The 57,671-nt window shown below is 39.5% G+C and carries 49 protein-coding genes and 1 pseudogene; 21 read left to right on the top strand and 29 right to left on the bottom strand.

Annotated features, from left to right (window positions below):
• Positions 1 to 382: 382 nt before the first annotated feature.
• Positions 383 to 757 (top strand): LytTR family DNA-binding domain-containing protein, encoded by a 375-nt coding sequence (locus EA772_RS15405; RefSeq protein WP_124913984.1) that lies wholly within the window; start codon positions 383 to 385, stop codon positions 755 to 757.
• A gap of 51 nt (positions 758 to 808) precedes the next feature.
• On the opposite strand, the pseudogene EA772_RS15400 reads toward EA772_RS15405, so the two are convergent.
• Positions 809 to 1,312 (bottom strand): annotated as a pseudogene (locus tag EA772_RS15400) (outer membrane beta-barrel protein); the annotation flags it as partial.
• 206 nt (positions 1,313 to 1,518) lie between these two features.
• The gene (locus EA772_RS15395; RefSeq protein WP_124913982.1) at positions 1,519 to 4,962 is read right to left on the bottom strand and encodes a patatin-like phospholipase family protein; all 3,444 of its coding nucleotides are present in this window, start codon (positions 4,960 to 4,962) and stop codon (positions 1,519 to 1,521) included.
• A 1,054-nt stretch (positions 4,963 to 6,016) separates the two neighbouring features.
• Between EA772_RS15395 and EA772_RS15390 the strand changes: the two genes are divergently transcribed.
• The 7 genes from EA772_RS15390 to EA772_RS22470 all read left to right on the top strand — a co-directional run bounded on the left by EA772_RS15390 (position 6,017) and on the right by EA772_RS22470 (position 14,030).
• Positions 6,017 to 6,436 (top strand): hypothetical protein, encoded by a 420-nt coding sequence (locus EA772_RS15390; RefSeq protein ID WP_124913981.1) that lies wholly within the window; start codon positions 6,017 to 6,019, stop codon positions 6,434 to 6,436.
• Between the two features lie 29 nt (positions 6,437 to 6,465).
• Positions 6,466 to 7,752: a hypothetical protein gene (locus tag EA772_RS15385; protein WP_124913980.1), complete on the top strand. Its 1,287-nt coding sequence runs from the start codon at positions 6,466 to 6,468 to the stop codon at positions 7,750 to 7,752.
• Positions 7,753 to 7,761: 9 nt separating this feature from the next.
• Entirely contained in the window at positions 7,762 to 8,874 is a 1,113-nt protein-coding gene (locus EA772_RS15380) for an IPT/TIG domain-containing protein (RefSeq protein WP_124913979.1), read from the top strand.
• Between the two features lie 10 nt (positions 8,875 to 8,884).
• Complete coding sequence (locus EA772_RS15375; RefSeq protein WP_124913978.1) at positions 8,885 to 9,937, top strand: hypothetical protein; 1,053 nt, start codon at positions 8,885 to 8,887, stop codon at positions 9,935 to 9,937.
• 523 nt (positions 9,938 to 10,460) lie between these two features.
• A complete protein-coding gene (locus EA772_RS15370) occupies positions 10,461 to 11,288 on the top strand; it encodes a hypothetical protein (RefSeq protein ID WP_124913977.1) in 828 nt (275 codons plus the stop codon).
• Positions 11,289 to 12,278: 990 nt separating this feature from the next.
• Complete coding sequence (locus EA772_RS15365; protein WP_124913976.1) at positions 12,279 to 12,599, top strand: hypothetical protein; 321 nt, start codon at positions 12,279 to 12,281, stop codon at positions 12,597 to 12,599.
• Between the two features lie 1,185 nt (positions 12,600 to 13,784).
• Entirely contained in the window at positions 13,785 to 14,030 is a 246-nt protein-coding gene (locus EA772_RS22470; RefSeq protein ID WP_124913975.1) for a response regulator transcription factor, read from the top strand.
• A 67-nt stretch (positions 14,031 to 14,097) separates the two neighbouring features.
• Here the strand turns inward: EA772_RS22470 and EA772_RS15355 are convergent, their stop codons facing one another.
• Together EA772_RS15355 and EA772_RS15350 are read right to left on the bottom strand one after the other, a co-directional pair.
• A complete protein-coding gene (locus EA772_RS15355; protein WP_124913974.1) occupies positions 14,098 to 14,286 on the bottom strand; it encodes a cold-shock protein in 189 nt (62 codons plus the stop codon).
• A 401-nt stretch (positions 14,287 to 14,687) separates the two neighbouring features.
• Complete coding sequence (locus tag EA772_RS15350; protein ID WP_124913973.1) at positions 14,688 to 14,927, bottom strand: hypothetical protein; 240 nt, start codon at positions 14,925 to 14,927, stop codon at positions 14,688 to 14,690.
• A 274-nt stretch (positions 14,928 to 15,201) separates the two neighbouring features.
• On the opposite strand from EA772_RS15350, the gene EA772_RS22385 reads away from it, so the two are divergent.
• Positions 15,202 to 15,330: a hypothetical protein gene (locus EA772_RS22385; RefSeq protein WP_256369995.1), complete on the top strand. Its 129-nt coding sequence runs from the start codon at positions 15,202 to 15,204 to the stop codon at positions 15,328 to 15,330.
• A gap of 35 nt (positions 15,331 to 15,365) precedes the next feature.
• Here the strand turns inward: EA772_RS22385 and EA772_RS15345 are convergent, their stop codons facing one another.
• Positions 15,366 to 16,775: an alpha-L-fucosidase gene (locus EA772_RS15345; RefSeq protein WP_124913972.1), complete on the bottom strand. Its 1,410-nt coding sequence runs from the start codon at positions 16,773 to 16,775 to the stop codon at positions 15,366 to 15,368.
• Between the two features lie 168 nt (positions 16,776 to 16,943).
• Here EA772_RS15345 and EA772_RS15340 point away from each other — a divergent pair, with 168 nt between their 5' ends.
• From EA772_RS15340 to EA772_RS15330, 3 genes are all read left to right on the top strand, one after another.
• Positions 16,944 to 18,365 (top strand): sensor histidine kinase KdpD, encoded by a 1,422-nt coding sequence (locus EA772_RS15340; RefSeq protein ID WP_124913971.1) that lies wholly within the window; start codon positions 16,944 to 16,946, stop codon positions 18,363 to 18,365.
• Positions 18,366 to 18,387: 22 nt separating this feature from the next.
• A complete protein-coding gene (locus EA772_RS15335; protein ID WP_124913970.1) occupies positions 18,388 to 19,092 on the top strand; it encodes a response regulator transcription factor in 705 nt (234 codons plus the stop codon).
• 378 nt (positions 19,093 to 19,470) lie between these two features.
• Entirely contained in the window at positions 19,471 to 19,680 is a 210-nt protein-coding gene (locus EA772_RS15330; protein WP_246833947.1) for a hypothetical protein, read from the top strand.
• 1,131 nt (positions 19,681 to 20,811) lie between these two features.
• Here the strand turns inward: EA772_RS15330 and EA772_RS15325 are convergent.
• Positions 20,812 to 21,606 (bottom strand): AAA family ATPase, encoded by a 795-nt coding sequence (locus tag EA772_RS15325; protein WP_124913969.1) that lies wholly within the window; start codon positions 21,604 to 21,606, stop codon positions 20,812 to 20,814.
• 500 nt (positions 21,607 to 22,106) lie between these two features.
• On the opposite strand from EA772_RS15325, the gene EA772_RS15320 reads away from it, so the two are divergent.
• Complete coding sequence (locus EA772_RS15320) at positions 22,107 to 23,090, top strand: glycerophosphodiester phosphodiesterase family protein (protein ID WP_124913968.1); 984 nt, start codon at positions 22,107 to 22,109, stop codon at positions 23,088 to 23,090.
• An 85-nt stretch (positions 23,091 to 23,175) separates the two neighbouring features.
• Here the strand turns inward: EA772_RS15320 and EA772_RS15315 are convergent, their stop codons facing one another.
• From EA772_RS15315 to EA772_RS15275, 10 genes are all read right to left on the bottom strand, one after another.
• Positions 23,176 to 24,039 carry an SDR family oxidoreductase gene (locus EA772_RS15315; RefSeq protein WP_124913967.1) on the bottom strand — a complete coding sequence of 288 codons (864 nt, stop codon included), beginning with the start codon at positions 24,037 to 24,039 and terminating at the stop codon, positions 23,176 to 23,178.
• A gap of 79 nt (positions 24,040 to 24,118) precedes the next feature.
• Entirely contained in the window at positions 24,119 to 24,688 is a 570-nt protein-coding gene (locus EA772_RS15310; protein WP_124913966.1) for a Crp/Fnr family transcriptional regulator, read from the bottom strand.
• 455 nt (positions 24,689 to 25,143) lie between these two features.
• Positions 25,144 to 26,715, bottom strand: a complete 1,572-nt coding sequence (locus tag EA772_RS15305) for a calcineurin-like phosphoesterase family protein (protein ID WP_124913965.1) — start codon at positions 26,713 to 26,715, stop codon at positions 25,144 to 25,146.
• A 78-nt stretch (positions 26,716 to 26,793) separates the two neighbouring features.
• On the bottom strand, positions 26,794 to 28,332 hold the full coding sequence (locus EA772_RS15300; RefSeq protein WP_124913964.1) for a DUF5689 domain-containing protein: 1,539 nt from the start codon (positions 28,330 to 28,332) through the stop codon (positions 26,794 to 26,796).
• A gap of 16 nt (positions 28,333 to 28,348) precedes the next feature.
• On the bottom strand, positions 28,349 to 29,911 hold the full coding sequence (locus EA772_RS15295; RefSeq protein ID WP_124913963.1) for a SusD/RagB family nutrient-binding outer membrane lipoprotein: 1,563 nt from the start codon (positions 29,909 to 29,911) through the stop codon (positions 28,349 to 28,351).
• A 12-nt stretch (positions 29,912 to 29,923) separates the two neighbouring features.
• Positions 29,924 to 33,193, bottom strand: a complete 3,270-nt coding sequence (locus EA772_RS15290) for a SusC/RagA family TonB-linked outer membrane protein (RefSeq protein WP_168187570.1) — start codon at positions 33,191 to 33,193, stop codon at positions 29,924 to 29,926.
• A gap of 460 nt (positions 33,194 to 33,653) precedes the next feature.
• A complete protein-coding gene (locus tag EA772_RS15285) occupies positions 33,654 to 33,968 on the bottom strand; it encodes a hypothetical protein (RefSeq protein WP_010599324.1) in 315 nt (104 codons plus the stop codon).
• A gap of 213 nt (positions 33,969 to 34,181) precedes the next feature.
• A complete protein-coding gene (locus EA772_RS15280) occupies positions 34,182 to 34,403 on the bottom strand; it encodes a hypothetical protein (RefSeq protein ID WP_124913962.1) in 222 nt (73 codons plus the stop codon).
• 216 nt (positions 34,404 to 34,619) lie between these two features.
• Complete coding sequence (locus EA772_RS22115; RefSeq protein ID WP_168187569.1) at positions 34,620 to 34,796, bottom strand: DUF6496 domain-containing protein; 177 nt, start codon at positions 34,794 to 34,796, stop codon at positions 34,620 to 34,622.
• 498 nt (positions 34,797 to 35,294) lie between these two features.
• The gene (locus EA772_RS15275; RefSeq protein WP_124913961.1) at positions 35,295 to 35,567 is read right to left on the bottom strand and encodes a hypothetical protein; all 273 of its coding nucleotides are present in this window, start codon (positions 35,565 to 35,567) and stop codon (positions 35,295 to 35,297) included.
• Positions 35,568 to 36,333: 766 nt separating this feature from the next.
• Between EA772_RS15275 and EA772_RS22380 the strand changes: the two genes are divergently transcribed.
• Positions 36,334 to 36,462: a hypothetical protein gene (locus EA772_RS22380; RefSeq protein WP_256369994.1), complete on the top strand. Its 129-nt coding sequence runs from the start codon at positions 36,334 to 36,336 to the stop codon at positions 36,460 to 36,462.
• A gap of 690 nt (positions 36,463 to 37,152) precedes the next feature.
• Here the strand turns inward: EA772_RS22380 and EA772_RS15265 are convergent.
• From EA772_RS15265 to surE, 3 genes are all read right to left on the bottom strand, one after another.
• Positions 37,153 to 37,386, bottom strand: coding sequence for a hypothetical protein (locus EA772_RS15265; RefSeq protein WP_246833946.1), 234 nt, complete (start codon positions 37,384 to 37,386; stop codon positions 37,153 to 37,155).
• Between the two features lie 153 nt (positions 37,387 to 37,539).
• A complete protein-coding gene (locus EA772_RS15260; RefSeq protein WP_124913959.1) occupies positions 37,540 to 38,016 on the bottom strand; it encodes a RadC family protein in 477 nt (158 codons plus the stop codon).
• A 343-nt stretch (positions 38,017 to 38,359) separates the two neighbouring features.
• Positions 38,360 to 39,091 (bottom strand): 5'/3'-nucleotidase SurE, encoded by a 732-nt coding sequence (surE, locus tag EA772_RS15255; protein ID WP_124913958.1) that lies wholly within the window; start codon positions 39,089 to 39,091, stop codon positions 38,360 to 38,362.
• A gap of 57 nt (positions 39,092 to 39,148) precedes the next feature.
• Between surE and EA772_RS15250 the strand changes: the two genes are divergently transcribed.
• The gene (locus tag EA772_RS15250) at positions 39,149 to 40,069 is read left to right on the top strand and encodes a diacylglycerol kinase family protein (RefSeq protein ID WP_124913957.1); all 921 of its coding nucleotides are present in this window, start codon (positions 39,149 to 39,151) and stop codon (positions 40,067 to 40,069) included.
• A gap of 407 nt (positions 40,070 to 40,476) precedes the next feature.
• Here EA772_RS15250 and EA772_RS15245 read toward each other — a convergent pair whose 3' ends face one another.
• The 6 genes from EA772_RS15245 to EA772_RS15220 form a co-directional block, all read right to left on the bottom strand.
• Positions 40,477 to 41,103 (bottom strand): alpha-ketoglutarate-dependent dioxygenase AlkB, encoded by a 627-nt coding sequence (locus EA772_RS15245; RefSeq protein WP_124913956.1) that lies wholly within the window; start codon positions 41,101 to 41,103, stop codon positions 40,477 to 40,479.
• A 141-nt stretch (positions 41,104 to 41,244) separates the two neighbouring features.
• The gene (locus EA772_RS15240; protein WP_124913955.1) at positions 41,245 to 41,532 is read right to left on the bottom strand and encodes a hypothetical protein; all 288 of its coding nucleotides are present in this window, start codon (positions 41,530 to 41,532) and stop codon (positions 41,245 to 41,247) included.
• Between the two features lie 39 nt (positions 41,533 to 41,571).
• Entirely contained in the window at positions 41,572 to 42,192 is a 621-nt protein-coding gene (locus tag EA772_RS15235) for a class I SAM-dependent methyltransferase (protein ID WP_124913954.1), read from the bottom strand.
• A 194-nt stretch (positions 42,193 to 42,386) separates the two neighbouring features.
• Positions 42,387 to 43,067 carry an SOS response-associated peptidase gene (locus EA772_RS15230; RefSeq protein WP_010599300.1) on the bottom strand — a complete coding sequence of 227 codons (681 nt, stop codon included), beginning with the start codon at positions 43,065 to 43,067 and terminating at the stop codon, positions 42,387 to 42,389.
• A gap of 84 nt (positions 43,068 to 43,151) precedes the next feature.
• A complete protein-coding gene (locus EA772_RS15225) occupies positions 43,152 to 44,396 on the bottom strand; it encodes a Y-family DNA polymerase (protein ID WP_124913953.1) in 1,245 nt (414 codons plus the stop codon).
• The gene (locus EA772_RS15220) at positions 44,380 to 44,808 is read right to left on the bottom strand and encodes a LexA family transcriptional regulator (RefSeq protein WP_124913952.1); all 429 of its coding nucleotides are present in this window, start codon (positions 44,806 to 44,808) and stop codon (positions 44,380 to 44,382) included. Before EA772_RS15220 ends, EA772_RS15225 begins: the two co-directional genes overlap by 17 nt.
• A 669-nt stretch (positions 44,809 to 45,477) precedes the next feature.
• On the opposite strand from EA772_RS15220, the gene EA772_RS15215 reads away from it, so the two are divergent.
• Positions 45,478 to 46,566, top strand: coding sequence for a DUF5700 domain-containing putative Zn-dependent protease (locus EA772_RS15215; protein WP_124913951.1), 1,089 nt, complete (start codon positions 45,478 to 45,480; stop codon positions 46,564 to 46,566).
• 206 nt (positions 46,567 to 46,772) lie between these two features.
• On the opposite strand, the gene EA772_RS15210 is transcribed toward EA772_RS15215, so the two are convergent.
• Positions 46,773 to 47,546: a DNA-formamidopyrimidine glycosylase family protein gene (locus tag EA772_RS15210; protein WP_010599296.1), complete on the bottom strand. Its 774-nt coding sequence runs from the start codon at positions 47,544 to 47,546 to the stop codon at positions 46,773 to 46,775.
• A gap of 1 nt (position 47,547) precedes the next feature.
• Complete coding sequence (locus EA772_RS15205) at positions 47,548 to 47,832, bottom strand: DUF3606 domain-containing protein (RefSeq protein WP_124913950.1); 285 nt, start codon at positions 47,830 to 47,832, stop codon at positions 47,548 to 47,550.
• A gap of 403 nt (positions 47,833 to 48,235) precedes the next feature.
• On the opposite strand from EA772_RS15205, the gene EA772_RS15200 reads away from it, so the two are divergent.
• The gene (locus EA772_RS15200; protein ID WP_124913949.1) at positions 48,236 to 49,246 is read left to right on the top strand and encodes a zinc-binding alcohol dehydrogenase family protein; all 1,011 of its coding nucleotides are present in this window, start codon (positions 48,236 to 48,238) and stop codon (positions 49,244 to 49,246) included.
• A 146-nt stretch (positions 49,247 to 49,392) separates the two neighbouring features.
• Here EA772_RS15200 and EA772_RS15195 read toward each other — a convergent pair whose 3' ends face one another.
• On the bottom strand, positions 49,393 to 50,364 hold the full coding sequence (locus tag EA772_RS15195; protein WP_124913948.1) for an NAD(P)H-quinone oxidoreductase: 972 nt from the start codon (positions 50,362 to 50,364) through the stop codon (positions 49,393 to 49,395).
• Between the two features lie 139 nt (positions 50,365 to 50,503).
• Between EA772_RS15195 and EA772_RS15190 the strand changes: the two genes are divergently transcribed.
• From EA772_RS15190 to EA772_RS15175, 4 genes are all read left to right on the top strand, one after another.
• Entirely contained in the window at positions 50,504 to 51,307 is an 804-nt protein-coding gene (locus EA772_RS15190; RefSeq protein WP_124913947.1) for an SDR family oxidoreductase, read from the top strand.
• Between the two features lie 28 nt (positions 51,308 to 51,335).
• On the top strand, positions 51,336 to 53,843 hold the full coding sequence (uvrA, locus tag EA772_RS15185; RefSeq protein WP_124913946.1) for an excinuclease ABC subunit UvrA: 2,508 nt from the start codon (positions 51,336 to 51,338) through the stop codon (positions 53,841 to 53,843).
• 53 nt (positions 53,844 to 53,896) lie between these two features.
• Positions 53,897 to 54,859, top strand: coding sequence for an SDR family oxidoreductase (locus EA772_RS15180; protein WP_168187568.1), 963 nt, complete (start codon positions 53,897 to 53,899; stop codon positions 54,857 to 54,859).
• Positions 54,860 to 55,012: 153 nt separating this feature from the next.
• Positions 55,013 to 56,131, top strand: a complete 1,119-nt coding sequence (locus EA772_RS15175) for a Gfo/Idh/MocA family protein (RefSeq protein WP_124913945.1) — start codon at positions 55,013 to 55,015, stop codon at positions 56,129 to 56,131.
• A 126-nt stretch (positions 56,132 to 56,257) separates the two neighbouring features.
• Here the strand turns inward: EA772_RS15175 and EA772_RS15170 are convergent, their stop codons facing one another.
• Positions 56,258 to 57,496 (bottom strand): site-specific integrase, encoded by a 1,239-nt coding sequence (locus tag EA772_RS15170; protein WP_124913944.1) that lies wholly within the window; start codon positions 57,494 to 57,496, stop codon positions 56,258 to 56,260.
• Positions 57,497 to 57,671 lie beyond the last annotated feature (175 nt).

Genomic DNA, 57,671 nt, shown 5'->3' with positions numbered 1-57,671 from the left:
TAACAATAATGTATCTGAACATGGTTTGGGATAATTCAGAAAGTCATTCAATGAATGGTGCAAGCTTTAAAGGATTTAAACAGGTATACATTCAACAGGAATGACCAGCCTCTATAGGCAGACGAATGGATCCTGATATTTTTTTAGGTCGTTGGATTAAAATGGGACAATGTATTAAAACAACTCCATGATAAGATGAATACCATGATTTATATCTGTCACTCTTATTTATCGACTTTCATTGAAATGAATTTACAGATTTCTTCAGACTGAATCGTCAACGCAATAAGTTAGAATGGAGCGCCCTCATCTTAAGTAAAATCTGTATATTAGTGTTAACCCTATTAAAGCCTTCAATGATATCCTTATTTCACGTTCAATAATGAGAAAGCAGCTTTCTTGCATCATCGTTGATGATCAACCGATTTGTATCATGCTAATGACCACCCTGGTCAAGCAATGCAGCGAGCTAAACTTAGTTCAAACATTTACCGACCCGCAACTGGCAAGCGCATACATCAAGGACAATCATAAGATTGACGTCCTTTTCACAGATGTCCAGATGCCGGAAATATCAGGGATTGAACTCGCTGCAGAAGTGTACCAACAGGTGGAACATGTTGTATTTGTGACCTCCAGTCCAAAATCAGAAATCAAAACTGAAAAACCCCTAAAATGGTATTACCTCCCGAAACCCGTTAACATTACTGATTTGAAAAAGTTGCTTTCAGATCTGACTCGCAATAGCCGTCTATAAATACCTGAATCATGTTTGTTTTGCAAGCCAAAAAGCATTAATCCGTAAACATTAAACCAAGCAAATTATCAACAAATTAGCGAGTTTTAGAATTTGTTTTGCTCTGCTACTTTCAAGATCATCGACAGAGCGTGCCCTTTTATTTAAGTTACTGTTTCCGATCTTATACATCAGGATTAGTCTAAATTTCCTGATGTCATTATATCTAGTTCCGAACTGATTGATGCCATTAACTGTTCCGTAATAATAGCGGTGACTCGTTTTGAATAGATCTACCACTCCAGCGGTAAGTGCTAAAGTACGCTTCAGAAATGCAGCCCTTAAATTTATGTTGATTGCGTAATAATCATCATTTTTAAACCAATTGGACTGGTCTGGAAATTGATACCAAAACACCATGTTCGACATAAGAGTCCTTTTTTTATTGATCATAAAGGTGTTATCTGTGGATAAATAACTGCTTAGACCTTTTAATTGAGATTCTAAAAGTACTCCGTTTGATTGAGATTTATAGTGATAAACGCTGACTTGATTTGTACTCTCCCACCAGTTCTTTGGAGAAAACTGATCGTTTCACTTATTCCTATCTGCTTTGTTGGACTATAATTACGATACTTGTTGGATTGTACATTGGTATTGGCATCTAAAAAGGTAAGCAAACTAAATCCATCCCTTAAAAAACTCGCATATATATTTGTGTTAAAAATATCCTTAAAATTATAACCAAGCTCAAGACCTTGAAGACCATAACTAATATACTGTTATCCGGGAATAGAATCAAAACCAAGTTTCCTGTAACTTTCAAATTGTCCTTCAGTAAAAAACTGATCTCCGGTAGACTCTTGTGGGAATTCGTTGTTATTGGCATGATACTCATTTACATCCACACTTTCTTGGGAAGAAAGCGAGGATTTAAGATATACAAGACGAGCAGGCTTATCAATGCCAGGATAGTAGATATTCCCGGAGACGATGTGGGTTTTGGTACGGCCGGTGCTGGTAGTTCGCCAGATTAGGGGATCAATATTGATCTCGATTTCCACGCCAAAATCAATCCTGCACCTGCGGACCAAATTGGCTAGTCCTTCAAACGTAGGTCCACTGTCCTCCTCGGCATCACACAACATGATATAGCTGCACCTCCTCCTGATCAGCTCATACACACCCATATTATCAAAATGCCCCCCGTCACTCAAAGAAACGTATTCCTTATTGATATCTGATTTACCTAAAAGATCATATATTAGATAGCCAAGGCCAACCTCAGGGTCCGATCTTTTCCACTTTCCAAGTCTTGGATTTCCGATCCATTTTCCCAAACGGACATTAAATAATGTCAGCAGAAAAGCTGTTGGAGCTGAAGAATGATATCCCATGCTAGGATTAACTGCAGCTCCAGATATTGCCATAGCAGAGCCAATCGTTGGACCGTTAGGTTCAGAATACCCTATTGTCTCCCGATAGCCATATTGAAAAACTCCCGTACTTGAGCCCGCTGCTGACCGGGTAGTACTAAAATCATACCCGCAAAATTTTGGGGTAAATATGAATGACTCTGCCATACGATCCTGCCTATCAAGTTCTGATACTGTTGTGGAATTCATCGTCGTATTTATAATGGGATAAGGCCCTGCATATCCTCTGGAGGTGGTAAACCTGCTGATCGCTAAATCATCCTTATCGTCAAATCCCGTGAATTCATTTGCCGTTTTCTTTCTCGACTCACGTTTTCTGGAAGCCCCGAGATAAGCCCTGGTTAACCGGTTGCGGTAAAAATGGTAAAGTGAAAATTCATTAACCCCGACTGTGAAACTAAGAAGTGCCGTGATAATAGCGAGGATCACTAGAAACTTTAGATATGGAATGCAATTTTCTTCAGTAGCATGATCAGGAATATCGAGTTTTTCACGTAACAGATCAAAGACTGTTGATCCGATCATTAAAAAACCAACTAAAAACAAATACGGTGCTGCCCTGACAAATACATCTTTAATGCCCCATTTGTTATTGGCTTTATCTCCTTTCTCATCTGAATCGAATGCCGTTTTGACTGCCCAGCCAACTATAACAGACCATCCGCCTACTAAAGTCGGAAAATTAAGGAAAGATATTTCTTTTACAAATTCGATAAATTTGTCCATTATCAATCCGCATGAAGCAAGCAAAACCCACATAAGAACTACCCTATGCATGACTGCTCCCATTCTGCCCCACCACTCCCTTCTTGAATCAGGAAAGAAAACACCCATCAATGCCATCCTAGTAATAACCAATATCGCCAAATATCCCATTATAATGGCCGGACCAAAAATAAAAATCAGTTTATGATGATAGACATCGTCATTTTCACTAAAGTCCCTAAGTAAATCAAAGCTATTCCAGCTCAGTGGAATTAGTAATGAGGCTAATTTACTTGTTGCCAAAGTGGACAGCAAAATCATGAAGATTAATTTGCCTGATATTTTTTTTGTCCAGCTATGGTATTTACCTAATATAGCTATCACTGACATACCAATGAGAACAGATATGGCCGCCGCATTTTTTATTCTTTCCTGAAAACCCTTATCTTCAAGTATTTCGTCCAGGTTGGTCTTAAGCCATGAACTCACGATTAAGCTAACTGATCCGGTGAGCAATCCAATAAGCAGAGGAAGGTTTTTATTAAACCTACGCAGATAATAAATTTCATCCAGTTTGTCTGGATAATATCTTCTCAGCCCTATACTAAGTAGAAGTGCGGCAGATACCGTATAGGTTAAGGAAAACGACAAGAGTTGTCCTGATGAACTGATATCGTAATAGCCGTTTGAGAGCAACTTGCTATTCCAAAGTTCAAATGAAGTTGCAACAAAAGCGAGGGCAGTGCACAGCATCAGTAATAGAAGTAACTGATTGATGATGGTATTTCTCAGCCAGGTCAAACCCATGGTGATTGAATCGGTAGACATTAGTCCCATCATTGGCGCGAGATAATTGCTATACATTCTGAGCCACCGGATCGGTCGTACCTCATCCGCAGATGGATTATTGGATGTTCTTGGATTCAGGAGATCCATGATGGTATCGACTGACCCCAGGCGATATAGCCAGGTAATAAACCAGCTTCCAATATATCCGCCTCCAGAAACTGTTGAAATATAATCGAAGTGTTTAAGTCTGTTCAAAATGGCTAACTTCTGCAGTACACCAAGATTGAATGTTGCAGATCTAATACCCCCGCCAGAGAATGCTAATCCCCGAAGATCAGAATTTAAAGCCCTAACCAAAGGATCTTCATCCTTTGTCATTGGCATTTGCCTCTTCCAGACAATTTGCTCACCATTGGTTATTTCATCTAATTCAGGCACTGCGTTTTTTGATGAATTTGCCGGTTCGTCGGAATAGTCATCGGAGCTTTTCCATTTCTTTTCTCTAATAAGCGCAATTTCGTCCAGCTCAATATTGAAAAGGGTCTCAAAAGGGAGTGCGACATTATATTTTAACAACCGGCTATTTAGTATCGTTAGGTTTTCCAGACAGAGCAATGCATTGGTCCTTCGTTCCTCAGTCCACCACGAATCGTACTTGTAAAGTTGCCACCCGGACAACCGCTTTGCGCCACTACCCCAAATCTGAAAAAGAGGTATGTCTCTGCGCCATCTTCCCTTTTCATCCAAAGCCAAAATAACGAGCACTGGTATATACTCCAATAGGTAAGAAATGTTTTGACGAAGCCCGTTGTTCTTATACAATAAATACCGGAATTTTTCTCTGATATCATCTAAAGTCAGGCGTTGGTGGGTGGAATAGTTATGCTTTGTAAGACCACTAAAAGCTGCTAAGCGAAAAGCCTGGGACAGCGGTTTCTCACCAGGATTATGTTTTTCGAACAAATCCAGCTCTGATGGCATGTGGTGGCTTCTTAAAATTTCGCACAGTTTTCTGATTTGATCGAGAAAGATTGGCAGGTCTTCTAAACCGGTTTTGGTTGAACGCAGGATTTCGAGTTTGCGAATAACCGCATTTTCACGTCGCTGTTTTTCATTCGACCTTTCCAGATGAGTGTAAGTTGACGAAAATGTTACTAGAGCGTTCGGTAGTGCAATAAAATTTTCTTCCATTACCGGCCAGACTAGGCTACAATCTTCGTTGAGTGCCCTGCAAATCTCCTGATAGGTGACAAAAAATGAAACTGTTCGTGCGCTGAGATCGGTAATGATATCCATATTATAAATTTAGGATGATTTGAATTCTGGAAAATAATTGAATTATAATGTAGATTGCGCAAATCAAAACTTATTCTTAGCAGTTCCTTTTGGATTAATCTAGATCACCTGAATATAATTAGCCTCTGAATAAAAATGTAGATATCCTGAAATAAAAAAAGAAGCCACATCTACACACTTTTAATCAACCTCGTTTCCTAAGCTTTTGGACAGACCTACTGTTGTCAATCTAGTATAAAACTTTAATTCTTTAAGAGCTTTCTTGGTGATAATTTGACTATTTAATTGCAGCCCTGTTGCTAAACAGTTATTAGGTTATTTTTTCTTAACAATTCGATTCTTCCTGCCCTTGAGCTAAATTAAACTTTACGAATAAGCGATACAATACTAACTTTTTGGTATTTACGTGTTTAGGTATTGATAGTGAGTTTTTTTATGTATAAAAATTAAATGAAATACAAAAACAAATTTGAATGTATCAGTTCGCTTATGCTGTCGAAGAATAAGTGAACGATAAGACTTCCTTTACCATGGCTTTGTCTCCGAGAGTGTATTAGCAAAATGCCTATACTATAGATGGTCAATAATGTAGAAAGCATATTACTAAAGATGAGCTTTTCGGAGTCTAATATCATATCATATGCTCAGGATTGGTAGATGTGTAAATCAATCTCACTATTGAATATTAACAGGGGCAATGATTAGATCTCTTGATAAATCGTTTTCTTTACAAGTAGATAAAGGAAGCAGCTATTGCCTTTTTAGGCCGCCCTTTACCTGTGCCCTATCCGCATAATCCTCTCAGCTATTGACCACATTCTGGATCTCAGAGATAATTCCATATGCTTTTTTAGTATTCATTTGCTTAGCTACGGTGAGTAAACGCCAAAAAAAAAATTATGATACCAAGTGAATCTTCGTCTCAAAAGGCGAACGATTGGAAGAAAAAAATTCTTAAATTACTTAATACTAAGTATTTACAAAATACATTAGCAAGCTTATTTTTACTTAACCAAACATTCTCTACAGAAATATTTATTCTAAAAACTATCTCATGTCTAATCGAAACCCTATCTATGTGGACACTGAACCGGTGCGGACAGTCTTCAAAATAAATGCGTCGTATCAGCATCAAAATCTTAAGGTAACTGTTGAATACCTGGTTAAAGATGAAGGCTGGATTTATGGAGGAACCAATTATTTATTTTTAAACCGGGAATATATTTTTAAAAGTGATAGTATTGAGCCTGTTAAAGAGAAAATTGGGATCGTATCAAGTTTGAACGGTTCGGAATTTAAAGTAAAAAGTCGAATATTTCTTTTTTATCCGGCAGGTGGGGCCATCAAGGCACCGGTTATTACCACCAAAATAAGCTTTTTCATAGATGGGGATTTGCTTGAATCATTTGATTCGCCAAGCAATGGGTCCTATTTCACCTCTTTCAATTCATGGATAAGATTTGAAATGGTATGATGAGGTCATTTTTACTCATAGCTTTATGCATGACTATTCCGTGCAGGTTATGTGCTCAGGCAAGACCTGATATTACCCAACTAAAATTCGAAACATTAAAACTTAGCTCTGCCCCTGCTTTTATCTTGCTCGGTGTGGAACCGGAAAACATACAACGTCCTGGAACACCAACTAAGTTCATCACCGGTTTACAAAATTCGGTTACGGATAGCAAAATCCAGCCCAACCTGGCATTTGAAATCAGTCCATATTACATGACGCAAAAAACTGTTCAGTCCAATAAGATTAGATTTAACGCAGCAAAGTTTATGCTTGATCGTCCGGGATTGTTTGAAACAATTGCCAGAACGGCTACCGTTTCTATAGGTACATCAGTAATTTCAGAAAAAAGTTTCGGTAACCTTCAGAAAGGAACAGGCCTTGGTATTGGCATGAGGTTTCAACTGATTAGCGGAAATCCCAGTGATGCCTACAGAAACTTTAATTATTACTATCTCAAAAATCAGGCTATTGAACGAATCGAGGAGGCAGTAGACATTAGTGATGGAAGTTTTGACATTTCCAAAATCTTCGACGCAACAATAGAGACCTTTATCAATAGCGACCTTCAAGAGTTCAAAAACAACACGTTATCAAGAGCGGAAATCAGGCGACTCAGAAAGGAATTAAAGTCCCTGGAGTATGAGGCGATAAGCAGAAAAGGCACAAAAAGTGGTATTCCGGATGTGCTTCGAACCAAAAGAACTGAAGGTAATGGAATCATCAACAAGAGCCTGGAGATCTTAAATAGAAAAGCTACGCCGCTGGCCAAGCAAGGCTTCATGTTGGAGGTAGCAGCTGGGCAGGTTTATGTTTTCGAAGATGATGCTTTTAGTAGTGGCCGGCACGCTAAATCTGGAATCTGGCTTGTTCCCTCCTTCAGATGGGATATTGATAAAACAAATCCAAAGATGTCACTATTCGATATTATGTTTGTCGGCAGGCATACCTTAAATAATCAAAGTGCTGGCGTTGACCAGACCAATTATCTGGATGCGGGTAGTAAGCTGGCTTTTACCCGCCAGAAATGGTCAATGAATGTTGAATTTGTTTACCGATATGCCACTAACCCACGCGAGGGTTTAGTCAAAAACTACACTTATCGACTGGTAAGTGGACTAGACTATAAAATTTCTGATGCAGTAACCCTTAAGTTTAATTTCGGGACGAATTTTGATGGCAACAGCGCCACCTATACTCAGGCTAAGAAGATTTTTGCTATTGGCGGAATCAATCTGGGCCTAGTAAGTTTTAAACCAAATGCAGACATAAAATAACCCAAAATCATGGGAAAATATACCGATGAAGATGGTAATGAGATTACTAAAATTCAAAAATGGTTAGGAGGTTTTTTCTTAATACTTCTGAGCATCTCGACAGTGCTTCTGATTATAGGTCTGTGGCCTGATCGAATTCCAAAGGCTGATGAAAATTTTCAATCTTATTATAAAATAGCTTTATTTCACGTCAGGTTGATTCGGATCCCGGAAAAATTTCTAGACGAGGAAGGCAAAAAATGGTTAAGTCTATCACTTCAGGATGAGTTTAAAAATTTGAATGATAGCACTATTACAGTTAAAAAAACAGCACGGGCAGAAAACAAAGATTCCATAGGAAAAGACACGCCAGTAACAGATAGTGCTAAAACGGCATCAAAAACGCAGTCTATTGCCAAAAAAGAGGCTGATAATGTTCGGGGATGTCCAGATTCTATTCTCAACTGCAACAACGTCCTTGCAACGACGAGGGATAATAGATTGAACGATTTGATCCACCTCAATACGTTGCTACTGATACTGGTGGGACTAACCGGATTTATGGGCAACCTGATATATGTTGCAACCTCTTTTACGACTTTTTTGGGATCAGGCCAATTTAAACGCAGTTGGATGCTTTGGTATTTTGTTAAACCCTTTATTGCTTCCTCACTTGCCATTGTAACCTACTTTGTACTTTGTGGCGGCTTTTTAACGGTTAATAATAGTCCAAATAATCTCAATATTTATGGAATTCTTACAATAGCAATGTTAACAGGCCTTTTCACTGACCGGGCTACGTTAAAATTAAAGGAAATTTTTGAAGTACTGCTAAAACCTAAGGAAGATCGTCCAGATCCCCTGGTTGGAACACCTAAAATTGAGAGTATTGCGCCTGCCATACTCAGCCGTGATGGAGAAAACCTGATTACCATTACCGGAGAAAACCTTTTGAAGGAAAAACTTAGTTTCGTGCTGGATGATGTTCCAATTGAACCGAAAGTGAGTCAGAAGGCTGCCACATATAAATTTATGCTTAGCCCTGCACAACTTGCAAAACCAAACCTAAAATTGGTGATCAAAAACGAGAAAGGTGTTATACTTGAGCAACGAGAGCTTGCTGTTCCGCCTACAAACATATAAGTATTTTCGTATGAAAAAAAACACAGTATTCTTTCTTGGCGCTGGAGCAAGTGCTGCATTCGGTTATCCGCTCACCGGAGCCCTGATGGTGGAGGCCTGGAATAAACTCAAAAAAAACCCCAAGAAAAATGCCGAGTTGATAGACTTGTTACAATTGATTTACCCGAGGCTTGGAATTGATATCCATGAGCAGAACATTCCCGGAATTGTAGAAGTATTGTCCCTTATCGACTATAGTAGCTTTTACGGGATTCCTCCACATTCAAAAATAGGCAAGAATAAATTGCCTGTATTGAAAGAACTGATGATCAATGCACTCATCAGCATGCTCATTGACTACGACAATGAGAGTTGGGATTCGATGGATAGTATAGAAGCCATTCAAGAGGAAAACTTTATTGCGTTCAAAATGCATATCAAAAACGAACTTTCTCAAAACAACGTTACTTTCATTACAACCAACTATGACCTCACTATCGACATCATCTTAAGGGAGCTAAAAAAGATCGGGAAAATTGACTATGGCATTCCATATAGAAATTTCAAAAATGGTCATATTGTCAAAAGTCTTCAAGATGCCGGAATTCAATATTACAAACTTCATGGTTCACATAACTGGATGCGTTGCCCGATATGTGGCTTTTATTACATCAACCCATATGGATGTATATCCCATCAATACTTTGTACTGGAAACTACTGAACATAATACATGTGAATGTAATGATGACGAGAAACTTCAGCCAGTGATGATTGCCCCATCTACAATTAGAGATATCCGCGATCCCAATTTGCTTCAGATCTGGAACGCTGCCCAGGAAAGCATTAGACTGGCTGACAGTATTAACTTCATTGGCTATTCCCTACCTGCAGAAGATATTGCTATAAAATCAATGTTACTAAGGGGCCTAAATGCAAATCATAAATTTCGCAAGGGTAAACTGTCGGTAAAGGTTGTGCAGCAGTCAGATGCATCAAGAAATGCGTATGAAAACTTAATTACACGAGGTGAACTGATCTATATCAACGAAGGGTTGCAAAGTTGGTTAAAGGTTGTAAAATAATAATTTGAAGGATATACAAAAATCTTGGACATGAGTAAACAAATAGCTGGAGGTATCCGATTTGTGAGATATTTACAACACATGATTTGATATTGCTGAGCGGAAAGCATTCATTTTCACAACAAGATTATTTCACTTGAAAGCTTTAGTTAATTCGTGCTATTCGAAGACCCCTGATTTAATGCATAATGCCTTAATTAACCCTATTAGGCTTTTAAAATTGCCCAAATCGGTGATCAAAAAATATAAGTAACAGAGATAGTTATACTGACGATAACCTCATTTAAAAGACAAAATGAACGATTTTTATTTAACCCTAAAAAAGCGCAGCCGCTTTATATTGAGGCAAAAGAGGACCGGGATGCAGTAATTCAAAATATTATTAATCTCCGAAAAGCACTTTGCTCATCTAAAGGAATCCCGGAGAAAAAACTTAATCTAAACCTCATTCTGGGGACCTGGAATCTCCGGGAATTGGATGGAACAAAATATAGGGGAAGAATGCGGGAATCGCTCTATTATATTGCAGAAATTATTTCAAGATTTGATCTCATTGCCACTCAGGAAGTCAGGGACGACCTTAGAATTAAACAGAATTTGCAGTATTTTGGGAAATGACTGGGGAACTTTCATTAGTTTAGTAACTGACGGGGTATCTGGAAACCATGAGCGCATGGCCTTCTTATATGACAAAAGAACGGTGTCTTTTAAAGATATAGCAGAGCAGTTGATTTTACCAAGAGAAAATTATGAAAATGCATTTGCCAGAGCACCGTATATGATTCAATTTCAATCCGGATGGCTAAAATTTGATATCTGCACTACCCACATTTACTACGGTAAAGCGTCAAAAACATCTCCGGAATATCAGCGTCGAGTGGAAGAGATCAAAAACTTAACAAGATTTTTAAAAACAAACTATTTGGAAAAGGAACGTTCCAATAATCTATTTTTATTGGGCGATTTCAACGTTGAGGATACAAAAAGCCTAACCTACGAGGCAATCACATCATCAGCCTTTCAAATACCAGAAGACATCCTAAAAACCAAATTAGGTAGTACTGTGAACCAAGATAAAATTTATGATCAAATCCTTTATTATAACAAATATGGCGATATCACTTTCAAGGACGCAGGTATTTTTAATTTTTTTGAAATAGTCTTCAAATTAAATGACACCACCTACACGGAGCGGATAAAAAAACACCTTATCAAGCCAATTGATTTGGATTCTATTTACGGGGACTTCAGAACTTATCAAATGAGTGACCATCTTCCCCTATGGTTGGAAATGAATACCGATCATGCGGAAAATTATTTCAAGATGATTTCCAAAAAAACAGATTTGTAAGTTTTGATAATAGCTAGATGCAAATTGTTTTGTTAAATCAATGTCGACTTTTGTTAATGCTAATTTGGAAATATTTTAAAGTTGAGAATTGGATTTAGTCGCAGAAAATAATAATAATAACTAGCAACGTTACTTAAAATGCAGACACTCCCAAGTAAAGGTTTGAGGTATTAATCAATTAGATGGGCTGCTCCAGAAAAGTTGAGTTAGGTATCCTTGAAAATCAATTCATAAATTTGCCTTCAGGGATGGTAACGGAACCGCTAACGAGTTTAAAATCTGGATATTTTGCCTTTATGGCTTTTGTAAAGATGGCCAGCCAGGCAGGTATTGAGGGCCTTAGTTATCTTTGCCAATACCCATCATCCTTAAATTAAATGATTTCGGACGGCCCAGTTCAACCCCCTCCCTCTTTTGATGCTAATATCGCCGTTTGCAAATTCTATCAGATTCACGGCACCCTGGAAATAAAGTTCAATTTGACCAAGCGAAGCTAAAACATCTTCAATACCTGAATAAACCTCACCTGTCTATATCCCGAAAAAGGACTTTTCTTCAGGTAGCATCGAATTGCCCAACACCATTCCTCCCGGAGAATATAATCTAGTTGCCTACACAAATGTTTTGAATAGCGAAGGAAGTCCAAAAGCAATATTCTATCACCCAATAACTATTCGAAGTACAATTGCACAAGACTTAAAGGGGGTGCTAAGCCTTTCACCTGTTAATAGAAAGGAAGAAAGCATTCGGTAAGCAATCGATATTAGCGGCATCTCAAAAAAGAATGGCGTGTTCCACCCATGCAAGTTACTTTCAGTTCTAATAATGAAAACACAACACTTACAACTGACAAGCATGGTATAGCTATTTTTGATATATTACCAAAGCAATTAAGACCGAGTCACCAAATACTGATGCTGAAGTTCGATATAAGAATGATGTACATATTACAACGCTGTTGTTACCGATCCTTCGTCAAAAAAGATTGCCATGAATTTTTACACGGAAGGCGGCTATCTCTCAAATAGCTTATCAAGCTTTGTAGGGTTTGAATGCTTCGATGAACTTGGCAGTCCTGTCAGCATGAAGGCTATTCTCTATTACGATAATGTTCCAATAGATACGATTAAGACCAACAGTTACGGACAAGGTAGATTTTTAATTAAACCCACTAGTGGCAAACGCTTTAGTTGTAAGCCAATAGATAAACAATCTTCAGCACAAACATTTAATCTGCCAGTGGCAAAATTGGACATCCCCGTATTAACAATGAATGATGCAATTGTTCAAGATACATTAAGATCTTGGTGAAAAGCCGAGTTTTCAGTACCTATCAAGTTTTAGTACACAACTACGATAAGGTTTTCTCGAAATTTAACATATCTGCTAATGCGAATGGAAGATCAGTGAAATTAATCATTAAGGATCTTCCTAAAGGAATCAATTCCATATCGATATTAGATACCTTGAATAACCCGCTTCTTGAGCGATTATTTTTTGCCCATTACAATACACTAGATCTCATCACAGCAGAAACTGATAAACGATCCTATAAAACAAGGGAAAAGGTTGGATTAAAAATTAATTTAGCAGCGTTCAACAATATTCCAGGACTAGATACAGTATCAACCGTATCGGGTGCCTGTGTCCAAGTAAACCGTCTAGAAGCAAACAAAATACAGGATCATCAATCTTATCGATACATCCAATCGGAACTGATAACTTAGGACTGCTTCAGCCAGGTATTTTGTTTAGGGATAAAAGTCAACTTGAAAACATTTTATTAATTAAGGGCTGGAGGAGATACATAGCAGAATCAGCATCGGGTGGCGAAAATCTTTCCCTTTTTAAGTGGACAAGCCGATTTATTTGATGACATTTCACCAATCTTTAACTATTTGTAAGCAATTGATCAACACGTTTTAGCGAGAAAAATATTTTTGGCTCGAAGGTGTCAATTGGGTTTGGTTTATCTAGTTAAATTTACTTTCCAATTGAAAACCTTCATTTAGAAAAAGTAAACGCATATCCGAAAAACGAAACAAGAGATTTTTTTATTTTATCCCCTTATCTATCCCCGCAATTATCCCTAATTGTCCAGGACGGTAAATCTAATTTAAAAGTCTTCAGATTAATTCTCGAGAATGAATCTCATATGGTCACAGGGCCTTCAACTGGGTAAGATTTTCTCCTAAACGATTTTAAAGTCGAATCCGACATTACCTTCGCTGATATTATGCTTGGAGACTACTACGGAATTCAACTAAGTAATAGGCTAAGAACAAATTGACTTCTTAAAGGAATACCTTACTATCTCATATCAGTAGGAAAATTTGATGAGGCTTCAAAGTCATTTGTTACAGCTGGATTTAATAGTAAGCCATATAACATTACTGACATCTTCACTGTATGTTAACTAATAATTATTAATATATATTTACCTGTTGGCAATTAGGAGAATAAAATGAACAGACATATTTTACAACAATTTGAAATATGCATTGTATTTTCTTTATGGTGACATTAAAAATGTATGAGAACAGATCCTCCATATTAACAGAAAAACAGTATAGAGTTCTACAACTTGTCTCAGAAGGATTAACAAATGCGGAGATTGGAGAAAAAATCTCTATAAGTAAGCGAACAGTTGAAGGTATAAGAGCAGAATTAATGGTAATTACTAAAACTAAAAATACTGCTGCCCTAATATCACATTGCTTTCGATGTGGGATATTGGTATAAAAAAAATGCAGATAGAAATGACTACCTGCACCTAATTAGGAATGACTTTATATTATTTTTGCCAATTTTAAACCGATTTAACATTTACGGCATTTGCGCCTTTTTTGCCCTGCTCAATATCAAATGTCACTTCGTCACCTTCACGAAGTTCTTGTTTTAAAGCTGATGCGTGAACAAATATTTCTTCACCGCCTCCTGTCTTAATGAATCCAAACCCTTTAGATTCATTGAAAAATTTTACTGTACCTGATGCCATTATCTTTTTTCTTTAAAACTATAAATTATTTTCTAAAAACAAACCATAAAACCAAGGCTAGTAACCATTGACTTTAGAAACGTCATTTAGCATCCATCCGAACCCTAAATTAAGTTTGTTAAGGCTGTCTTATCTTAAACGGACTATAAGTTCCATGTCAGCACGTTAAAAGCGCTCCCACCACAATTTGAAATATTGTGGATGGACAGAATCCGAAAATCTAAGAGCCGTGCTTAAAAGTAAAAGCAGTCCACTGTACACTTTGATTGGAATTAGTGCGCATTTCGAAGCGAAATGAATGGCCATTATAGAGAGGAACAAGTCACCATTTTCCGGGTAATCCCCAGCCAGCGTCATGTTTAATTATAGACAACAGCTTATTTCATGTATTAAAAAATAGACTATCTCTTGTTTAAATCTGAACCAGCTTTATTCAACTTTAAATTCAACAACTTTTGCTCAATTAGTTGTTGTTGTTCTTCATTGGAAAGTGGTTCTTCTAATTGTGATTTCTTAAATGTTACTTTATAGGTTTTGTCAATAAGTTTTAGCCCTTCAATGTAGAATCCTTTACTTAAAAAGCTCCTTAATTCTTTTGTCAAATCAAACAAGTCATTCGTCTCTATTGTGATTGTCGGCATACACAAAGATAAAAAACCAGAATTAAATTTAAATTCAAATAAAACGATTTACATATTTTAATAGAATGTGACCTACCAAACATTACATGAAGCTAAAAATACTCATGAAACTATAGGTCGAAATTTACTTAGGATCACTAAAATAAATAAGGAACTGGGCAAAGGGCTGCGCAAGTTATTTTTGAGATATAATAAAGTAGAATTGCCAAACAATTAAGAAGGATATAGTGCTCATACGAGAACGCGTTCCGACCAACATATTTTTAGAATACTTATGCACAAACGAATATCTATCCTGGAAGATGACGCCGGGATTAGAGATAGATTAACTCTTCTTTGGGAAAGCGAAGGCTACGAGGTTTTCACCTTTGCTGATGTGGCACCACTACAAAAAATGGAATGATCGTCATGATTATTCCATTCGATATCTGACCCTTCCTAATTTCTCTCGTTATAAACACCAAATTCCGCTATCGCAGGTGCTTCTTTGAAATCAGATAAGTTTACCCTGATATTCTCGCACCAGATCCTGTCAAACCTGAAAATGCTAACCTTTTTCTCTCCTAAAGAATGTGCGTTAATTGGCAGCCATTTTCCATTGGCGAAATATTCAAGGTTATATTTTGCACCAGAAGAATTACCTGCAGTGATGACAATCATATTGCAGGGCATCTCTTTCTCAAACTTCACTTCGTACCAGGGATACTTTACCTGCGGATTGGATGACCAGCTCGACCTGAAATTATCATCATTGGCAAAATCCATTAAATTCATGTCGTTGCTCCAGCTACTATTGCTCACTACATGCTTTGCAATATTGCTTGAAATAATTGGTGCAGGGCATGGTTGCAACCTTAATGGATTAGCAGTTCGACTATAGAGTTTTCCCATTTCTTGAAGTGCAGCAATTGCATTATCATCAATCAAACCATTTTTATTTGGCGCCACATTTAAAATAAAATTACAATAAGCGCCATTATATGGAATTAGGAATTTGTTCACCAGTTCATTTACATTTTTAACCGGTGTAGTCGGGAACGACGTTTTCCAGAACCAGTTTTGTTGTAAAGGCAAACAAGCCAGTGCGGGGAGTTTATTATTTTCTTTGGAGATAAACTGACCTGCTCCTTGCTCATATGATTTGATATCAGTATAAAACAATGCCTCTGTGGGATATTTCGCCGCATTCAAATCCATAACCAAACAATTAGGCTGCAAAGATTTAATCAGGCAGTAAATATCTTCGAAAGGAACATCGTCATAAGAGATTCTTGACCATGGCGCATCCCATCCATCGATAATCAAAGCTGTAATATCACCATAGTTCGTTAAGAGTTCTGTGATCTGATCTTTAATCAGTTTAATGTGTACCGGAGTAATTTGATTGGGGCGAATCCCGTTGTGCGTATCTAAAATCGAATAATACAACATTACTTTCAAACCATTCTTACGAAATGCATTAGCATACTCCCTTACAACGTCGCGTTTCAGCGGAGTATTCATTACGTTGTAGCTTGTCGTTTTGGTATCCCAGATGGGAAAACCACTGTGATGTTTGGTGGTTAAACAACCGTATGTCATATTGGCCGACTTCGCTGCTTTTGCCCACTGATCCGCATCAAGTTTTGGCGATTGAAACAAGGACAGCGCTGCATCCGGATCAGACCAGTCCTGATCCATAAAGGTAGGCATTCCAAAATGGATAAACATCCCAAAACCCAGATTAACAAAATCCTGCTGTAAATCTATTAATTGTTTTTTGGTGCCAGTTTGCTGGGCAGAAACCTGCTCACTGAAGACAATGCATGCAACGATGAGCGGAAGCACTGCTAATTTTTTAATATTCATATGATTAATTTATGCGGGTAATAATTAAAGGGCGGCATTTACTTTTTGTGATGCTCAAAAATAGTCCACACTGATGAATAATTTATCTAATGGAAACCTAACAAAAGCCTAACAGAAACTTAACGGCATGATATTTTGGAATAATAGCCCTATTTTTAGACTTTAGACATGAAAGAGCGCCTATATAAATCCGTCGTATTGATAAGCTTTCTCATATTGCTTTTTGTCGAGCTGAGATTAACCTACAATACCTATGTACTTCGCGACAGGGATTACAGGATAAAAGATAAGACCCTAATAAACGATGAATATGGCCGAAGCATTCCTGATGATAAGCTTTATAAAGGCGGGGGAAAGATTATAGATAGCATTTTATCCAGAAATATGTCTGGGCTAAATACCGCATACGAAAGTAATGATAAAGACTTTAAAGCGCTGGCCGCAAGGGTGAGCGATACCTTATTCCTGCACCTTAAAGCACAAAGTTCAATGGATAGCATCTTTAAGTCTATCGTTAAAAGGAATGGCTTGGATCCTAAGCTGCAGTACCTGCTTACCTTTGAATCGATTGAGATAGTTTTCAATAAAAACAAGGAAAACGTCTTCCTGTTTAACCGTAAAAGCAATAATGAAACCCTACTTCCCTCTGCCAATCCCTTTGGTGTAATTATCGATGGAACCCTTACCTTTCCAGATTTGCAAAACCGAGTCACCCACCTTTCGGTTAGCGGAACACTAATGTACGATTACCGCATTACCTTCAATTTGTTTGTTGATTCCCCAGGCAGGCCATTAAAAGTTGCTAAGGAAATGCTACCCACCTTCCTGCTGGTGGCCTTGTGTATTGCGATCATTGTAGCCATCAATTATTACACGTACATCAACTGGATGCGCCAAAAGAAAGAAGCAGAAGTAAAATCAGACTTTCTCAATAGTATTAAACACGAGTTTAACACTCCGGTAACTACCATTTTAGTGGCCAGTAAAAGTTTGCATGAAGACGCGGTATTAAACGACCGAAACCGTGTCAAAGAGTTAGTAAATATTGTAGAGCGGCAGGCCTTGCGTTTGCATTCGCATATCAATCAAATGCTTGAGATTTCAGAAATTAACAACGAAATTAACCTGGAAAAAACTGACCTGAATTATTCCGTTCTAGCCATCGTAAATGATTTTAAAATTAAAGTTCCTGAACCGCATTCCCTTGCTTTTGATCCACATCACAACGAAATTTTATTGATGATTGATCCGTTTATGTTTACCACGATGCTACAAAACATGCTCGACAATTCATTGATACACAACCTCAGCACTATTAAAAAAACCGCTGTATTCATTAGTGAAGAAAGTGATGATTTCGTTCTGCACATTAAAGATAATGGGAAAGGGATTGAAGCAGCAAGCATATCTAAAGTTTTCGATAAATTTTTTCGTGAAGAACGAGATAAAAACGTGCCTGGATTAGGTTTGGGTTTGTATTACGTCAAGCAATCGGTAGATTTACATCGCTGGCGTATTGACATAAAATCGGAAATTGGCACCGGAACGGAGTTTTTGGTATACATTCCGAAGAAATCCGTCTATTGCTAACTTCACTACAAAATGAAACAGCATGAGATACGATATTATCATCATTGAAGATGAAACAGACTTAGGAAACGTTATTTCAGAATATTTGAAACTGAGGGGATTTAGCGTGCGCTGGTTTCAATCAGCAGGCGATACATTAACGTATTACAGACAGCATCCACTTGATAATAAACTGATGATCATCGATATTCAACTCCCTGATAGGAATGGTTTTGATTTGAGTACAGAAATTGTAAAACTAAATCCCAACCAGGCTTTTTTCTTTTTAACAGCGCACAATGAAAAGCATGACCGGTTGCGGGGATTGAAAATTGGTGCTATTGATTATATTTCTAAGCCATTTGAGATTGAAGAACTGGTCCTTCGCATCGGGAACATTGTAAAGAAATTTGCCAATATTCCCGTAATTCCTAAAACACCGTTGGTAAGTTGTGTTAATTTTGGCGACATCACCTACCAAAAAGATCAACTATTTATACTTTTACCACATGGGGAAGAAATATCTTTAACAGTGCGTGAAGCCGAGGTGCTTGATCATCTATCTGCCAATATCAATCAGGTTGTTAAGAAAAAAGATCTTTTGGTTAAATTATGGGGAAATGATGATTATTTTAACGGCAAAAGCCTGGAAGTGTTCATCTCCAGGCTAAGGCGACTATTCAAAGCCTCCGCTCAGGTGAGCATAGAAAATATTTACGGATTGGGCTATATTCTGAAGGTGAAGTGAGTTACACTTGTGAGGATTACAAGTAAATTAGCTTCTAACTTGACAATATAATTTACTGAACTAAGATTTGATGCAGCCTTTGCTGATATAAACACCTAATCACTATCAAATACTCCAATATCATACAGACATACCGAGTTACAATCGACGAAAGAGGGCACAAATAATTCCCAGGCCATTCTTCAATGCTGACTGTGATTATCTTCGAAGAAATCCGAAAGCAAGATGAGACTGCTCAACAAAAACCCTAATTTTTGTAAATACTTATTAACTGTTATTTGCCTTTCGTAAGGACATCAATATTTATAGGGCGGAGGAGTGCTTATCGATTCAGCGACAATGGCTTTTTGGAACTGCATTTCATGATTGACGCTGACCATGACACCAGTAGCTACATGTTTTAGCACTATCAATGATAAAATCAAACAAGACGGTCGTGACGATGCTAAAGTAGATTTGAACGATCCAAATGAAGTGAGTTATGCGAATCAGCAAGCAAATGTGAGCACGGAAAAACATAAGGAATGTGCGAAAGCTGCAGGTACATCAAACCGGGGAAAATTCTCCAGTACATTAGTCAAATTTTAGATAGTGCCCCGTCGCAAACCGGTAAGTATAGAACTTAATGGCCTATCAAAGCTACCGGTACCGGTAGCAAAAGCGTACCCAGAATCGCCTGGTTCATTTCCCTATTTCCTGATGATGTGCACGAAAGCGTGGTTAGTAACCTCGTTCGCAGAAGTGGCAGACATTAAGGATGTGGAACTACAAGTATATTTACGAAATGCCGATGTTGTTAATATCCGGTAATGATATTTGTAAAAGGTCTGCTTAATAATAAAGCATCTACCAACGGGATACACCCCCTACTTCAGTGACTTAAAAAATCGCGTGAACAAAACATGATGAATTTGAAACGCAGTTTTATACATCAAGAAAGCATAAGTAATATTGCCGATCAACGTTCTACCTTCAAAGTACCACAATTAATTAAGAATTAATATATGAGAGTAAATAACATACTTTTGCAACATTGATCATAAATTTGTTTAGTTTATCGATCATCTAAGGTTGCCATTCCCGGTAGCCATTTCTTAATAGATTTTCGTTTGTTTGATAATAATTAGGATATCGTGAGATACCCTTTTATTACGATATCAACCACATTTTTTTTTCGCTATCTGATTGCTTAACATCAAGCTTGAGTAATAGCGATTAGAAATGCATGTCTCAATCCCCAATTTATTTTTGATGTTATTTTATTTATCATGCCAACATATTCTAAATGGTTTGTCATGCATCTTTTTCATCTTTTTATACCGTATTTATTCTAAGAATCTCTTGATTACATTTACTATAACCTTAAGCTAGTGGATGGTACTTACTGTTGGACTATACCTTGTCATGGATATGACAAGGTATATACTTATATATGAGTATTGATTTTACTAACGATATTGTTATATTGCGATAGACAATGCAGTCTTGAGAATCAATGGATGACGAGTCTCATCTTTCGCGATGAAAGCTAATTCCCCTGTTATCAACTTAACAGGGGATATTTAAAAATTCCTCGTAATATCTTGCTGAGATTATCCTAATAGCTATATCATGGAACTTCTGACCACCTTCAGGAATATTCATGTGAGCACTTTAGGAAGAAGTGTTTCTTTAACTTTTCCCAGCCCGTCTACCCTAACGAGCTCTCGAATAAAATCATTATGCATTGTAATTGGAATGGTTTCGCCACAACGCCGCAGGATGACCATCTAAAGCATCATTTTTTTTAATCAAATGTCTCAGAAACAAATTAGGGTTGTCCAGAAAAGATTTTGTTAAGGTGAAGTGTTCTGTACTTTCATAATCGGTTTCTAAAATACCATTTTCATCAAACTGAAAAATAGCAGCACCTGGATAGCAAATTAGAATTGGCGAATGTGTGGCAATTAAAAATTGTGCACGTCCACTAGTTTCCAGCTCATTAATGACCGCCATAAAAGCAAGAATTCGGGCAGGAGACAAGGCTGCCTCAGGCTCATCGAGGATATAGATGCCAGATTCAAACTGATTGCTAAACAATGATAAAAACGATTCACCATGAGATTGTGCATGTAAAGATTTACCACCATATGCATTTAATATCCTCCTATCATCCTTGGCCAGTTCATCGATATAGCTTGCAAAGTTGAAGAAGCTTTCAGCCCTCATAAAAAAGCCTTCCGAAATCCTCCTTGGATTCCAGGACAACTTGAGGTATGGAGCCATTGCCGATTCGTATCCCCCAAAGCGATGCCCCGTATTATGATTATGGTTCCGATTTCCACCTCTTAAACTAAACTCACAACGTTCCGCGATCGCTTCCAGTAAAGTAGATTTACCTGAGCCATTTTCGCCCACAAAAAAGGTTACATTCCTTTGTAGGTTTAATTGAATACCGTTATGAAAACTAGGAATTCCCTGCAGGTATGGGTGATCATTAAAGCCAGTGGCAGATAAAGAAGTTAAAAACGGCACGCAAAATAGTTAAAGTTATACTAATACGAAGTTAATATAAATGCTTTTTAAAGCGAAAATAGATTTCCAATTTTATGAGAGATTACGAATTCGAAGTATGCTGATGTACCATCCTATTAGGTACTAAAATATAATAAATGATTGACAGCAATGTTAAAGTCATCTCTAAATTTAGTTCACTGTGATACCAACCCATTATTAAGTACTAACATTTAATTTGATTAACGGGATGAGTTTCTGATGTTTCAGGAAAAATTAGATTTAAACAAAATACGGTACGTACTTTAAACACATCATATTGTTAAGTCTCTGCCCCTCAAAAGAAACTCATAACAATTCGTTCAAGACACTGTCCGGCATGGACCTGAACATTCAAAAGCTTTAAACCGATCTTGAACATCTTCTTCAGCGGAATGAATATTAGCTTAAAATTAATATTGTCATAATAAGTTTAGTATGGTGATAAGGTAGTTTTGCACTTAAAATATTGACCGTTATTTATGAAAAGAAAATTAACAATTATTAGCTTACTGTTATTATCAGCAACTGGCTTTTCTCAGCAAAAACTGGATGTTCAGGCCCATCGCGGGGGTATGGCATTATTACCCGAAAACACCATTCCTGCAATGTTAAATGCTGTAAAACTGGGCGCAAAAACTTTAGAGCTGGATGTAGTGATATCTGCAGATGGCAAAGTTGTAGTTTCTCATGATGGGTACATGTCAGCTGCATTTATGAGTAAACCGGATGGCACTGATGTACACAAAGATGAGCAGAAAGAATTGAGCCTATATAAGATGACTTACGACAGCATTCGCACGTACCACTCAGGGTTAAAAGCTCACCCGATGTTTCCTGCGCAAAAGCAAATAAAAACATATAAGCCACTCTTGGGCGATCTGATAGACAGTGTAGAAAATTATGTAAAAGAAAACAATCTTAAACAGGTGTATTACAACATAGAAACCAAGTGTTCACCTGCCGGGGATGGGAAATACAATCCCACGCCAGAGATTTTTGTCAAAGCATTAATGGATGTTATCAATTCAAAGGAAATAAAACCGCGATTGACCGTTCAGTCTTTCGATGTGAGAACACTCAAAATCCTGCACCAGGGTGAACCAAATGTCAAACTATCACTACTAGTTCAGGGCAAAATGAACCTTACCAAAGATCAGCTTCAGAAATATGGTTTATCGGCCAAGGAAGTAGAGGAATATTTCAAGCAGCTGAATTCTAAAAAAAGCGGTCTCGAAGAGGACCTCAAAAATCTAGGATTCATTCCCAATATCTACAGTCCATACTATAGTGGAGTGGATATGGATATGGTTAAAAAAGTTCATGAGAAAAATATGTTGATCCTCCCGTGGACAGTTGATAAAGAGGAAGATATGATTGCCTTGGCAAAGCTCGGAGTTGATGGAATAATCACAAACAGTCCCGACTTATTAATCAGATTAATGGGCAGCTATCAAAAAAAGTAAAAGAATTCATAAAACACAAAGGCTGATTATTTCAGTCCATCAGCCTTTGCGTTCTACAAAAGATAAATGTTTTTGCGTGTCGTATTTAATCCAACAATTCGCCCATACCAAACATGCTTAACCCTTTTGCATACTGAACCTCGACTGCGAGATTTGCTGCATGGATGAATTCTCCGGTTATCGAATCTACAACCGTTCTCAATGGTCTTTTGCCCTTTTCCAGACCGATCAATTTAACGATAGCGTCTGCTACATCCTGCGGATTAGGTTTTTTAGCATGCATCAATTCACCAATTGCAGCGACCATTTTACCAGGAACATCGGCAATAGCCTTATAACCTTCTGAAACAGAAGCATCAGCCCCTGGGTTATTCTTTTGTGCCATCTCCGTCGGAAAAGCTCCCGGCTCAACAATCGCCACATCTATACCCAAAGATTTTAACTCATAATGTAATCCCTCACTTAATCCCTCCAGTGCGAACTTGGAAGCACCATACATTGCGGCAAAGGGAAAGGAAACCCGTCCGAAACCACTGGTGATATTGATAATTTGACCCTCCGACTGCTTGCGCATCAATGGCAAGACCTGCTTGATCAATCTCCATGGCGCAAAAAAGTTCACATCAAACATTGCCTGTGCATCCGCTGTGGTAAGACTTTCGGTGAATCCGTTTATGGAAACACCGGCATTGTTAACCAAAACATCAACTCGTCCCTCCTTTTGATACACCTGATCAACCGCTTCTTTCACGCTTTCATCATCCGTTAGCGTGACATCTAAAACATGTACATTTTCTAAAGCCGACAGCTCTTCTGCCTTTTCTACATTCTTGCCTTTGGTATCCCGCATGGTTGCATATACCTGATGCCCCAAAGCAGCTAAGCTATGTGCCGCTAACCAACCGAAACCACTATTCGTTCCTGTTATTATTACAATCTTTTTGTTCATCTTTCTTTTTTTTATAATGAATGAGACAAAAATTGGCATCAGAAACAAAAAAACATTTACCATTTGGTAAAAAGCGGAACTATCGGATATTTCTGCGTATTCTACTCAGCGATTGCTGCGTGATACCGAGATAGGATGCCACAAAAGAAAGGGGAATACGATTAACGAGAGAAGGAAAATTTTGAATGAATGACAAATATCGGGTGCTGGCATCTTCGGAAACCAGCGGGCTTCTTCTTTCCATTGCCAAGGTTAAACATTTTTTTACAACATTGGATTTAATCACTTCAAAACCCACAATCGTATTGGAAATATCATCCCAGTCCCTTTTTGAAAAAGCCAGAATTTTACAGTCCGTAACGGCCTGTATGTATTCAGAGGCAACAATTTGAGATTCGAATTTTTCGTTGTCAACCACAAAATTACCTTCATCAACAAAATAGTTGGTCACCTCATCGCCCTTATTATTGTAATAACAAAAGCGAAATACACCTTCCAGAACAAAACCTACGTGTCTGGGCACTATCCCCGCTTCCGAAAAATATTCATCTTTCTTCATGTCAAGTGTTTTGGCCTTGCTTAAAATAAAATCAGTTTGCTGTTTATTTAAAACCCCAAATTGTAAAATTAAATTGATAAGCGCTTTCATAGGCGAAAGATAAGGCCTCAATAAAGCACATCATCCACAATATGATAAAAATGAAAATGTTTAGACATATTTCCATAAATTCTAAGCGATCTTAACGATTCTTTGCCAATGGGAAAAACTGGAGACTGGGATATTATTTCCAAACTAATAAAAACTTTTTTCGGGCATTTTCTCCCTGTAAACATTCCAGAAATCATGATCAAATGCCTCAATTCTATTGGCGCAAAATAAAGTTGATTTCTCTCTTTTATACAGGAACAAGATTAAATGATAAGCCTTATTTACCGGGAAAAGGTATATAGATGATAAGTGGCTACAAAGTCCATTGCAGCCACTATTAATAAAACGAAAGTATATAACCGGATATATATACTTAACAAATATAGGCAACGATTGTAAAGTGAAGTTTAATGTTATATTAAAAAATCATCTATACCCCAATCAATTGAGCTATCCTAGTTTTCCAAAATTTTATATTTTTTACTCTGACTGAAAACCTTCCCATACATGTTGGTTGCCTTTACTTCAATAAGGTGCTCTCCTGCGGTTAGATTCATAGGGATAGCTGCTCTCCAAAGATGTTTGCATTCTGCTGCCATACTTGGTCTTCTTCCGGTAAGTAATGTTTCGGTATTATCCCATTTATGCAACGTAGAAAGAAAATTTGGATCTTGTTCTAAAACATAAGTCATTTTCTTCCATTTACCATTGTCTATTCTAAAAAGCACCTCATCTTTTTCACTACCCATAAAAAAGTTAGCATAAATCCCTGCTGAAGTTTTTTTGTCTTTTTCCAGCACTTTAGGCGCATAAATATCAATCTGATAACTCTTTTCTTTGCCCGCAACCTTATAATCAACATTGTATTGATTTCCTTTGAAATTGATAAAGGCATATCCTTTTGGCGTACCATCGCTCATCGTGGATACCGGCACGCCAATTTCATTGAGTTCTCCTGAATACCAGTTGCCCGAAGTAGTACCCACATTATAATGATGATGGGCTTTGGGTTGCTTCCAACCATCCTTTTGACTAAAAAACATTTGCTTTTGATTGTGGGTATGTGCCGACATGGATAAAGTATTCGGGAAGTCACTCAATAAATTAAAAAGCTCAGTTCTGTCAGCGTCCCTGAAAGCTTCATTTTCGCCGGCAAAACCAATAGGGATATGGAAGGCAATCACAATGAGTTTATCTTTGGGCACAAATTTTAAGTCATTTTTTACAAATTCCAATTGATCTTTCCTTAGGCCACCCCAGTAAGATTTACCACCCCTTGGATCTGGATAAATAATGTCATCGAGCACAATGAAATGAACATCTGCATAATTGAAAGCGTAATCTGCAGGCCCAAAGTGTGCCTCATAAGATTCGTCTGAATATCGATCTTCCTTAACATCAAAATTGATATCATGATTGCCCATGAGGTTATACCACGGAATACCAATTTTCTTTACAGCCTTGATATAGGGCGTGAATAATGAGGGATCGTTTCCAACCAGATCGCCCATACTTAATCCGAACTGAACATTCTTTATATTTTCCACTTCAGCAACTACGCCTTTTGCAAAATAATCAATCTCTGTTAAATTGTACGCCTGTGGATCACCAAAGATCAATGCCGTAAAATCTGGATTTTCTTGAGCAGCAGTGAGCGGAAAGTCGACCGATTTAGGCAACTCGCCTGTTGGTGAAACCCCTTTGTACTTCAAAACCGGTGAACCATTCGGTTTGTGGTTATAAAAAAATTGAGGCAATTGGTCATCATTTACCGGCACTTTGTAGCCTGTGGGTTTGATGACGGAAATGATCTGATCATTGCCGATAGGGAGTTCATACCTGCCCTTCTCATCGGTTTGTACCACTTCCACGCCATTCGTTACAGAAATTCTGGATAATCCTTTTTCTGATCGATCATGCTTTCCGTTTTTATTTGCATCAATATACACAAAACCTGTTACTTTTTGCTGTGCAAAAACACTCAACGAGAAGATCATCCCCGTTCCAAGTAATATTATATTTTTCATTTTTAACTGTTAACGAATTGTTAGAATTTGAGATTCAATTCAAAAAAAAACTGCCCCAATTGGGGCAGCTAAAAGCGTCTAATTGATTACCCTTGTTGCTCCGGTCATTTCCTGAATCACCGCGAGTGGTGATGTTTTAGGAACTGCCACTGTTTTGTGGCTGCGCTTGGTGGTCCAGGTTTTGGTCGCGGCGTTGTAAACACCACCTAAATAACTGAACTGGGCAGCTTCCGGATTAGCACCAACCTTATCGGTATTGGTGCCCTGACGGTAAAAAGGCTGAAAACTTGTTCCATTATTTCTTTTGTAAAAATCGTTATCAACAATGGCATAACCTACGCCACTTGCAAATGCATTTCCTGTTCCTGCATAAAATGCAACATCAGATGGAACGGTATTCAAACCAACATTAGTTGTTGCAAAAACGGCCATTCCGGCTGCATTACCACTGTTGGCCAGTAAGTTTGCAGTAACATCACCCACCCCATCATCGCCAGGCAGATTGTTATATAACTTGCTCACTACCCAGTTTGCCTGACTGATATCTGTTGAGTTTGTACCACCAATTACCTTATAGCCGCCTACATAAAAAAATGTACCTTTTGCAACAGTTCCTCTGGTGATATTGAATTTATAGGTACGTAACCCGCCTGTTGCCCAACCGCCTGTTGGCGCACCCGTTGGGGTTGAAGCACCGGCATTGTTCGTAGTGAATACACTAAATGGTTTTTGTCTGAAATCCAGATCCTGCGTTGCCATTAACTGGATATATTCGTAATTGGCATCTGTTCCATCAGGATCTGCAAAATAACCAGTAATAATTGCAGGATTCGGACCAAGAGGAACCGAAGGATCTACAACAATACTTGTTGCCATAAAATCAGATTTGATTCGAGGCCATATTTGCGGTACGCCAGTTGCCGAGGGAATAATTAAACCCATCACATTTGCTGAATATGGCAGGAATTCTGTTTTGAAAGTTGCTGTACTATTCACATTCATCTGAATATTACCCGACCCTTCATTAAAAGTTTTAACACCTTCAATACGCTCTACCCCAATATTTGGTTCGAAGTTTGAGTTATAAACAACACCAAATAAACCCTCAAAATTTTCAGGTTTAGCTAACATGGTGACAGCAGATACCGGTGTCATAATCACATTGATACCACTAGCCACTTTTTGAACATTTGAAGCTGGGATACCTGTAATCTGAAGTACGCCGTTTAATCTTTTGAGTACACCGCCTTCAATTCTGATGTGTACCGAATCACCTGGAAGGTAGTTCGCAGCCGAGGCACCAATATTAATGGCTATCCCCCTCAACGAATCGATAGTTGCACTTACTTTTCTTGAATTTTGGACAAAAAGCAAACCTTCTGGCAGGTTTCTGCCAGTGTGATCTGAAGTAACCTGACCAGCAATGACCGTCGCTTCTCTCATCTCTTCCTTCGTAAGGGTAACATCGTTTCCTTTATAAAGCTTGCGAATATCCAAATTTGATATAAATGGACTCGGTGTACTGATCACAAACTTATGATCTTGTTTACTGCAGGCTGCCAGAATGAATAGCAATGCGCCTGCGACAAGTAAATTTATTTTGAAGATCTTTTTCATATCTGATAAAATTGGCTTAAGGTCTTTGCCACCAAACTAATGTATTAATGTCGTCAGCGCCTTGGGCAGCAACAGCGTTTCTGTAACTTGTTGGGTTGGTAGATTGTGTAATCAATGGATAATTTAACCTGGCTGGCATCCGTCCGCCGTTCACTAAACCAGGGCCTTTAGGAAGGATGGGATGCCCTGTACGTCTATATTCAAACCATTGTTGAAAATCGACCAGAAACATTGCATAATACTTTTGTACCAGAATAGATTCCATCTGGCTTTTGCTCCCAAAAGCAGTGGCGTCTAATGGCAAAGTAGCATCCCAGGTTAACCCAGCGGTATTAATATAATTCTGAAAATTAGCATCCGTAGGATTGGTAATGTAAGTAGGCATCCAGTAATTAATTGCATCTGCCATTCCTTTATAGTAGTAGTTTTGAACCGGACCTGAAATCCATCCTTTAGCCGCAGCTTCAGCTTTTATAAAAGCAACCTCGGCACTGTTCATGATAATCCCCGTGTTTACGTCGGTTTGTAAGGTCAGTTTATTTTCCGTATCTGAATTGAAATGCGTTTGTTGCACCACCCCCGATCCTGGGGAATAACCACTCGAAACGCCAACCCATCCATCTGGTCCCCTATCAAGTCCGAAACGCGGCACGCTTGCGGTACCTAAAGCCGGATCAACACGAGGATCATCCCAGTTTACCAGTTTCCCCAAGAAGAAATCGCAAACTGGCATATTTCTAAAATCAACGGCCCTGATATTTACCATGAATGGGGAAGAAAACACAGCGGTGCTGCTGTTTGTTCCGTTCCATAAAATCCTGGCAGTTTGGGAATTATTTTCCATCACCGGATACTCTGCTGGCGCAGTATCTACCATTTGTTTGATCTTGGCGATGGTAGTAGCCGAAACTTCAGCCTTACCGGCTACACGCAATAACAACCTTAGGTACAAAGAGTTGCCGAAACGTCTCCATTTAGAAACATCTCCTTTAAAAACAGGGTCACTGGTAGGCACAATGGCAGTACCTTCTTTTAAAAGTTGATTGGCCTGCTCAAGTTTTAGAAACATATCTTCATAAATTGCCCGTTGTTTATCAAATGCGGGCTCCATGATATCTGCTTTGCCAGAATTCGCATCCGAGTAAGGCACATCACCATAAGTATCAGTGAGCAACGAATAAACCCAACTTTGTGTAATCAGTGATATCGCTTGGTAAGATTTATTTATCGATCCCGGCTGGCTGGCGATGGTGTAGATATCTCTTAAGTCTGTTAGGTTGGTATACCAGTTATTCCAGGTATAATCGGCCTGGTTTCTACGTACGTCATAGCGAAATACCCTTCCTTCAGAATCGTTGATTTCAACCGTTACCTGCATCAACTGGTTATTGAAATTCCAGTTGCGCACCATGTTGGCATTGAGCACGTTTACCAGTGCGGGTGTAAGCAACTGGTGTGCTTCAGCAGTTCTTCTGCCTATTGGATCTGTGTTCACCTCCGTAAAATCCTTTGTACAAGAAACTGTCGATAAGGAAAGAATGGTTAACAGCAAATAGATTATATTTTTATTATTTTTCATGATATCTATAGATTAAAGACCGACAACTAAACGGGCACCATAAGTTCTGGTCGAAGGCAATTGCCCCACTTCAAAGCCCTGTACAATATCAGAACCGGCAAGTGTTCCAAATTCCGGATCGAAGGCTGGCCACTCCGACCAGATAAATAAGTTACGACCGTAAACCCCTAACGATAATTTGCTCAGGCCCAATTTCTTAGTGAATTTGTTAGCGAATGTGTAGGTAAGGTTAGCCTCTCTGAATTTCAAATAATCCGTTTTGAAGATACTGCCTTCTGCCTGGCCACTTCCATAAAGGGATTCGTAATATGCCGCAATATCAGTAGCAATCACATCATTCTTACGGTAGGTTCCATCAGCATTTTGCAGCACGCCATCACCAATTACACCATTGTATCGTCCTGGAACGGTAATGGCATGTTTTCCTAATGAGGCCATTCTTGAGAAAGTTAAGGAATGACCAACAGCGCCCAATTGCGCATCGAACAATGCAGATAAGCTAAATTGTTTATACGTTACTCCCGTTCCAAAACTAAATCTGAACTGCGGAGTGGTATTGCCTAAATAAATTAAATCCGGATTTTCCAAGGCTACACCAGTACTTGGATTGTAGACAATTTGTCCATCAGGTGCACGCAGGTACCCTCTTCCGAAAATGTCGCCCATGCTTCCACCAACGTTGGCCACTACCTGGCCGCTACCCAAAGCACCTGTTCTCAACACCAAAGAACTATCTGCTAACTCTTTAATTTTGTTTCTGTTTGCAGTAAAAGTTCCGTTCAGTGTCCATTTAAAGTTTTTAGTTTGAACTGGTGTACCATTTACAGCTAACTCGATTCCTTTATTATCTACCCGTCCAATGTTCACTACCTGTACATTGTAACCAGTTGATTTATCTACAATTCTATTCAGAATTTGATTTTTAGTGTTTCCAGAGTATACTGCTAGATCGAAGTTCAGTCGGTTTTTAAACAACCTTAAGTCTAATCCCAATTCTACAGTAGTTGTTATTAAAGGTTTTAAATTTGGATTTGGCAGAATTCTGGTATTGTTCAATGCACCATCCGGATAAATTCCATCGGCTGCCGAAAGATAAGTATACTCTGTTCTGAAAGGTGTTGTACTTCCACTTCCTACCTGAGCAATTGAACCTCTTAATTTAGCATAGCTGATTGATGCTGGTAGTTTCCAGAAATCTGAGGCAATAAAGGCCAAACTTGCAGATGGGTAGAAAAAGCCAACATTATCTGTTCTGGTAATGGTTGCCAAGGTACTGTTCCAATCCTGGCGAGCCGTAATATCCAAATAAAGATAATTTTTGTAGGCTAGGGATCCTGTTCCATAAAAACTGTTAATTCTATATCTGGCCGTATCAGGGGCATAAACTAAAGGGCTTCTATTGTTATTCAAATCGTAAACACCTGGAATAATTAATCCATCGGCACGTGTTTCCAACCTGTTATAGCTGTTACGCAGCTGGCTTCCGCCGACGGTTGCAGTAACCTGGAAATCTTTACCAATTTTTTTATTGTATCTCAACATGAAATCAGCACTGATTTCATACGAGCGGATGTTAGCCAACCTGAATGAACCCTGTGCAAATTTATTTCCTGAAGCATCCCATGGACGTTTGGTTTCACGCACATCATTGTTTAAATCACCAGATGCCCTTACCATTAAGCTTAAATCAGATGTGATTTTGTAGTTTGCCGATAAATTTCCTAAAAACCCATTCCTCCGTTGCCCGTTCAGATATTGCTCTGAAATTGCATAAGGACTTTCGGGATTCGTTGTCGTAATATTTTGGAATTGCAATAGTTCTCTTCCTGGAGCCCAATAATCCCTGTACCAATCTACGTTTACGTTTGGCTGCGCAAACATAAACCAATACATCAGCGACTGATTACCGTAACCCGTGGCCGGTAAGTTATCACTATGCCGGTTGCTATATTGTCCTTTAAAATTGATGGTCAGTTTTTTCGCGATTGTGGTATTTGCATTTAAGGCTACCGTTGTTCTTTCCAGACCTGTATTGGGTACAATCCACTCATTATTGCCGTGGCTGGCCGACAGGCGCAACCCGACACCCTTGTAAGTTCCATCTAAACTTAAAGAGTTGCTCGACTCGAACCCCGTTGTAAAAAAAGCATCAACCGGATCTTCGTAAGCCACCCATGGGGTACGCTCAACACCTCTTGCTTTGGTTGCAGGGTCGTATTGATAAAACGAACTTCCTAAAGAAAATGGCGGCCCCCAGGTAGAACTGGTAGCATTAGTACTCGGACCATCAGGACTTGTACCATATGAAAAATAAGAATTACCATAAACACCTGCTCCGAATTCCTGTTGCCTGTCCGGACCACTGTTTACCTCTTCCCACGCACTATTTGAAGTAAACGTAATACCTAGTTTTTTTCTATTTAGCGTTGCTGATTTGGTCGTGATTATGATCGCACCATTTGCACCTCTCTGACCATACAAGGCCGAAGCTGCAGGTCCTTTCAATACCGTTACGTTCTCAATATCATCAGGATTTAAATCGTTTAAACCACTACCGAAATCTGCAGGCATAATATCGCCCGAAGTACCATAAACGCCACCACCAGTTGGACTGCTGCGTCGGGCGCTACTGCTTGCAACCACACCATCAATAACAATTAAAGCCTCGTTATCGCCTGTAAGGTTATTTTCTCCACGAAGAATAATTTTGTTTGACCCGGCAGGACCACTATTGCGCACCAAATTTAAACCAGCAACCTTACCCGAAAGGGCTTCAGTCCAGTTACTGGCCACCGCATTGGTAAGCGCCGTGCTGTCTACAACCGTAGTAGCGTAGCCCAGAGAACGTTCTTCCCGCTTAATACCTAAAGCAGTTACCACAACTTCATTTAAAGTATTGTCTCCTGATTTTAAACGAATGTTTAGGATACCTGTATTTTGCGATACCAGGCGTTTGATTACCGTGTAACCCAACATACTGAAATTTAATTCAGTTCCCAGAGGCACGCTAATGGCATACTCTCCATCGTTATTGGTAATACCAAATACCCTTTTGTTTCCATCCATTATGGTTACTCCAGGCAAAGGCAGATTATCGGCATCATCAACCACTTTACCTTTAATCGTAACATTTTGTTGGGTTTGGTAATTTGAGATCAGTTTTCCACCAGCAAACAGGCTAAAAGGCTGGGCTAAAAAAAGAAAGAGAATACAGCTTACTTTAATCCACATTGGATAAAAGGACTTTTGCTTCCTATACTTTTCATGTAAAATTTTCTTCATCAGTTTTTTTAATTAGTTATCCTTTCCTTGCCGCAAAGGTTCACTTTTAAGATAAAGAATATGTTAAACTCATATTAACACAAATACCAAAAGAAAATAAGTTTTAGTCTCACTATTTAATGATTAAATCGCTTATAATCAGTTAATTGAAAAAAGAATATAAGATTATCGCAAACCAGCGATGAGGAATTGCAACAAATATTTTAAAAAAAATTAACCCAGGGTTAATCCTGATAAGCAAATTAATTTAATACAAATTTTATAGACAGATATGTCTTGAGATGTTGCCGGCTCCAAACATCCTTGACAAAGGAATCGCAACAGTACTATGTAAGCGCTTTGCAGGGAGAACTTCGGTATTTTTTGGCACAAAAGATATAGAAGGGGCCGGCCTGGAAGCGTGAGCTATAATGAACATGAAAACTAGGTATTTAGATTCCGTTTAGTCAGTAGAGGTTTGTTAAAGGTCCGCCCTGCTCACCCCGATCGCATTCGCCTTCCACAGAATATAACCCAACCTTCCGCAACACTCGGCCACAAAATATTCGATGTCAGCGGGAACATCATTCACAATCCGGAAACGGATTTTATATTTGGGATTATAACTGATATACACTACCAGATCATCCGAAGAAAAACCCCTGCCTGATAACGGTTTAAAATGAACTTCCTGAAGATCCCTCGCCGTCCGCATCAATCGGTCGTTCATTACCTTCGCTAAATTCTTTTCCGGCTTAAAATCAGTCTCCAGTATGGCCAGTACAGTTACAGTCATAGCGCAAAAATAAAAGCAGTTTCCATCTGCGCAAGCCTTAAAAAGTAAAGCCTTGAAAATGAGCTATAATAATTTTAACGTTTATTTTCTTAATCACCACAAGTTCTTATAAGAGGAAAGCCATTCCTCAAACATCACCACCAGCAGCACCACTACTAATTAAAAAAGGGTTTTTGCTTTTAAACAGAAACCCTTTAGAATACGTTATGAAAATTACATCTTACTCATGGTGTCTTTCATTGTCGTATCAGTCATCATGGTATCCTTGGACATCGTATCCTGCATCATGGTATCAGTCGATGTAGAATCCATGGTGGTTGAGTCAGCACCATCGGCTTTCTTTTCTAAACAAGAAACTATTGACAAAGATAATGCGAAGGCCAGGAAGCCTAATTTGAATAAATTTTTCATGTGGTTTTGTTTTGAGGTTAACATTGTTTACCTTTTACACCACGAAATTTATTAAGGTAACCCACTAAAAGATAGTAATTTAGTTAATATTCCCGCAGGTGGTAAGAAATATTAAAATCATTACCTCTGCCTATGAGCGAACAATCCACTGAGTTACAACACTGGAATTAATCCTGCAAAAATTAAGCTGTTAAAACTAGTTTAACAGCTTTCAGATCATGCTTACATGACACACTTACATCAGGATTTTTTTTTAGGCACCTTGGCGCCGTCCTTTCTGGCCTCTGAAAGTCCAATCGCGATTGCCTGTTTCTTAGAGGTAACTTTTTTACCACTTCCGGATTTAAGCTCTCCTTTTTTCATTTCATGCATCGTTTCTTCTACTTTTTCAGATGCTTTTTTTGAATACTTAGCCATAGTTATATTGTTAACAGTGTTTAAATTATAGTACATCCTTTAGTCACAAGAATCGTTGCACCCGCTAGGTAACTTAGTTCATCGGGGCCGAATAATATAAGCCGGCGTAATTTCTACGGCTGACCAGCCATACCTATAGGATTATTTCCAAATCCGGTATAATCAAAAAGTGAATTTACAGGTTTATAAAAACGCTTTTCTAAGCAACATGGTTTTGCAAAAATCAAAAACCTTGATTACGATTAAGAAGAATTACAATATAAATCAAGGCGAAGAAAACAGCCAAGTTTTAAAATTTCTAAAATTAAAAAGTAGTCCACCAGAGATAGTTAAAGTCAGATGGCTTCGGTAAACAGATTCTAATGAATTATTCCGAACCCTTCAAAAAGAACTATTTTGTGATAACACGCGCATACTTCGGAAACGAAAGTCGCTTTATCGATAAAATATGTTTGTTCTTAGCTGATGATGCCCGTTAAAATTAGAATTTTGTTACAATTATCTAATGATGAGTATGGTTCCAGCCCCTTTTTCTAACCTATAATAATAATGGCGTTCATGGCGTATCTCTACAATATCTATCTGAAGGACTTTACCTTTTAAGTCGCTATCACTTTTTATATAAGTACCAAGCTTAACATTAGCCAGATCGCTCAAAGTCGACTGTCGGCCGATACGCACAAATTTGATTTTAGATTTTGACTGGCCTTTGGATAATCTTGTAGGTTGACTTTCTGACTCCAGACCGAATGTATTTTCGCTTTTCATCATAGTTTGGTTATAAAGATATACGAAGTGCACCTATGTTGAGATTTAATTGCGGAAAAATACGAGAGAGATACGGATGGGGAAACCAAACAAAAGCAGAACCAGAAGGGGTCGGCCGTGACTTACTTCCTGATGAGAATCCTACGTGACCATTAAAATGAGGAGGCATAATATGAAGTTGTACCCTATTCACTTGCTGATATATTTTGCGATCCTTGTCTTGATAAATTGGTATTTACAATTTGTGAATTGGCATAGCTATGATAGTTTGCTTTTCCTTTTAGAGAAGATTTCAAGAGATAATTAAATTGAAAGCCAGTTTGTCTTCTTAGTGCAATTAGCTAGTTGAGGTCTTTCAGAAGCAAGCGAATTTTTTCGTGATACAAAAGGGCTATTTATCAAATTTGACAAACTAATATTTTTGTAATGCGATCTATAAATAATACCATTTATTAACTTATGCCCGGATGGGATAGGGTGACTTTAACTGCAAGGACGATACATACCCTTGCGTTTGTTGAATTATAAAGCCTTACACTCAATTCGTAAGGCTTTTTATGACACAAAAGGGCTATATAGTATACAGGCCGCAACAATTAATTTTGATTACTTAATCTTTCCGGGACGATAGATTGATAAAGCGCTCTGCAGGTAGAAGGCAGAGCGCTTGACAAATTAGAAAAAATATTAAGCGCCCTGCTAACGTGGGGCCTTTTTTATGCGCAAAACTTTTCCTTAGATTACTTAAAATATTAGGAATATTTGCTTCATGAATAGTAAAGCAGCAACAGAAAAGAAAGAAATCAAAATTGGTTCAGACTTGGTCACCATCGAATCCCTTAAAGGCGATAAAAACCGTTTCAGAATTTGGATTAACAATGCTTTAAAGGTTACGTAATAAAGAAGGGGGAAGAATACTCCCTGACTGGAGAAAGAAAAATACCCACCTTGATTTATGCTAAAATTATCGCTTGCATCAAAAGCGGCTTATGTACTTAGTACCAATATCTTTTATTGGTGCATTTCCGGATGGTGATAAAGTAATAAGTATTGCCTCACCTAATAATAGTGGAGGTAGAACGTAGCATCTAACGGTTGATAATTTCTATTGGGTTTTGATTGGTTATTATACCACTGGGCGGTAAGTCCGTCTGCAAGGTGTCAATCCAGAATACTTTACTGGTATTGAAATTGAGAATTTCTCAGTATGGGAAAGAATAGTTTGAAGAGTATAAACTACATTTCAGTAACAACAAATTACCCCTTTTTCATCACATTGACGCTAAAACTAAAGGTTTTAGGAATGAGTGAATCGCTACCTAACCTTAATTGAATTATCTTCACTAATTTCTGATGCATCAAATCAACAAAAAACAAAAAGGGGAATATATAACGATCAGTATTCGTGAATTCAAATGCGTTCTGATCAAAAAAATTAACAAAGCAATATTCATTTGGAAGAATTCCAAATTTACTCAAGACAATTGGACGCTATTAAGTTGTGAGCCCAATTATCAATATTCCTTTAGTTTACTTTCGATAAGCATTCAGAAGGCATTATTTAAAAGCTATCCTTTAAATTTTCGCATTAGTTGACTAACATTGCCAGTGAAACCCTTGATCCATTTTTGTCAAGTACTGGAATGACATTAACAGCCTTCAACGCATTATCAACAAAGCCAACGGAAAACCTGACCACATCAAGTACTTTGAGCCTAATATCCGGATGCTCATTGTAAAACCTGATTTTGTGTTTATTGGCATCTTTGATGACGCCACACCTGATCACACTATTATAGGAAACTATGACTCCGGTCCTCATGAGAAGTTTACTTAGCGATATAATAATTAAAGGGTCCAGATAAAGATAACATAAAAACAAATTATTTAAAAATTTCATGCTGAAGGGGTATCCCCCACCGACAGATTTTTTAACGCTAGAAAACTCACGCAGCGAAAACAAGTAAAGATGGGATTATAATATCCCATCATCTGCAAATGAATAGTAGCCATTATCCTTTGTTAAGATGATATGGTCAAACACCTCGATATCTAGCAATTTTGCACCGTCTTTGATTTTTTTTGTAATATTTATATCAGACTGGCTTGGTATCAAATTACCAGAGGGATGGTTATGAGCCAAAACAATTCCTCTGGCATTCGCCAATAGCGCTGTGGAGAAAATAAGTTTACTGTCAATTGAAACAGCAGACATTCCACCAGATGCAATACTTGATATACCTAATATCCGAAGATTAGTGCTCAATAAAATAATCTTAAATTCTTCTCGTAACGCTATCTGGTTTAAATTCCAGTGCTCTCGCAATATTGAATACAAATCCTCGCTGGAATCTGCTTTAGGACAATCTGATATTCTGAAATCTGGATGGTAGGTGATTTCGATTTCACAAATTGTTGAGAGTTGTTTTTGATGCACATGATAGTTTTCCATAATTCTATTTTTTTATGCACCGTTTAATGAAGGCTGGCAATTTGTCAATGGCGGTTTTTTCAACCGTTTATAAACCATTGACAAATTATAGGCTGCCTTTATAGGTTTGCATACAAAAAAATAGAATGGAAAACTTAAGCATTATATCTCACTTTGAATTTTGGCAATCCACTTGATTCAAGTGCAGGAAATTTGTAGCGACATTTTGACTAATTTATGATAGCATTTCAATTTAAACAGATTATCCTACAATCTTACAAGTTTATAGATAGCGAGTCTACGAATTGCACTTTACAATCAGGAATAACTTCTGTAGTGTAAGTAAGCTCTTTATAAACCGTAGTTAAAGCATGATCGTTGAATACCGCCTTAGTTCTGCCTCATCAGTTAGATCGAGTCTGAGCGGGGTGATTGAAACGTAATCATGTTCTACCGCCCAGCGATCACTGCCTTCGTCTGCTGGTTCTAATGGGCTTACCGTTATCCAGAAATGTTTTCTTCCCATCGGGTCTGTACCAGGCACTACATTTCCATCGTACAACCGGACTGATTGACGTGTCCACTTAATTTCTTTTGGGAATGGTGGGAAATTAACGTTGAACAAAGACAAATCTTCTACAGGCAAAAGCATTTTAAGTGTAGTTTTAACAAATGGTTCGAGTGCAGCAAAATCTGGCTCAGTCTGTCCTACAGGAGTACTCAAAGCAATACCCTTTACTCCTAGCAAAACAGCCTGCTTTGCCGCAGCCAGAGTACCTGAGTGCCACATAGAATTACCCAAATTAGGCCCCATGTTGATCCCCGATAAGACAACATCAGTATCCGGATACATATGAATGCCAAGTGCTACACAATCTGCAGGCGTTCCATTAACCCTAAAAGCTTCGATACCATCAAAAACGATTGGCGACTTTTTATATGAAAGTGGCCTGGAATGGGTTATTGCATGCCCCATTGATGATTGTTCCACATCAGGCGCTACAATTCGTACCTTTCCAAAAGCACTAGCCATTAGAGCCAAAGCCGCAATGCCCGGGCTATAGATTCCATCGTCGTTGGTGATCAGTATATTCATAATATTTTATTTTACCTACCCTAAAAACCATCTAGTTAAACCATTGTTTTGTTGAATATGAACAAGACACCTCAACAGGTAAGGTTAATCCATAATCCGAATGCTGGTCAAAAAGGCTTCAGTAAAACTACCCTTGGTAAACTGATTAAAAAACAAGGCTTTAGAGTTGATTATGCCTCATCGGAAAAAAAATCTTTAAAAGATATAAGGCCCGACACTTCATTCATCGCCATTGCCGGTGGCGACGGAACTATACGGAAGACAATTATCAGGTTATTAAACAAAAAGTTGCGCCTCAAACGCCCCATTGCTTTGCTCCCAATGGGAACAGCCAATAATATCGCTACATCGCTAGGCATCTCACAAAATGTTACTCAAAATGTATCCAGCTGGAAGCACTTTAACATCCGGAAATTTGACATCGGTCAAATCAGCTCAATTGCTGGAACCTCATTTTTTTTGGAGTCCTTTGGCTTTGGCATATTCCCGAAACTAATGAAACAGATGGAAGATTATCAGCGGCCGGAAAATGCTTCTACGGAAGAAGAGTTAACCTATGCCCTTGATTTATTACAACAAATTGCAACACAATATAAAGCCAAAAAATGTACGTTGGAAATAGAAGGGAAATTAATAGAGGACAGTTTTTTGTTGATCGAAGTGATGAATATTTCCAGGCTAGGTCCCAATCTTAAACTGGCAGTGGATGCTGATCCAGGTGATGGCTTTTTTGATGTCGTGATGGTACGAAAAAATCAACGGCAGAGCCTTTGCACCTTTATAGAGAACACCATTAATGGGAAAACGAGTCAATTTCCAATTAAACCTATCCGAACCAAATCCATGAAAGTTAAGTGGAATGGCCAGGATTGCCATACGGATGACCAGCAGATAAGTTTTTTAAAAAACAAGAAACTATCGATAAACCTAATGCACAGTTTAATCGAGGTGATTGTTGGAGATGATAAGCTAGTCTAAACAACTAGATAGGAATAAATAGAGGACATCAAATGCATTGATAGGGATGATACTCGCTTTTTCCCATGTTATTTTAAGATAATTGTCGAACATTTTCCCGTCGCAAATCAACCTTTAAATCTAAACAACGAAAATCAATTTGAGCAGCGATTAAAAAAAGTGTGTATTTCAAGGGCTCTCAAGCTATAAAGCACAATGCCAAAATAATATAATTTACACTTACTTTGGAATCCATTCAATTGAGCTAAATTGCTACATCATAAATGCGTTTGGAAACGCTAAGCAGAATCCAAAGTGTTAACGCAAACGGAAAGAAGATTAAAGCCTTTTCATCGTGAGATTTTTTCGTTAGAAAGGGAAATTGTAAATTCAGTTCTTCAATTGATACCTCAGCATTAACTGAAAGCTCACAAAACAATGCCAAAGAGTTGCTGTAACATTCCAGCCACCTTCCCTTCGGGATTAATCGGATGAACTCTGGAGGCTTTTACCTTTCGATAGGTAATTGATACCCTTCTTTCCCGGTGGTGGACAATACCATTTAGGACATCTTTCTTCCTTGGAGGTATGCCATGACTCCAGTTTCTTCTCGCATCGTCCTGCATCACATATATAGAGCGCCTCGGTATGTCAACATCTATCGTTTCCAGGTTCGCACCTTTTATAAATCTCATCACACAGCCGCTTCCCAGGTTCACACCGCATATCTGATTTTCATAATAGTTGCGATCTTTATGCGGCCTGATCCCTTCACCAGGCATATATTCATTAATGATAACCTGGTCAGGCGCATCATCCATAATCCCCTCTCTAACAATATCATCTGACAATAGTCGGATTTGATCCGGAAGTGGTACCGGGAACGGTACCAGATCATAAGGGCTTTCCAACTCGTTTCTGTAACCGTAGTATTGCAGCCTTCGGGCATAATCAACCATCCAAACTTTGCTGTCTATCTCATCAAGAAGATCTTTCTCTTTTCTTTCATTTATAAAATCCGGAAATAGGAATAATCCTGGCACTGCTGTTTCCATTGTTTAATAATGTCCAAAATGCGGAAACTGTTTTAATTGATGGTATATTTATATCAAGTGATTTCCACCAGCTACAGTAGAGCTGTTGAAGCATAATATTATGGCACATTAGAAGGTTTTAAAAAATTAAATTCTAGACTATTAATTTATGTCCTCTCTAGGTATCCCCTTTAAGATTATACTAGTTTCACGCTTAGCAAAATCGATAAATACCAATTCCAAGTCAGAATATAATCGTATCCCTGCAGCAGTTAGTGACTGATAACCGAACGCTTTCATAGCATTTTCATCCTTAAAGGAAATCTCGTATGGTAGATTGATAACAATAATATTTGGAATACCAACTTTAAGCGTAATATTGAAATTTTTAAATATCTCTTCCAATCTTCGCGCTACCAGTGCAAGTTCAGCGGGCGTTATGCAAGCCATAATTCACCTTTTAAATATATTTCTAGAACATAAAATTACTCATTCTCCCTTTCTCACGCACCACGTGGTCATGCTTCGCAAATTCTGCACGTTAGTAGTTTTTATAGGCTCATGCAATATTCCGCCAAGCTTTTTGGTTAAACGGATAAGCATTTCCTGATTGACCAAAAAGCGTTCTGACTCATCAGGCAGTATGTATCTTCCGTTTCCGATAAACCGCACGGAAGATTCAATTCCAATATCTGACGCCAGTCTGCAAAACAGATAGCCACCTGGTTTCAGCACACGCCACATCTCACACAACATCCCCTCAAAATGCCCGAGACTTTGCGCAAAGTGTAGAACCGCGCTGCTGATCACCAGGTCAAATTTGTCATTTTCAAACGGCATATCTTCTACCGAAGCGATATGAAAATTTTCAGCAGCCTTTAAATTTATAGTTTCTTTAACAAGACTTTTTATTTGATTAATGGATTCAGGATAATGATCAATTCCATGAACATCATACGCATTGTTCAGAAAGTAAATCAGATTTCGTCCGGTTCCGCAACCCGCATCTAAGACGGTGCGACAATTTTGATAGGTGCCTTTAAGCAGTTGATCAAAAAGATAAATATCGATATTTCCAAAAGTCTCCTGTATATCTTGTATTCCGTTCATGTGTATTGGCAAAGATAAAAAATGATATTAATCGAATACCATCAGTTTGCAAAGAGGCGGAACAAAAAAAGGCTATCTCACGACCGCCTTTAAATTGTTTTTTGAAGTTAAGCTATTTACTTATAAGTAAAATGTAGACAAATAACAACGTATTATTCCCTTTGTTTTAATTGGTGACATTTTCATTCATCATTTTAGTTGAATAACGTCAGATCGGGTCCTGAGGGCTTATTATTATCCTCATCCTTATTTCTGGCATTGTTGATTTTTTTATCGACTTGCCAACCTTTCAGCAAATTATTATCCGCAGGATGCAAGACTTTTAATCTTTCCTGAACTGGAAGTTCCCTATCAAGCCAGATGGCGCTTTCGCCCTGAGTGAGCATGCAGGGCATGCGGTCGTGAATCCGGGACATAAATTCATTGGCGGGCTGCATGATCATAGTACAGGAGGGAATGACAATGCCGGTCTTTGGATCCTTCCAGCTGTCCCAATAACCAGCAATCAGCATCAGTGCTTTATCCTGGCGCTCAAAAAAGTAAGGCTGTTTTTGAGCACTACTCCTGTCCCACTCATAAAAACCTTCCACAACAAACACGCAGTGACGCCTGCCGACCAGGTGTTTATAAGTGGGCAAAGACTGCATAGTTTCAATGCGGCAATAGGTGGTATTAAACTTTGGAATTTCGCTGGAATATGATGGGATCAGCCCCCACTTGATATAATGAAGTTTACCCGGACGGGCATCCAGAATGACAGGCATATCGGTACCCGGAGGACGATTGGTATCTTTTGGTTTTGCTTCCCCGCCTAAGATGAGGCCTGCTTTTGCTGCCATGGCTTTGCTCTCGCCGATCAGTGTTCTTCCGCACATCGCTATATCTCCTTTACTTTTTTGTTTTATGTGTTTGTGGATTCTTAGTTGAGGCCGTTTATTATTTTGATGTTGACGTTTAATTTAAATTACTTTTATGATGTCACTCCAGCGTGTGGTATAACCCTTGGATAGGTATTCATGCTTAAGTCTCCATTTTTTCTCAAATCCTTCAGTCGCCATTCTAAGGGTTCCCCTGCCATAGGCAAGATTGAGCTTATCTAGCACTGCAGAAACCGTATCTTTTTTACCACCATCGTGGTCTGAAAAGATGTTAAGCTGAAGTTCACTTTCCGGGATGAGCCCCGTTGCGATCACCCCGGCTTTTCGATACTTGATGCCATACTTAAAAAGTTTCTCCGCTACCTTGACTGCGATGCTCACCAGGTCAGTAGTACTGTTACTGGCGATTAGTAATTTGTGGGTATGGCTGGGAAAATGCTGTGGATGGTCTTCGCGGTTTTTATTGGTATATAAGAACACCTGTAGGTACATGCAACGGAGCCCCTGCGCCCGCAGCTTTTCAGCCAGTCTGCTCGCGTAAAGCGTCAATGCTTCTGAAAGTATTTCGGGGCTTTCGATGTAGTTGCGAAACGAACGGCTGACCGTGATCCCTTTGGTTGCCTCACGAATTTCATCCAGCGGGATAGCTGGCCTGCCCCACAGCTCATTGTACATGCGTTGGCCCATAATAGTCATATTTTGTTTAAACCACATTTCAGGCATTTCTCTCAACTGTGCGACCGTTTCTATTTTCAGTGCCTCAAATTTTTTATAGTATTGTCTGCCCACTCCCCACAAATCATGTACAGGAAAGTCTTTAACGGCAGAGGCAATTTTCTCATCAGTATCCAATACCAAGACGCCATTGTATTTTTTAGCGAGCTTATTCGCAAGTTTAGCCAAGGTCTTGGTCGGTGCCACACCAATGGATACGGGAATGCCGGTATTCTGCACTACCGCTGTTCTGATTTTTGGAACATAGGAATTCAAGTTGCTGATGCCCCCCAGCCAGCCAAAAGCTTCATCAATGCTATAGACATCAAGTCTGGGGAACCACCGTCCAAGCTGGTGCATCACGCGTTCACTCATATCACCATAAAGTACATAGTTGCTGGAAAAGACATTGATCTGGAATTTTTTAATCAAGTCTCTAACCAAAAACTCAGGATCCCCCATCCTGATGCCACAGGCTTTCGCCTCTTCACTTCTGGCAATAACACAGCCATCATTGTTGCTTAACACCACAATAGGCTTACCTTGCAGCTCCGGACGAAACAGACGCTCGGCAGAGGCATAGAAGTTATTGCAGTCACAAAGCGCAAACATGGCGGTACTTCCCGGTTTTAAGTGATTTAGGCAATACGTTGCGGCAGATCGAAGTCACTACGCCCCAAACTTGCAAAGTATTTATTTCTGTCTGGAAGATGACATCGTTATCATTTTTCAGTACCGGAACCTTACTTGCGATCTGATAAATCCGGCAGGTAAAGTTTCCATTCACAAAGGCAATGACAATAGCGCCATGTTTAGGATTTAAGCTGCGATCAATAATCAGAATATCTCCGTCATGGATGCCGATCGACGACAAGGCATCCCCTTTCATTTGAAAATAAAAGGTGGAATGAGGATCTACGACCAGTGTAGAGGCGATATCAAGCCGCCCCTCCAGATAATCCGCAGCAGGTGACTGAAATCCCGAAATCTTTTGCTCTGCTCTATTTTCAAACGTCCTGATCATAAATACCCTGCCTTAGTGCATTACAAATTTATACTAATATTTTTAGTATTACAAATTTTTATGATTCATTTTTTAGTATAATACAAGCTTATGAGTGAGTACCTTATATCCAACGCGATATTTTCGACCAACTTTCTAGGTAGAATTCAGAAATCTAGGGCCCCCATTTGGGGTGACACCCCCAGAACAATTTTTATAGCTTAAAACAGTATCTATGCATACGTAACAATAGTTTTATTTTATCTTGGGATCCCGAAAAAAGGGTAACTATCAAGGTTCAATTTGACAGTGGAAGCCCATATATTCTAATATCGCAAAAAGATGTAAGACGGCACTTGCAGTCTCATTAAATGATTTTGTCAACAGATGACACCAATTGGTTTCTTGCTGAATTTGAGTACCTGATTCCTAATCAGGCTTGCTAATGGGCGGGAATGTAGAGCTGCCAGCATCATTGAGAATTGTATTTTTGCTGGATTCTTAAATTGAAATATCTTGAAACAATTGCGTTGATACCAAGGCATTATGCTAATTGAACCTTTGTCAACAAATGATTCAATGATTTTAAGTGAAAATTGAAGAATCTTATTCCAGAAAGTTTTTGGTTTTAAAAACCAACATTTGCTTTAGTATGTTTGCGACCGAAAAGCAAACCAAACCAACATAACAGTGAATAAACCAAATCATTTTCTAAGCATCATTATTTTAGGGCTCCTAGCTTTAACCCTTCACTCGTCTGCACAATCCTTTGTAGACTCAACGTGTTACAAATATTTTGAGATCACTGCAAAACTTAAAAATGGCGATACCTTAAGCCGGTCGGCATGGAAAACATTTATTTCTGACAAGGCCATTAAAGACTATATGGCCGATCAGGGTGTAGATGATGAGTATTTTGAGTCTTACCGCAAGAATATGCAAATCGTGTATATGCCTCAAAATGCCGATCGGTTGAAGAAAAGACTTATTGATCCAAATTCCTATTGGCTTACCTATATGATTAATCAGTATAAAATTAACGAGGAGGATATGAAAGCATATCTAAAGACAATTGATGCAAATCCAAGGTCTTATTTTGAAACCTCTTATAAATATGCCTATTCGGCGCTCCCAAAAACTTCCCATAAAACGCTGCCCGATCTGAAAGTAGCTATTATTCCTATTCATAATGATGCGCATGCGCAGGAAGGTCTAATCATTTACACGCTGCTCTGTGCTTTCAAAAATGATCAGAATAAAATGGGCGCATTGGGCGGACATGAACTTCATCATATGCTTCGCCCTCAACCCACATTCAATATAGAGCCACAGGATGAGAGCGCTGTAATGGCGATGTACAGGGTACTGAATGAGGGATCAGCTGATATGGTGGATAAAAAATATATGACTGATACCGCAACTAAGTTATTGCCTACCCAGAGATATTTCCAGGAATTTTTTGATGAGGGCAAAAAAATCCTTCCACGAATAGATTCTTTATTTCAGATGGGTGCAGATAGCTGGAAAAGTTTACGCACCAGAGATTACTTTAAGGGGACACCGTTTTCAAGTGGTCATGTCCCCGGGACATACTTATCACATTATATTGAAAAAAATGGTCTTAAGCGTAAGCTTTTAAAGTCACTCGAGGATCCCTTCTCCTTTTTTTTAATCTATGATCAGGCATCCAGACGAGACAAGGATAAGCCATTCCGTTTCTCAGCAGCAGCAATAAAAAATATCAAAAATCTGAGGGATAAGTACATCAGAAGGATATAGCTTTTTGTTTATCCAGGGATTTCAAAAACTAAATTTGATCAGGCGACATATACAATATGCCATATCCTATGGAATCTCCTTTTTGAGGATCAATGTGAGCATCAGCACTATCATATTCCTTGAGTGATCGTGCTGATGAGCATTAAAAACACAAGTACTATTTTTTTGCACCGATATTATTTTGCACTATCCGCAGCCTTTACATATCAATTGTATAAATGCTGCGATTTTACAAAATAAGTCTTGCGGCCACCGATTCTGTCACTTAAGACTTCTTCCCCCTTTGCAGTTTCTTTGATCCCGGCCCCATGTATACGCATGAAATCACGAAGTTCCCCCTTAAGTTCATCTCCATTTTCTTTTTCAATATCCCTGATCGCATTCTCCAGCACGTGACGCAGACTCTTAAAAAGCTTTTTGGCTTCCTTTACAGGAATGGCCTTTGCTATTGAAAAAGGTGAGATTCCAGCGTGATATAAAATCTCGTCGGCATAGGAGTTACCAATCCCCCGCATTTGATGCTGATCCATCATCAGGGTTTTCAGGTTTGTTCTCTTTCTGGAAAGCAGATCCAGAAAATACGCTTCATCCATTTCCAGCGCATCAGGAACCTTTGTACTTGGAGGGTTGAGGGTTGGAGTAGCCTGTTTTTGAAGGTCCACCACAGCAAAACCTTCTCCACCCTTAAAATGAAATCCCAGTATCTGATATTTCGGGTTCACCTCGACATCTAGCGAAACCAATTCACCGCGAAGCATCAGATGTATACCCAGCACCTGGTTGGCAGAGAAATGTAGCTGAAGCGTTTTCCCCTCACGCGATACGTTTTCAAGCCGCTGTCCTTCCAAACATTGCTTAACTTCTTTACTACTTACATTTAGCTTTTCAGCAACAGTAACCTCTACCCTCTCCAAAGTCATACCCTTAAAACGCCTGTTGAGTATCTTTGCAAAAACAGAAAGGTCTGGTAATTCAGCCATATTAAATGCTTAAATATTTTTTTACGTCCGGAATTTTATGGCCATGGAGTACAATGGCCGCTTTCAAATCTTGTACACTTATCTGGAATTTCCTTGCCCATTGATCGAGTTCATCTGGATCATCAGCATTTATTATTCCGGTAGTGGCACCAAAACTCTCCGCCTCAAGGGTATCTTCGTCACTTTCCAGGGCATTACGGTCCATTTCCTCCTTCATGTGAACAGCCAATTTATCTGATCTGCCTGCTAGATTTCCAGGATTGCTCTTAGTAATTGAAATTTCCATAATCGTTTTTTATAAGTTTAAATTTGATCGCTAATCTCACAACACACCGATTATGCAATTGGTTTTCGATACCGAAAGCCCTTGGCAGTAAGGGTATTAAAAGCGCTCATATCTGTGCGGCTTGGAAAAGCTTATAACCAATCATGACATGCGGAAATCGTACAGAAAGGTACTGGTAGCTACCGAAACAACTTTCAGCACCCTTTAATGATGCAAATGGTTTTTTCAAAAAACCACAATCGTGTATCGGTTTGAAAACTAAAACTTTTGAAAATGACGGAGCTATTATTGTTAATGATGCGGCATGCCATTAATTTAGTAGTTGGATTAATTTATAAAATAAATCCTGTAAAAATTACTCACTTTTTAGCGCTAACACTTATCAGTATTTAAAAATATTTCAATGAAAGCAATAGGATTTAGACAATCGTTACCAATTAGCGAAGAGGAAAGCTTTATTTCCTTCGAAACAGAAAAACCTGAAGCCAAAGGCAGAAACCTGCTGGTTAAAATCCTCGCAATTAGCGTCAATCCGGTAGATTATAAAGTAAGGCAGAACAGCGCAAAAGATAAGGTACTTGAGCAAACCAAAATAATTGGCTGGGATGCGGTAGGTATTGTTGAAGACACCGGAAGCGAGGTCACTTTATTCAAAAAGGGAGACCACGTGTATTATGCGGGTGATATCACCAAAAGCGGCAGCAATGCAGAATATCAGCTGGTGGATGAGCGCATTGTGGGTAGAAAACCCAAGAACCTTTCTTGGGCAGAAGCCGCCGCCATGCCTTTAACTCTTCTTACGGCCTGGGAGCTTTTTTTTGACCGGATCCGGATCAATGAAAGTGACAGCGGCAGATCATTGCTTATCATCGGTGGCGCAGGAGGTGTGGGCTCTATTGCCATTCAAATCGCGAAGCAGGTAGCCGGATTAACCGTCATCGCTACTGCCTCCCGTGCCGAAAGTCAAGAATGGTGTAAGCAACAGGGCGCAGATTTTGTCGTGAATCATCAGAACCTTGTTGAGGAAGTTCAACAGGCCGGTTTTCAACAGGTAGATTTTATAGTTGACTTCGTGGACGTCAATATGTATTGGGATGCGATGGTTACACTCATCAAGCCACAAGGTCAGATCGGATCGATCAGCGATCCGGAAGAAAGCGTAAACTTAAGGGCGCTAAAAGGAAAAAGCGTCAGCTTTCACTGGGAACTGATGTTTACCAGATCAATGTTTCAGACAGAAGACATGATCCGTCAGCACCACATTCTGAACCAGGCGGCGACCCTTTTTGAAAATGGAACAATCACCCCCACAATCAATCAGTGCCTTTCTGGTTTTAGCACCGAGAACCTGAAACGGGCCCATGGATTGCTGGAAAGTGGTAAGTCTATCGGTAAGATAGTCATAGAATATTAATGCATACAGCCGGATACTTTTTAAATTGACACTGGCGTCATCCGGCAGCTATTCTGTTTGGAATCCAGATTTGCTTCCTTTAGCAGTTAAGCTGATTTGGATTCCAAGCTATACAAACAAGACGCTGGTGTAAAGCGAATATTTAGCTACTCACGCACCAAAACAATTTTCCCGATATGTTCGCTGGACTCCATCAGTTCATGCGCCTGGATGACATCCTCAAAACTAAAAGTTTTGTAAATAAGCGGTTTTAATTGACCAGTGTCCAATAATGGCCAAACCTGCTCCTCAATTTCTTTCGCTAGCTGTTTTTTGAAAGTATATTCCCTCCCCCTGAGTGTACTCCCGGTAATGGTTAGCCGCTTTTTCATCACTTCGCCAATACTGATTTCCGGAGAATTACCCTCCATCGCATTAATATAAACCAGGCGACCCTCCGGACGCATTATGGCAATATTTCGTGGTAAATAACTTCCCCCTATCATATCCAGAATTACATCGACACCTTCCGGATCGAGTAACTTCTGAAAGTCCTGAGTTTTATAATTAATTGCAATGTCTGCACCGAGTGAAATACAGGCTTTTGCTTTCTCAGCAGAACCTACCGTTACAAAAACCTTTGCCCCGAATGCTTTGGCCAGCTGGATAGCCGTAATGCCGATACCGCTGCTGCCGCCGTGAACTAAAAAATGTTCACCTTTAGTCAATGCGCCTCTTTGAAAAACATTTGACCACACCGTAAAGATGGCCTCAGGCAGGCTGGCCGCCTCGGCAAAGGATAAATGTTCGGGGATAGATAAACATTGTCCTTCCTCTACTACCACCTGTTCTGCATATCCCCCTCCGGCAAGCAATGCACACACTTTATCGCCTAACTTCCACTGACTTACGTTTTTTCCACATTCAATGACCACACCAGCAATCTCAAGCCCGGGGATTTGTTCAGGAACACCGGCCGGCGGCGGATATTTCCCTTGTCGCTGCGCAATATCTGCACGGTTCAGGCCGGCGGCTTTAACCGCTATTCTCACCTGCTGATCTGAGGGAGAAGGATCCGGGTAATCTACCAACTTTAAGACAGCTGGATTGCCGGGACGAGTGATTTGAACTGCTTTCATGATATGGTGTTTTTTAAGATAAGTTTAATTTTTATGATACAGACAATTCGCATACCAATAAAACCAAAATAATAAATGCGCTAAACATAAATCTTTTTGCGGCAGGTAATGTTCTTCCATTACATCTTCACTTGAAAACATGGAACATAAAAAAAAATTTGTACTCATCACCGGTGCCACCAGTGGAATCGGACTGGAACTGGCTAAACTATTCGCCCAGGATCAATCCAATCTGATCCTTGTCGCACGCGACGAACAGAAACTCAATGCTACTGCTGAAATGCTGAAAGCCGAAGGCGTGGAAGTGATAACCATAAGCACCGATTTGTTCATAGCCGGGAATGCCCAGGAGGTATACCAGCAGGTGAGCGCATTAGCGCTGCATGTAGAAATACTGGTAAATGATGCCGGCCAGGGCGTGTATGGTAAATTCACAGACAACGAACTGGACCGGGAACTTGACATCATCCAGCTGAACATCTCTTCGCTGGTCACCCTAACGAAACTCTTTCTCAAAGATATGGTGAGCCGGGGATCAGGTAAGATACTCAATGTTGCCTCTGTAGCAGGAAAAGCCCCAGGGCCATATCAAGCGGTATATCACGGCACAAAAGCATTTGTACATTCTTTTAATGAGGCCATCCGCAACGAGTTGAAAGACACCGGAGTAAGCGTCACTTCACTTTTACCCGGAGCGACAGACACAGACTTCTTCAACAAAGCAGATATGCTGGAATCAAAAATCGTTCAGCAGGGAGAACTGGCAGATCCGGCAGTGGTCGCAAAAGACGGCTACGAGGCTTTGCTGGCAAGAAAAGATATGGTGGTTTCAGGCTTTAAAAATAAAGTGCAGGTGGCTTTGGGAAATCTTACGCCTGATAGCATGCAGGCTGCTCAAATGGAAAAAGTACAGGAACCGACAGATACCAAAAAGAAATCATAATGAGAATATAATAATCCTTGTAATCGCTATGGCAGAAAGAAGCAGTAAAAAAATGATTATCGTTCGCGGCGCAAGGGAGCACAACTTAAAAGATCTAAGCCTGGAAATCCCAAGGGATAAACTGGTGGTTTTTACCGGAATTTCCGGATCAGGCAAGTCCTCACTGGCATTCGGAACGTTATATGCCGAAGCGCAGCGACGTTATCTAGAGTCCGTTTCGCCTTATGCCCGACGGCTTTTTAACCAGATGAGTGTACCCGAAGTGGATTCTATCGAAGGGCTCCCGCCTGCTGTTGCGCTTCAGCAACAACGTGGCGGTACCAGCACTCGTTCCTCTGTAGGTAGTGTCACTACCCTTTCCAACCTGTTGCGCATGCTCTATTCACGGGCAGGAGACTACCCCGATAATCAATCCATTATATATGCAGAAGGGTTTTCACCCAATACACCACATGGTGCATGCACAGTATGCCACGGATTGGGCAGTGTTTTCGAAATTAATGAGCAAACCATGGTTCCTGATCCGCGATTAAGCATTCGTGAAGGAGCCATTGCCTCCTGGCCCAAAGCATGGCAAGGACAAAACCAGCGAGACATTTTGGTTTCCATGGGATATAACGTTGATGTTCCATGGGAAGAGTTATCCAAACATGATCGGGAGTGGATACTCTTCACTGAAGAGACGCCAACAGTTCCGGTATATCCTGGCTTTACGCCAAAGGAAACCGCAAAAGCGATCCGGGACAAAAAAACGCCGGATTATATGGGGACCTTCATCGGCGCCAAACCCTATATCCTTAAAACGTTTTCCTCGAGCCAGTCTGAACTGATGAAAAATAGGGTCAGACAGTACATGATCAGCACTACCTGCCCCCTCTGTGAGGGTAAACGTCTCAACAAAGCATCCCTTTCAGTAAAGTTTGAGGGAAAAGACATTGCGGAGCTGTCCCCTCTGCCGCTTTCAGCCTTAGCAAGGATTTTTGACCATTATACAGGGCTATCAGCGAAAAATGAAAAACAAATTGTCACTCAACGCATTTCCGCTGACATCAGCTCAAGGTTATCAGTGATGCTTGAACTTGGTTTAGGCTATCTTACCCTGCAACGCAGCACCCCGACACTTTCACCAGGGGAACTGCAGCGGTTAAGGCTCGCGACCCAGGTACACTCAAATCTTTTTGGTGTAGTTTACGTTCTCGATGAGCCATCGGCGGGACTACATCCAGCCGACACAAGCGCATTGCTTAATATACTGGATAAACTGAAAAAAGCTGGAAACAGCATCTTTGTCGTTGAGCATGAGATCGAAGTGATCCGTCATGCAGACTGGATCATCGATGTCGGACCTGGAGCCGGCTCGGACGGTGGCCAGATTATCTATAGCGGCCTACCTGAAGGATTACAAAGAGCGACTAAGTCCCTAACCGCTGATTTTCTTTTCGATAAAACACCAAATATTCCAGTTGAACCAAGAAAACCTGTATCAAAACTTTGCCTGAGCGGTGTAACCCGTCATAACATCAAAGGTCTGGATATTGACTTTCCATTGGGTGTGATGACCTGCGTCACCGGGATTTCCGGTTCCGGGAAAAGCAGCCTGGTCAGTCAGGTACTGGTAGAACTTGTGGCCAGTAGCCTTGGACAGCAGGTCGAGATTGATACAGAGTTTACAAAAGATTTTCCACTTGTCGAAGTATCCCTCCCCGTAAAGGGAAAAATCACTTCCGGAATTGAAAAAATTTCCCGCCTGATTGTTGTTGACCAGAAACCCATTGGAAGGACGCCCAGATCTAATCTGGCAACCTACACCGGACTATTTGATCTGGTCCGAAAACGTTTCTCCAGTACTCCGCTCGCCAGAAAGAGAAAGTATGATGCCGGACGGTTTTCATTCAATGTAGCCAAAGGCCGTTGTCCGCACTGCCAGGGCGAAGGCTATATTATGGTTGAACTCCTCTTCCTGCCAAGCGTGTATACCCCCTGCCCAACCTGTGGGGGCACCAGATATAATTCCGATACCCTGGAAATAACCTATAAAAAGAAGAACATTGCCGAGGTATTGGAAATGACTGTGGATGAAGCCTGTGCTTTTTTCGATGATGACCCTGGTGTTCACCGCTCCCTTCGGTTACTTAGGGATGTAGGTTTAGGCTATATCAAACTTGGACAATCTGCTACAGCCTTATCGGGCGGCGAGGCACAACGCATCAAACTGGCTACCGAACTTCAAAAAACCCAGAAGGGCTCCGGACTTTATGTCCTCGATGAGCCGACAACTGGCTTGCACCCATCAGATGTGGAAAAGTTACTCATCCAGCTAAACCATCTTGTTGATTCCGGAAACACAGTAATCGTAGTGGAGCACGATATGCAAGTGATTGCGCAAAGCGACTGGATCATCGATATTGGTCCGGGAGCAGGTGATCAGGGCGGGAATATCGTTTATTCCGGAGTCACCCACGGCCTCACCAGTATCAAGGAAAGCAAGACCGCTCCCTTTCTCAAACGTTATCTAACCTCATTTCAAAGCGCATAAAGTAGGTTTGGCTATCTCCTCAAACCAATGTCGTTTCAAATGGTTAAAAGAATATGGAAAAAATGAAAAGAAATGTAGTGATCACCGGTGCTTCGAGTGGTGCCGGCAGAGCCACCGCTCTGACATTCGCAAAAAATGGTGATGATTTGGTCATCGCCGCTCGACACTCAAAGGCGCTGGAAGAACTGGCTGATGAATGCAGGGCTTTCGGCGTGCTTGTAAAAGCTATACCGACCGACGTTTCAAATTACCACGAAGTAATCAATCTCGCAGGAATTGCCGCTGAAGGAAACCGGGATATCGACATATGGATCAATAACGCGGGCGTGCTTTCTATCGGCGCATTCGACCTTACCCCAATGGAAATCAGCGAACAAGTAGTCAAAACCAATCTGATTGGATACATGAATGGTGCGCATGCGGTCCTATCTTATTTTAAATCACAAGGCCATGGCATTTTGATCAATAACATCTCCATTGGCGGCTTTCTTCCTGTTCCTTACGGCGCAGGCTACTCTGCTGCCAAGTTCGGGCTTCGCGGATTCTCAGCAGCACTGAAGTCAGAATTAAAATCTTATTCCCGCATACATATCTGTGATGCATTTCCAGGATTTCTTGATACTCCAGGTATGCAGCATGCCGCAAATTACACAGGGAAAGCACTAAAACCCGGACCCATCGTGTATGATCCATTTCGACTCGCGAATGCGATCTATGAACTATCAATTCATCCCCGGTCAGAGAAAATGGTCGGAAGTTTTTCAAGCTTGATGCGTATATCCTATGGTCTGCTTCCTTCGCTAACCAGGGGAATTGCATCGGCAGTAATTAATACCTATTTAAAGCAAGCAAAAACAATCACCCCTACGAGCGGAAATATTTTTAACAGCGTGGATTATGGGCATTCCACCCATGGCGGATGGGGAATCCCGGGAAAGCCCAAAGAACATCGTAAATATATAGCGATTGGAACGATTGCCCTACTTGCTTTGCTGCTCACGAAAAGAAAAATATAGACGTGATATCAAGCGCTATTGCAGAGGATAAGCCAGCTTCCTTTATATGCAAAGAAAGTTATGGGTCGTTTAGCAATGGTTTAAGCAAATAAAATGATCGAAGGTCAAACCATATCTTTATATAATTAGATCCATCCTTAATTAGTGCTGACTATGAATACCAGAAGAGATTTTTTACGAAATATAGGTGCATCAGCCTTGATGCTGCAATTGAATTCATTAACAACATTTGCTGATTCTTCAGATCATCATGAACAGCCTTACCAAGGAAAAGTATTGAGGGTTGCTATCATGGGATTGGGCGGATATGGCACCCGCGTCGCTGAAGCGATGAAAGACTGCACTAAAGCTAAGCTGGTGGGTGTTATCAGCGGTACTCCTTCTAAAATTAAGGACTGGCAAGCGAAATACAATATCCCTGAAAAAAATTGCTACAATTACGACAACTTCGATCAGGTTAAAAACAATCCGGATATTGATGCGATTTATGTGATTACACCAAATGCATTGCACCACAGTCAGGTTATCCGTGTAGCCATTGCAGGAAAACATGCGATATGCGAAAAACCCATGGCGCTAAATGCCAGAGAAGGACAAGAGATGATAGACGCGTGCAAAAAAGCAGATGTAAAATTGCTGGTTGGTTACAGGATGCATTTTGAGCCACGCACATTGGAAGTGATTCGGATGCGAAACGCAGGAGAATTTGGGAAGGTGATGTTTTTTCAGGGGCAATGTGGTTTTAAAGCAGGAGATCCTAAACAGTGGCGTTTAAACAAAGCGCTAGCGGGAGGAGGATCAATGATGGATATTGGAATCTATGCCCTTAATGGAGCGAGGTATATGGTGGGTGAAGAGCCGGTTTGGGTGACCGCTCAGGAAACTAAAACCGATCCCGTAAAATTTAAAGATGGTGTTGATGAAACCATACAGTTTCAACTCGGTTTCGCCAGTGGTGCTGTAGCATCCTGTTTATCCAGCTACAATATCAATCATCTTGATAGGTTTTTTCTGAGTGGTGACAAAGGATTCGCAGAAATGCAGCCCTCAACCGGTTATGGTCCAATACGGGGAAGGACACATCAGGGAGAACTTACGCAGCCTTTAACCATTCACCAAACGGTACAAATGGACGAAATGGCCGACATTATCCTTACCAATAAAAAGCCGGAAGTTCCTGTGAACGGTGAAGAAGCTTTAAAAGACCTAAAGATTATCGATGCCATTTACCAGGCGGTGAAAACAGGAAAAAAAGTCCCACTTACTATTTAAAAAACGTATAGTAACAGATTTAGCTGACCTCGTTTAAGAACGTAATAATGTTGATAGCAGGCTGCAATAGATTACAGCCAACTACCAAAATTAAAGAAAATGAAACTAGGGTACTAAGAGTTATTTTTAGGTTATCACCACCTGTTGAGCCATAAAAAGATATTTCATCTCATTTGCTACCTTCTTCTGTTTCACTTTCGAATAAATCTGCGTTGTTCGTATACTCGAATGTCCAAGCATATGAGAAACGCTCTCAATTGAGATTCCTTTTTCGAGCGTCACAGTGGTGGCAAATGTATGCCTGGCAACGTGGAAGGTTATTTGTCTTCCTAATCCGGCTTTTTCTGCTATTACCTTTAAACTTCTGTTGGTGTATTGATTCGAAGGGCAAGGGAAAATTGTCTCCCTATTTATAGCGTCCGGCGATAACTTATATTTTTGAATAAGTGACATAGCAATAGGCAGCACCAAAACATGGAAACTTCGCTCATTTGTATTTAAGGTCTTTTTCCTTTGCATCACGAGCCAGACTCCACCTTCGTTATCGGTCGTGATGTGATGGGAAGCAAGAGAACTGATTTCACTGTAGGCAAGTCCAGTATAACAACTAAACACAAACATATCCCGCACAACACACTGGACAGGATCGGGCAAATCAACTTGTCTGATTGAAGCCAATTCATCATCATTTAGGACATTCCGGTCTTTAGTTACGAGTTTTCGAGTAAAATGGATGAAAGGATCTCTCAAAATCCAACCAAATTTTAATGCCAGCCCCATCAACTTCTGAAATCTTTCCATGTGCTTCATTACTGTGTTGTTAGTGCATGGCCTCTGTCCTTTGTCTGGAGATTTAGTGCGCAGATAAACGCCAAAATCAGTGATAAACTTGAAATCAATTTTCGAAAGCTGAATATCTGACAACTTTTTTCTCTTTAAAAATTCTGAGAGAAAACGCTCTGTAGAATAGTAGTTTTTCAATGTTCCTGCAGCTAGTAATTTACCTGGTTGATCGAAATGGTATTTGATTAAGTCTCTTAAAGACTTTCCCTGATCTTCGCCTTCAACCTTAATTTTAATTTTTTCGGCAGTCACCACCTCTTTCTGAAAACGTAATTCATCGTAAGCCAAATTAATATCATTTACTATTTGCCGCATCCGGTCACGAGCCAAAATGTTCTCTGGTGAATTTCCTTTTAACTTTTGAGCCTTTTGGTTCCACTGCGCTACTTCTACTGTCTGTTTAACAGGCATAAAAACCCTGCTACCATCGACAGTTATTTTAACGTAGATTGGAGTTCTCCCAAAGGCCTCTCTATTGCGCCTAATAAAGAAATTGACGCTAAAACTGTGGTTAGATTTCATAAAATCTCCTCTTTAATTTGCAACCAAATCGACGACAAAAACAGCAAAAAAATTGAGCGATTTAATCGTTTGTTTTTTTTGAAAAAAAAATTAGTTATAAAAATTCCAGTTTTGAAGAGATCACAAACTTATAAGAAAAATTTTGTCGTCGATTTGGTTGCAAAATGTTTGATAT

Source organism: Pedobacter sp. G11, assembly GCF_003860265.1.
GTDB lineage: Bacteria > Bacteroidota > Bacteroidia > Sphingobacteriales > Sphingobacteriaceae > Pedobacter > Pedobacter agri.
Note: the sequence above shows the minus strand (reverse complement) of the source record. Positions and strands in the feature narration are given on the sequence as shown.

What these genes read in the sequence shown, in the direction of transcription:
- EA772_RS15405 (WP_124913984.1), top strand. Translation starts at nt 383, where the DNA reads ATGAGAAAGCAGCTTTCTTGCATCATCGTTGATGATCAACCGATTTGT.
- EA772_RS15395 (WP_124913982.1), bottom strand. Translation starts at nt 4,962, where the DNA reads ATGGATATCATTACCGATCTCAGCGCACGAACAGTTTCATTTTTTGTC.
- EA772_RS15390 (WP_124913981.1), top strand. Translation starts at nt 6,017, where the DNA reads ATGTCTAATCGAAACCCTATCTATGTGGACACTGAACCGGTGCGGACA.
- EA772_RS15385 (WP_124913980.1), top strand. Translation starts at nt 6,466, where the DNA reads ATGACTATTCCGTGCAGGTTATGTGCTCAGGCAAGACCTGATATTACC.
- EA772_RS15380 (WP_124913979.1), top strand. Translation starts at nt 7,762, where the DNA reads ATGGGAAAATATACCGATGAAGATGGTAATGAGATTACTAAAATTCAA.
- EA772_RS15375 (WP_124913978.1), top strand. Translation starts at nt 8,885, where the DNA reads ATGAAAAAAAACACAGTATTCTTTCTTGGCGCTGGAGCAAGTGCTGCA.
- EA772_RS15365 (WP_124913976.1), top strand. Translation starts at nt 12,279, where the DNA reads ATGAATTTTTACACGGAAGGCGGCTATCTCTCAAATAGCTTATCAAGC.
- EA772_RS22470 (WP_124913975.1), top strand. Translation starts at nt 13,785, where the DNA reads ATGCATTGTATTTTCTTTATGGTGACATTAAAAATGTATGAGAACAGA.
- EA772_RS15355 (WP_124913974.1), bottom strand. Translation starts at nt 14,286, where the DNA reads ATGGCATCAGGTACAGTAAAATTTTTCAATGAATCTAAAGGGTTTGGA.
- EA772_RS15350 (WP_124913973.1), bottom strand. Translation starts at nt 14,927, where the DNA reads ATGCCGACAATCACAATAGAGACGAATGACTTGTTTGATTTGACAAAA.
- EA772_RS22385 (WP_256369995.1), top strand. Translation starts at nt 15,202, where the DNA reads ATGCACAAACGAATATCTATCCTGGAAGATGACGCCGGGATTAGAGAT.
- EA772_RS15345 (WP_124913972.1), bottom strand. Translation starts at nt 16,775, where the DNA reads ATGAATATTAAAAAATTAGCAGTGCTTCCGCTCATCGTTGCATGCATT.
- EA772_RS15340 (WP_124913971.1), top strand. Translation starts at nt 16,944, where the DNA reads ATGAAAGAGCGCCTATATAAATCCGTCGTATTGATAAGCTTTCTCATA.
- EA772_RS15335 (WP_124913970.1), top strand. Translation starts at nt 18,388, where the DNA reads ATGAGATACGATATTATCATCATTGAAGATGAAACAGACTTAGGAAAC.
- EA772_RS15330 (WP_246833947.1), top strand. Translation starts at nt 19,471, where the DNA reads ATGACACCAGTAGCTACATGTTTTAGCACTATCAATGATAAAATCAAA.
- EA772_RS15320 (WP_124913968.1), top strand. Translation starts at nt 22,107, where the DNA reads ATGAAAAGAAAATTAACAATTATTAGCTTACTGTTATTATCAGCAACT.
- EA772_RS15315 (WP_124913967.1), bottom strand. Translation starts at nt 24,039, where the DNA reads ATGAACAAAAAGATTGTAATAATAACAGGAACGAATAGTGGTTTCGGT.
- EA772_RS15310 (WP_124913966.1), bottom strand. Translation starts at nt 24,688, where the DNA reads ATGAAAGCGCTTATCAATTTAATTTTACAATTTGGGGTTTTAAATAAA.
- EA772_RS15305 (WP_124913965.1), bottom strand. Translation starts at nt 26,715, where the DNA reads ATGAAAAATATAATATTACTTGGAACGGGGATGATCTTCTCGTTGAGT.
- EA772_RS15300 (WP_124913964.1), bottom strand. Translation starts at nt 28,332, where the DNA reads ATGAAAAAGATCTTCAAAATAAATTTACTTGTCGCAGGCGCATTGCTA.
- EA772_RS15295 (WP_124913963.1), bottom strand. Translation starts at nt 29,911, where the DNA reads ATGAAAAATAATAAAAATATAATCTATTTGCTGTTAACCATTCTTTCC.
- EA772_RS15290 (WP_168187570.1), bottom strand. Translation starts at nt 33,193, where the DNA reads ATGAAGAAAATTTTACATGAAAAGTATAGGAAGCAAAAGTCCTTTTAT.
- EA772_RS15285 (WP_010599324.1), bottom strand. Translation starts at nt 33,968, where the DNA reads ATGACTGTAACTGTACTGGCCATACTGGAGACTGATTTTAAGCCGGAA.
- EA772_RS15280 (WP_124913962.1), bottom strand. Translation starts at nt 34,403, where the DNA reads ATGTTAACCTCAAAACAAAACCACATGAAAAATTTATTCAAATTAGGC.
- EA772_RS22115 (WP_168187569.1), bottom strand. Translation starts at nt 34,796, where the DNA reads ATGGCTAAGTATTCAAAAAAAGCATCTGAAAAAGTAGAAGAAACGATG.
- EA772_RS15275 (WP_124913961.1), bottom strand. Translation starts at nt 35,567, where the DNA reads ATGATGAAAAGCGAAAATACATTCGGTCTGGAGTCAGAAAGTCAACCT.
- EA772_RS22380 (WP_256369994.1), top strand. Translation starts at nt 36,334, where the DNA reads ATGAATAGTAAAGCAGCAACAGAAAAGAAAGAAATCAAAATTGGTTCA.
- EA772_RS15265 (WP_246833946.1), bottom strand. Translation starts at nt 37,386, where the DNA reads ATGAGGACCGGAGTCATAGTTTCCTATAATAGTGTGATCAGGTGTGGC.
- EA772_RS15260 (WP_124913959.1), bottom strand. Translation starts at nt 38,016, where the DNA reads ATGGAAAACTATCATGTGCATCAAAAACAACTCTCAACAATTTGTGAA.
- surE (WP_124913958.1), bottom strand. Translation starts at nt 39,091, where the DNA reads ATGAATATACTGATCACCAACGACGATGGAATCTATAGCCCGGGCATT.
- EA772_RS15250 (WP_124913957.1), top strand. Translation starts at nt 39,149, where the DNA reads ATGAACAAGACACCTCAACAGGTAAGGTTAATCCATAATCCGAATGCT.
- EA772_RS15245 (WP_124913956.1), bottom strand. Translation starts at nt 41,103, where the DNA reads ATGGAAACAGCAGTGCCAGGATTATTCCTATTTCCGGATTTTATAAAT.
- EA772_RS15240 (WP_124913955.1), bottom strand. Translation starts at nt 41,532, where the DNA reads ATGGCTTGCATAACGCCCGCTGAACTTGCACTGGTAGCGCGAAGATTG.
- EA772_RS15235 (WP_124913954.1), bottom strand. Translation starts at nt 42,192, where the DNA reads ATGAACGGAATACAAGATATACAGGAGACTTTTGGAAATATCGATATT.
- EA772_RS15230 (WP_010599300.1), bottom strand. Translation starts at nt 43,067, where the DNA reads ATGTGCGGAAGAACACTGATCGGCGAGAGCAAAGCCATGGCAGCAAAA.
- EA772_RS15225 (WP_124913953.1), bottom strand. Translation starts at nt 44,396, where the DNA reads ATGTTTGCGCTTTGTGACTGCAATAACTTCTATGCCTCTGCCGAGCGT.
- EA772_RS15220 (WP_124913952.1), bottom strand. Translation starts at nt 44,808, where the DNA reads ATGATCAGGACGTTTGAAAATAGAGCAGAGCAAAAGATTTCGGGATTT.
- EA772_RS15210 (WP_010599296.1), bottom strand. Translation starts at nt 47,546, where the DNA reads ATGGCTGAATTACCAGACCTTTCTGTTTTTGCAAAGATACTCAACAGG.
- EA772_RS15205 (WP_124913950.1), bottom strand. Translation starts at nt 47,832, where the DNA reads ATGGAAATTTCAATTACTAAGAGCAATCCTGGAAATCTAGCAGGCAGA.
- EA772_RS15200 (WP_124913949.1), top strand. Translation starts at nt 48,236, where the DNA reads ATGAAAGCAATAGGATTTAGACAATCGTTACCAATTAGCGAAGAGGAA.
- EA772_RS15195 (WP_124913948.1), bottom strand. Translation starts at nt 50,364, where the DNA reads ATGAAAGCAGTTCAAATCACTCGTCCCGGCAATCCAGCTGTCTTAAAG.
- EA772_RS15190 (WP_124913947.1), top strand. Translation starts at nt 50,504, where the DNA reads ATGGAACATAAAAAAAAATTTGTACTCATCACCGGTGCCACCAGTGGA.
- uvrA (WP_124913946.1), top strand. Translation starts at nt 51,336, where the DNA reads ATGGCAGAAAGAAGCAGTAAAAAAATGATTATCGTTCGCGGCGCAAGG.
- EA772_RS15180 (WP_168187568.1), top strand. Translation starts at nt 53,897, where the DNA reads ATGGAAAAAATGAAAAGAAATGTAGTGATCACCGGTGCTTCGAGTGGT.
- EA772_RS15175 (WP_124913945.1), top strand. Translation starts at nt 55,013, where the DNA reads ATGAATACCAGAAGAGATTTTTTACGAAATATAGGTGCATCAGCCTTG.
- EA772_RS15170 (WP_124913944.1), bottom strand. Translation starts at nt 57,496, where the DNA reads ATGAAATCTAACCACAGTTTTAGCGTCAATTTCTTTATTAGGCGCAAT.